Raw genomic sequence first — 56,289 nt, 5'->3', positions numbered from 1 at the left:
GCTGTAGGAACGCTCGCTGTAGGAGCGGCCGCCGCGGTCAGCGGAGGAGCGCTCACCGTCGTTCTTGCGGAATTCCTTCTTGAACCCGCCGTTGCCCTTGAAGTTGCCTCCCCGGTCACCGCCGCGGTTGCCCTGGTAGGAACCGCGGTCGCCGGACGGCTTGCGGCCGTTGTCCAGCTCGAGGTGGATCAGCTCGCCGCCGATCCGGGTGCGGGACAGGGCACGCAGCTGCTCGGGGCTCAGGTCCGCCGGGAGCTCCACGAGGGAGTGGTCCGAGCGGATGTCGATGCCGCCGATCTGGGCCGAGGAAATGCCGCCCTCGTTGGCAATGGCACCCACGATGGAGCCCGGCATGACGCGCTGGCGGCGTCCGACGGCGATCCGGTAGGTGGCGTTGCCCTCGGTGAGCGCACGGGTGGGGCCGCGGGAGCCGAAGCCGTCCTTGGAGCGTTCGCGCTTCTGGAACTCGGGAGCTGCAGGCAGTTCCTTCACCAGCAGGGGCTGCCCGCCCTGTGCCATCACGGCAAGGGCTGCGGCGATCTCCGACGCCGGAACGTTGTGCTCTTCCTCGTAGGAGGCGATCAGGTCGCGGAACGGGGCGACGTCCTCGGAGGCGAGGGTTTCCGTGATGCGCTCCGCGAACTTGCCCAGGCGGAGCGTGTTCACGGTCTCGGCCGTCGGCAGGTGCATCTGTTCCACGGGCTGGCGGGTGGCCTTCTCGATGGAACGCAGCAGGTACTTCTCCCGCGGCGTCATGAACAGGATGGCGTCACCTGAACGGCCTGCACGGCCGGTGCGGCCGATGCGGTGCACGTAGGACTCGGTGTCGTGCGGGATGTCGTAGTTGATCACGTGGCTGATGCGCTCCACGTCAAGGCCGCGGGCCGCGACGTCGGTGGCCACGAGGATGTCGATGCGGCCTTCCTTCAGCGCGTCAACGGTGCGCTCACGCTGCTGCTGCGGAATGTCACCGTTGATCGCGGCGGCCTGGAAACCGCGGGACTTCAGCTTGTCAGCCAGGTCCTCGGTAGCCATCTTGGTGCGTACGAAGGCGATGACGCCGTCGAACTCTTCAACCTCAAGGATGCGGGTCATGGCATCGAGCTTGTGCGGGCCCATGACCTGCAGGTACCGCTGGCGGGTGTTGGCGCCGGTGGTGGTCTTGGACTTGACGGAGATCTCGGCCGGGTTGTTCAGGTACTGCTTGGACATGCGGCGGATCTGGCTCGGCATGGTGGCCGAGAACAGTGCAACCTGGCGGTCGGACGGGGTCTGCTGGAAGATCTGCTCCACGTCTTCGGCGAAACCCATGCGCAGCATCTCGTCGGCCTCGTCCAGCACCAGGTACTGGAGCTCGGACAGGTCCAGGGAACCCTTGGAGATGTGGTCGATTACGCGGCCGGGGGTACCGACGACAACCTGGGCGCCGCGGCGCAGGCCGGCGAGCTGGGGGCCGTAGGCGGAGCCGCCGTAGACGGGCAGGACAGTGAAGTCGTCGATGTGCTTGGCGTACGAGGTGAAGGCCTCGGCAACCTGGAGGGCCAGCTCGCGGGTGGGAGCCAGGACCAGGGCCTGGGTCTTGCGGGACGGGCCATTGAGGTCGTGGAGCTCGGCCAGGCGGGACAGTGCCGGTACTGCGAATGCTGCAGTCTTACCGGTGCCGGTCTGGGCGAGGCCCACGACGTCGCGGCCTTCGAGCAGCAGCGGGATGGTTGCTGCCTGGATGGGGGAAGGCTTTTCGTAGCCGACATCCTGCAGGGCGGCGAGGACGCGGCCGTCGATGCCGAGGTCGGCGAACTTGATGCCTTCTTCTTCGTCTTCCTCAGCCTTGGCGGCGGGAGCGGCGGCGGCAGGGGCTTCTTCAGCCGAGACGGCGGGGGCGGCGGGGGCTTCTTCAGCCGTGGCGGCGGGAGCTTCGGCAGGTGCCGGTGCGGCCTCGGCTGCGGGCGCAGCGGGCTCAGTGAATTCGATGCTGGCAGTTGCTGCTTCAGCGGTGGCGTCGTTGTGATTTTCGGGCATAGGGAAGTGTTCCTCATCCATAGGGGGCCAGGCGGCACTACCCGAGGTGAGCGGAGCCGCAGTACGTGTGCCGTGGATGCCGGGCAAACATTGACCGGCCGGTCACAGAAGTCCGGCGCTTTCGCAATCCCGTGGCAGGACTTCCCGCTGCATCTCTTGGCTGCTATCCCAGCAGTCTGTACAGCGTTTTCTTTAGCCGGCTCTCCCTATGAAAATGCCCGCATCGCTTGTGCGGGCCCCAACACTTGCCAGTCCTGCCTCAAAAATTGGGCAGGAATAAGGGATTTCCGGAGTGGGGGATGTTTCAAGTGTAAGGTACGCACCTGCCGCAGCGGAAATTGAACGTACGACGACGGCGGTGAGCTTGCGCACACAGTCCGCCTTCCAGCCTCTCAGGGCCGCGGCTGCCGCCCCAACTGCCGCTCGAGCGCCTCGAACTTTTGCGTGAATTCCGGCTGCTGCAGGCGGATCTCGCCGTCGGCGTCGGCGTCCTTCAGGGCCTCCATGGACTCAAGGTCAGGTTCGCTGAACCACCTGCCCACGGTTATGCCGTGCTTGGGCACATACAGCCGGTGGATATGGTCCCCGGCCTGGATGGTGCCGGTCCTGATGACGCGCAGGTAGGTGCCCACGCGGCCCTCCTCGGTGAACCTCTTGACGAAGTGCGGCTCCCGCATCCGGCGCTGGAAGGTGGCGCAGGGCGTCCGCGGCGAGGTGACTTCGACTTCGAGGCTGAGGCCGATCTTCCACCGTTCACCAATCACCGCTCCCGTGGCGTCGATGCCAGCCACCCTGAGGTTCTCGCCAAAGATTCCCGGCGGCAGGTCCCGCTGCAGCTCCCCGGCCCAGTAATCGGCGTCGTCCTGCGAATACGCGTACAAAGCCTGGTCAGGACCGCCGTGGTGGACGCGGTTCGCCTGGATGTCGCCCTGGAGGCCCAGCCGGTGAACCTTGACCGGCCCCTCTGCCGGACGCTTGTCGATGGCTGTCACGCCCACGCTGGACGTGTCCGGCAGGAGCTGATGGACGCGGCAGACGGCAACAACGGAGGCGGTTTCCATGGCACCAGTGTAGGGTCCGCGAGCCCCGGCAGGCGGCAGTTGCCGGGATGGGGACTTCTCCCCCATCCGCTGTCCGCTGCGCTACTCGCAGCAGGCACCGGCAGGGACTACGCTGAGTTCAGGATTGCAAATGGGGGTGCAGCGCTGTGCCCAATTCACGTGGACTACTGAGGGGGACGCCATGGACCCGAACAAGGACCCGGAGCGCGGGCGGGCAAACGGCAACCAGCCTGACGGTGACGGCCGGGCCGGCGCGAAGCCTCCCCCCTGGCAGGTGCCCAAACCGGAGCTCCGGCCTGAACTGCTGAACGAGCCTGTTACCCCGGTGGACCCGTTTGCCCGCGACCGGGAGAGGCAGCTCAACGAGGCCGCGGCCAGGAAGAAACGCTCGCAGCGGCGCACCGTGGTGGTGGGCCTGGGCGTGACGGCGCTGCTCGCCGGCACCATCACGGCTGTGGTGGCCAGCAACCAGGATGACCCCGAGTACGCCCAGGTGTGTTTCAACGACGAAACCGGCGAACGCGTGGAGGACACCAACTGCAACAGCTCTGCCGGCCGAAGCGGCGGCATCTACGCCTGGTACTTTTTCTCCCGCGGCGCGTTCGTTCCCGCCGTCGGGCAGAACCGCTCAACCGCCCCCACCTACACCAGGACCGTTCCCAGAGGCGCCAAGGCGTCCACCGGGTACAGCACCCAGGGCGGCACCGTCAGCCGCGGCGGTTTCGGTACCACCGCGAAGAGCGGCACAAGCGGCGGCAGCAGCAAAGTGGGGGGCTGAGCGTGAAGCGGCTGTTGTCTGAGCCCAGGCCCGACTGGAAGCAGAAGATCCAGGAACAGGGCCTGGTGTTCTCCACCACCACCATGGACGACGGGCGGCGGATCGAGTACTGGAACGAATCCGCGTACTACGAATTCACCACGGACGAGGTGGAGACCCTCGAGGTGGCGGCCGAGGACATGCACCGGATGTGCCTGGAAGCGGCCACGTTCCTGGCCACCGGCGCAATGGGAGACATTGGCATTGGCCCGCAGGCTTTGGAGCTGGCCGCGGAGTCCCTGCAGGCCGGGGACGTGGATGTGTACGGCCGCTTCGACTTCATCTACGACGGGCAGGGCGGTCCCGCCAAGATGCTCGAATACAACGCGGACACCCCCACCGGCCTGATCGAGGCGGCCGTGGCGCAGTGGTTCTGGCTGCAGGACGTCTTCCCGGAAAAGGACCAGTGGAACGGCATCCACGAGGCCCTGATCCGGCAATGGAAAAAGGTGCAGTACCGCACCGGCATGAGCACCCTCCACGTTGCCCACTCGGAAGTCGAGGAATCCGGCGAGGACTGGATGACGGCTGCCTACATGCGGGACGTGGCCAGCCAGGCAGGTTGGACCACCATCGGCATCAACATGTCGGACATCGGCTGGGACCCCAACCTGAACCGGTTCGTGGACCTGGACAATTTCATGATCAGCACCATCTTCAAGCTCTATCCCTGGGAGCTGATGATGAAGGAACCCTTCGGGCAGCGGCTCCTGGAACGCGCCCACAATCCGCGCTGGGTTGAACCGGCCTGGAAAATGCTCCTCTCCAACAAGGCGCTCCTCGCCGCCCTCTGGCATCTGTACCCGCAGCATCCCAACCTGCTGCCGGCCTACCTCAACGAGCCGGGTCCCCTCAAGGAATGGGTGGCCAAGCCGCTGCACGGCCGCGAAGGGGACAACATCAAAATCCATGCCCAGGGGATCAGCCTTGAGCAACCCGGCGGCTACGGCCGCGAGGGCTGGTGCTACCAGCAGTACCAGGAACTGCCCGACTTCGACGGCAACCATCCCGTCCTGGGCCTGTGGGTGGTGGACGGCGAGTCCGTGGGCTGCGGCATCCGGGAATCGGATGGGCCGGTCACGGACTACTTCTGCCGTTTTGTGCCCAACACCATTGACGCGCCGGCGCCGCTCTCGGCCGAGGCCTCCTCCAACAAAGCAGGTATCGCACTATGAACCCGGTGACAGCATGAGCACAGGAACTACGACGACGGGCGGCCAGGGCGGCGCGCCGGGCGCCACCGTCCCGGCCAAGGGGCTCCGCGCCGGGATCCTCGACCTCGGCGACTCCGTGATGCTGGGTCTGGCCTCCACGGCACCGGTGTACTCGCTGGCCGCGACACTGGGCCTCATCGTGGCCGTAAACGGCAACTACACTCCCCTGATCCTGCTGCTCGGCTTCATCCCCGTGCTCTTCATCGCGTATGCGTTCCGCGAACTGAACAGCGCCATTCCGGACTGCGGCACCACCTTCACCTGGTCCCGGCGTGCGTTCGGCCCCTGGGCGGGCTGGCTGGGCGGCTGGGGCGTGGCGCTCGCCGGCATCGTGGTCCTGGCCAACCTGGCGCAGGTGGCGGGCCAGTACCTGTGGCTCCTGGTGGGCGACGGCTCCCTGGCGGACAACAAGGCAGTGGTGACCGCAACGGGGGTCCTGTTCATCGCCGTGATGACGCTGGTCAACTACCGGGGCATCCGGCTGGGCGAACACGTCCAGCGGGTGCTGACGTATGTGCAGTACATCTCCCTGGGCATCTTTGCCCTGGCCATTGTGGTGCGGATCGTTGCGGGTTCCGCCGCCGGCGACACCTCCATCCAGGCCTTCGATCTTGAATGGTTCAACCCGGTGGCTGCCTTTGCGGATCCCGGCGCCGTGGTGCACGGCGCGCTCCTGGCGCTCTTCATCTATTGGGGCTGGGACACCTGCCTCGCGGTCAATGAGGAAACAGAGAACCCTTCAACCACCCCCGGCCGCGGCGCGGTGATCTCCGCCTTCATCCTGGTGGCCATCTATGTCTCCGTGGCGCTCCTGGTGATGATGTACGCCACGGTGGGCACGGAAGGCATTGGCCTGGGCAACGAGGCCAACCAGGACGACGTCTTCCTGGCCATGCGGGACGTGGTGCTGGGCCCGTGGGGCTGGCTGATCGTCGTCGCGGTGCTTGCCTCCGTCCTGTCCTCCACCCAGACCACCATCCTCCCCACGGCACGGGGCACCCTGTCCATGGGCGTCCACGGTGCCCTGCCGGCCAGGTTCGGCGAGGTGCACCCGAAGAACCAGACCCCGGGTTTTTCCACCCAGGTCATGGGGGCGGCCGCCATCGCCTACTACGTGGCCATGAGTTTCCTGAGCGAGAACCTGCTCTCCGATTCCATCAGCGCCATCAGCCTGTTCATCGCCTTCTACTACGCGCTCACCGGTTTCGCGTGCTTCTGGTACTTCCGCGGCACCCTCCGGCATTCGGCACGCAACCTGTGGTTCCGGGGCATCCTGCCGCTCGTGGGCGCGCTCCTCCTGACGGCCGCGTTCTTCATCTCGGCAGTCCAGATGTGGGACCCGGCCTACGGCGACACCCAGATCTTCGGGATCGGCGGGGCCTTCGTCAGTGGCGTGCTGCTGCTGGCCCTGGGCGTGGCGCTGGCTGTGGCCTGCCGGTTCCTGCCGGCCACCCGCGGCTATTTCCTGGCGAAGCCGTGAACCCGGATCCCTCGGACGTCCTTGCCCTGGATGCTCTGCTGACCCCCGGCGAGCAGGAAATCCAGCAGAAGGCCCGGGACTTCACGGTTCAGCGGATCCGGCCAAACATCGCCCGGTGGTACGACGACGCCGCCTTTCCCCTGGAACTCGCGCCGGAACTGGGCGAGCTCGGGGTGCTGGGGATGCACCTGGAAGGTTATGGCTGCCCCGGCCGGTCCGCCGTCGAATACGGCCTGGCCGCCATGGAACTCGAGGCCGGCGATTCCGGGATCCGCACCTTCGTCTCGGTGCAGGGCTCATTGGCCATGACCGCCATCCACACGTGGGGCTCCGAGGACCAGAAACAGGAGTGGCTCCCCCGGATGGCCGCAGGGGAAGTGATCGGGGGCTTTGCGCTGACCGAACCGTCAGCCGGCTCCGACCCTTCCTCCATGGCCACGTTCGCCCGCCGTGACGGTGCCGGGGACAACGCCGGCTGGGTGCTGAACGGCGCCAAACGATGGATAGGGCTCGCCTCGGTGGCGGGCGTGATGGTGGTCTGGGCCATGACGGATGACGGCGTCCACGGTTTCCTGGTTCCCGCGGGAACGCCGGGCGTCACCGCCACGCCCATCGGGCAGAAGCTCTCCATGCGGGCCTCCATCCAGTGTGATGTGGTGTTCGACGACGTCAGGCTGGGTCCGGAGGCGCTGCTGCCGGCCGCGCGTGGCCTGCGCGGCCCCTTTACCTGTCTGAACGAGGCACGGTACGGCATCGCCTGGGGCGCCATGGGTGCCGCCCGGGATTCCTACCAGGCAGCACTGGCCTACTCGCAGGAGCGGCTGCAGTTCGGCAAGCCGCTGGCCGCCTACCAGCTGACCCAGGAAAAGCTGGTCAACATGCTGGTGGAGATCCAGAAGGGCACGCTGCTGGCACTGCACCTGGGACGGCTCAAGGACGCCGGCGCCCTGCGGCCCGAGCAAATCTCACTGGGCAAGCTGAACAATGTCAGGGAAGCCCTCGCGGTGGCCAGGGAAGCCCGGTCCATCCTTGGCGGAAACGGAATCACGCTGGACTACCCGCCCCTGCGGCACGCAGCCAACCTGGAGTCGGTGCGCACCTATGAGGGCACGGACGAAGTCCACACCCTGGTCCTTGGCCAGCACATCACCGGCTTCAACGCTTTCCGCTGATCAGGCGGAGAAGCCGCCGTCGGACTTGATGAGCTGGCCGGAGACCCAGCGGCCGGCGGGCGAGAGCAGGAACCCCACAGTTCCTGCGACGTCGGCCGGTGTTCCCAGCCGTCCCGTGGGCTGCTGGGCCGTCAGCGCTGCCCGGACCTCATCGTCCATCCAGCCCGTATCCACCGGACCCGGGTTCAGCACGTTCGCCGAAATGCCCAGCGGTCCAAGTTCCCGCGCGGCGGCAATGACGATCCTGTCCAGCGCCCCCTTCGAGGCACCGTAGGGAAGGTTGAACGCTGTGTGGTCACTGGTCAGCGCAACGATTGCGCCGCCGTCGTCCGTTGCCTGCCGCGCGAACGCGGCAATCAGCTGCCAGCTGGCCCGCGTATTCACGGCAAAGTGCCGCTCAAACGATTCCACGCTGGTGTCCAGGATCCCCGAGTCGACGGACTCGGCGTGGCTCAGGACCATGCCCTGCAGCGGGCCCGCCAGCTGCACGGACTCCGCCACCAGCCGGTCGGGCACGGCGGGGTCCTGGAGGTCCGCGGACAGCACGTGGACCTGGGCGCCGATGGCTTCGAGCTCGGCAGTCAAACGCACGACGTCGTCCGGTTGAGTCCCCCACGGCATCCGGGCGTCGTAGTCCTGCCAGTAGGCCAGCACCAGGTCCCAGCCCTCGGCGGCGAGGTGCCGGGCGATGCCGGCGCCGATGGAGGCCAGCCTCCCTGCGCCGGTGATGAGGGCGGCGGGGCGGGCAGGAGTAGCTGAAGGCACGGGTTCCATGGGATCAGCCTAGTGGCGCCAATGGAGGCGCCCCGGCCGATGCACGCTCCTGGTCCTCCTCAGGCAGCAGGACCAGGTCCAGGTACGCGCGGAGACAGCCGGCCATGTCCACACTCCCCGGTGCCAGGAGCCATTGCGTCTGGATGCCGTCCCACAGAGCGATCAATGAGGCGGCGGCAGTGTCCGGATCCACACCAGGGCGCAGCCGGCCTTCCCCGGCCAGCTGCGCAAGCTGGCGCGCGTAGCTCCGCCGCAGCCGGTCAAAGCGCTCCGTAAAGTAGTCTCGCCCGGGATGCCCCTCCGTGACTGCTTCCCCGCACAGGACGGTGTAGAGCTCAAGGACTCCCGGGACATCTTCATTGAAGCGCGCCTGCCGGAGGACGGCATCAGCAAGTGATTCCTCCGGGTCCGGCGGCGCGGTACCGTCTCCTGTGATGGAATCCCGCCAGTTGAGTACTGCCAGGAGCAGATCGCTTTTCGAGGGGAAGTAGTGGAGGAGGCTCGTCTGGCTCATGCCGGCGTGGTTGGCCACGTCCTGCAGCGAGCCGCCGCGATACCCGTGGGCGGCGAACACGGCGTGGGCTGCGGTCAGGATGGCCCGGCGCCGCTCCGCAGACTTCGCGTAGGGTCCCCGGCGGGAAGCTTGCGGCCCATCCTTGGTGCTCATGGCAAGCCAGTGTACCCGCCGTAATGCGCAATAAACCAAAACTCGAGTGAGCACTCGAGTTTTCATGTTAGCCTGTCTCGAACCGAACAAAAAGTGCCATGCTTCACACTTTTAGGCACATATCCGACACGATGAGGTGAAGGCAAATGTCCCGATTCACGCGAAGACAACTCCTGAGTGCGGGCCTGGGCACCGCAGCGATGGGGCTCTTGTCCGGCTGTGCCACGCCAGGCATACGCTCCGTCAACACAGCACCGGTGCTCGCTCCGGCCGCCAGCGGGGAAAAGATCACCCTGACGTACTGGTGCTGGCTCAAAGATGCACAAAAAGTGGCCGACATCTGGAACGCCTCCCATCCGCAGGTCCAGGTGGAGGTCGTATGGATTCCCGGCGGCAATGCCGGCGGGTACCAAAAGCTCTATTCGGCCCTGGCTGCTGGCGGCGGACCCGACCTTGCCCAGGTGGAGATGCGGTCCCTCCCCGAATTCATGCTGGTCAACGGCCTGGTGGACGTGGCCCGGTACGGCGCCCAGGACTACGCGCACCTGTACGACCAGACACTGTGGGGCCAAGTCAGCTTCTCCGGCGGCGTGTACGGCATCCCCCAGGACTCCGGCCCCATGGCCATGTTCTACCAGCCGGCAGTCCTGGACCAGGTGGGCGGTACGAACCCCGGCACCTGGGACGAATGGGCGGCCCTTGCCCGCGAACTGCGCAAAAAGGATGTCTACCTGGACTGCTTCCCGCTGGGCGACGCCTCCGTGTTCACAGCGTTCGCGGCCCAGGCCGGTGCCAGCTGGCTCAGGCCTGAGGAGGACGGCTGGGTTATCAACATGACCGACGACGCCACCATGAAGGTTGCCCGCTTCTTCGACCAGGCCATCGACGAGGACCTTGTCCAGACGGCGTTCGGCGCCTACTCTCCCGGCTGGTTTGCTGCAGCCGCGAAGGGAACCATTGCCTCCGTGGTGTCCGGCAGCTGGGGAGATGCCCTTATTGAAGGCGTCAGCGGCGGCAGCGGCAAATGGCGGGTGGCGCCCATGCCCACCTGGGACGGCAGCGGATTCGGGTCAAGCTACCTTGGCGGATCCACGGCAGCGATCCTGGCCAACAGCAAGCACCCCCGCGAAGCACTCGAGTTCGCGGTGTGGATGACCACGTCAAGGGAAGGCATCGACGCCGAAATCACCAACAGCGGCATCGGCTGGTCGCCGTCGCCGGACTTCATCGGCACTCCGCGGCAGGCGCCGTCGGAATTCTTTGGCGGCCAAAGCTACCACCAGGAAATCTTCGTGCCGGCGGCCCGGCAGCAGAATGAGGACTGGTCCTGGTGGCCCGTCACCCAGCAGTCCTTCAACATTCTGAGCGACGGCTTCCGGAAGAAGGCGTCCGGAACGAGCCTGGTGGATTCGGTGGCGGCGGCGGAACAGCAGATCATGACCGTCTTCAGGAACAAAGGCCTCAGCATTCGAAAGGAAGCGTCATGACAGCGACATCACCCACCGCGCGGACGGGGCGGGGTCCGTCAGCGCAGCCTCCCGCCCGGCCGGGCAAACGCGGCGACCGGACAGGCGCTGCGTCCCGCGCGCCCTGGCTCCTGCTGGCGCCCTTCCTGGCGCTGTTCATCCTGACGTTCGTCCTTCCGATTTTCGTGGCAGTCCTGTCCAGCTTCACCAAAGTGACCCGGAGCGGGCTTTTCGGCGAGGCCGGGGTTAAGAGTGAATTCGCCGGTTTCAGCAACTATGCACAAGCCCTGGCTGACGGCAGCTTCGTGGCGTCGATCGGACGCATGCTCCTGTTCGGCGTGGTGCAGGTACCTGTGATGATCCTGCTCTGCACGGTGCTTGCCCTCATGCTCGAATCAGCGTCCGCCAAGTGGCCGGGCTTCTTCCGTGCCGCTTACTTCCTCCCCTACGGCGTACCGGGGGTCATCGCCACAATCCTCTGGTCGTTCCTCTACGTCCCCGGGCTGAGTCCGCTGTTCGATGTCGCGGCACTGGTGGGACTGACCCCCGATTTCCTGGGTGCCAACACCGTCCTGTGGTCGATTGCGAATATCGTCACCTGGAGCTACACCGGCTATAACATGCTGATCATCGTGGCCCAGCTGAAGGCCATACCCGGGGAACTGTATGAAGCCGCGAAGGTGGACGGCGCCTCCACCTGGCGGGTGGCCCTCAGCATCCAGCTTCCGCTGATCCGGCCCGCCCTCGTCCTCACCACAGTGTTCTCCATCATCGGTACGCTGCAACTCTTCGCCGAGGCGCAGGTCCTGAAGACCGTGGCCCCCGCCATCGACAGCCAGTACACGCCCAACCTCAGCGCGTACACCACCGCGTTCGCCTACAACGACTACAACGTGGCCGCGGCGCAGGCAGTGCTGATAGCCGTGGCCGCCTTCGTCCTGTCCTTCGCCTTCCTCAAATTCACGAACAGGAAGTCATCATGACCGCTACCGTGACCCCGCCGTCGACAACGGCTTCCCCGGCCCGCACATCTGCTGCAGGGACCAGGCGTTCCGGCAGCAAAGGCCGTCCGTCCACCATCATCGTCACAGCGGTGCTCGTGGTGGTTGCCCTGTACTTCCTCATCCCCGTGTACTGGGTGGTGGTCGCTGCCACCAAATCCACGGAGGACCTGTTCTCCACCAACGGATTCTGGTTCGCCCCCACCGTTGCGCTGTGGGACAACCTTGCGCAGGTGCTCAGCTATGACAACGGCATCTTCATCCGGTGGTTCCTGAACTCAGTGCTGTACGCCGGCATCGGCGCCCTCCTGGCCACCTACTTTGCGGCGGCGGGCGGCTACGCGCTGGCGAAGTACGAATTCCGCGGGCGGAACCTGGTCTTTGGAACCATCCTGGGCGGAGTACTGGTTCCCGGCACGGCCACCGCCTTGCCGCTTTTCCTGCTCTTCAGCCAGCTGGGCCTGGCCAACACGTACTGGAGCGTGCTGCTGCCGTCCCTCGTCTCACCGTTTGGGCTGTTCCTGTGCCGGATCTATTCGCAGGCCACGGTGGACACGTCACTCATTGAGGCGGCCAGGCTGGACGGCGCGGGCGAACTGAGGATCTTCCACACCATCGGGCTGCGCGTCCTCACCCCCGCCCTGGTCACCGTGTTCCTCTTCCAGCTGGTGGGAATCTGGAACAACTACTTCCTGCCGCTCGTGATGCTGTCCGACTCCGGGCTGTACCCGATCACGCTCGGACTGAACAACTGGCTGAGCCAGGTGGACCGGCTGCCTGAGTTCTACGAGCTGACCACCGGCGGCGTGCTGCTCTCGATCATCCCGCTCAGCATCGCCATGGTGGTCCTTCAGCGCTTCTGGCGCGGCGGCCTCACCGAGGGTTCCGTGAAGTAGGAACCTGCCTCACGCAGGACGGCACGCCGCGGCAACCCCTCGCTCCGGGGACTGCCGCGACGTGCCGTCCGGGTTTAACTGCCGTCCGGGTTTAACCGGCGGGGCTACGGGATGGCCGCGAACGCCTGGTCCAGGTCCGCGAGCAGGTCCTCGACGTCCTCGATGCCGCAGGACAGGCGGAGGAGGTTCACCGGAACCGCCAGTTCGGTGCCTTTGACCGAGGCGTGCGTCATCTCGGACGGGTAGTTCATCAGCGATTCGATGCCGCCCAGGGACTCGGCCAGGGTGAACACCGACGTCGATTCCGCCACCTTCCGGGCAGCAGCCTCGCCGCCCTTGAACTGCACCGAAACCATGCCGCCAAAGCTCCGCATCTGCTTCCTGGCAAGCTCGTGGCCCGGGTGGGACGGCAGGCCCGGATACAGGACGGCCTCCACCTCGGGCCGCTCGAGCAGCCACTCGGCCACGGCCTGTCCGTTGAGGCTGTGCCGGTCCATGCGGACCCCCAGGGTCTTCAGCCCGCGCGTGGTGAGGAACGCGTCCATGGGTCCGGAAACCGCACCCACGGCGAACTGGACGAAGCCGATCCTCTCCGCCAGCTCTGCATCATTGACCACCACGGCGCCGCCCACGACGTCCGAGTGCCCGCCGATGTACTTGGTGGTGGAGTGGACCACGACGTCGGCACCCAGGGCGAGCGGGTTCTGCAGGTAGGGGGAAGCGAAGGTGTTGTCCACCACGAGGAGGGCGCCGGCGTCGTGCGCTATCCCTGCGAGCGCCGCGATGTCGGTGATCTTCATCAGCGGGTTGGACGGCGTCTCCACCCACACGAAGCGGGTCTTGTTGGCGGCAACTGCCGCCCGGACGGCGTCGAGGTCTGCCATGTCCACCGGAGTGTTGCCGATTCCCCAGCCGCCCAGCACCCTGCTGATGAGGCGGTAGGTGCCGCCGTAGGCGTCGTTGCCCAGCACTATGTGGTCGCCGGGGCGGGTCAGGGCGCGGATGAGCGAATCCTCGGCGGCCAGTCCGGAGCTGAAGCTGTAGGCGTGGGTGCCGCCTTCCAGCGCGGCGAGCTGTTCCTGCAGGGCGTCCCTGGTGGGGTTGCCGCCGCGGCCGTACTCATAGCCCTCACGGAGCCCGCCGATGCCGTCCTGGGCGTACGTGGAACTGAAGTGCAGGGGCGGAACCACCGCGCCGGTGCGGGGCTCGAAGGCCTGTCCGGCGTGGACGGCGCGGGTGTTGAAACCTTGGTTTTCGGGGACGGACATGATGCTCCTTGTCTGGGTGAAGCAGTATCAGGGTGAAGCAGGTCAGTTGCTGAGGTAGGCCAGGAGGTCGTGCCGGGTGAGGATGCCCACCGGCGCGCCGACGAACGTGACCATCACGGTGTCCACGTCCGAGAGCAGTTCCCTGGCTGCGGAAATGGTTTCCAGCGATCCGATGACGGGCAGCTTGGGGCCCATGTGCTCGGAGATCTTGTCCGTCAGCTTGGCTTCGCCGCGGAACAGTTTGGCGGTCAGGGTGCGTTCGTCCACGGCGCCGAGCACCTCGCCCATCACCACCGGCGGCTCCTGGGACAGGACCGGGATATGGCTGACGCCGAACTCGTTCATGATGTTGATGACGTCGCGCACGGACTCGTTCGGATGGATGTGCACCAGGTCCGGCAGTTCGCCGTTCTTGGAGCTGATGACTTCCCCCACGGAGGTTTCCTCGCCGCCGGAGAGGAAACCGTAGGAGCGCATCCACTGGTCGTTGAAGATCTTCGCCAGGTATCCCCGGCCGGAGTCCGGCAGGATCACGACGACGACCGCGGACTCCGGGAGGTCCCGCGCCGCCTTGAGCGCAGCCACCACGGCCATGCCCGAGGATCCGCCCACCAGGAGGCCCTCCTCACGGGCCAGTCGCCTGGTCATGGCGAAGGAATCGGCATCGCTGACCGCGATCACCTGGTCCGGGATGGACTTGTCGTAGTTCGCCGGCCACATGTCCTCGCCGACGCCTTCGACGAAGTACGGGCGTCCGGTGCCGCCGGAGTACACCGAGCCTTCCGGGTCGGCGGCGATGATCCTGACCACGCCGCCGTCGGATGCCGGCCGGCCCGCCGATGCCTCCTTCAGGTAGCGGCCGGTGCCTGTGATGGTTCCGCCGGTTCCCGCGCCGATGACGCAATGGGTGATCCTGCCGTCCGTATCGCGCCAGATCTCCGGGCCGGTGGTCTGGTAGTGGCTGCCGGGCGCCGCGGGGTTGGAGAACTGGTCCGGTTTGTACGCACCGGGGGTCTCCCGGACAATCCGGTCCGAGACGCCATAGTAGCTTTGGGGGCTGTCCGGCGGCACGGCTGTAGGCGTCACCACCACCTCGGCGCCGTACGCCTGCAGGACGGCGCGCTTGTCCTCACCCACCTTGTCCGGAACCACGAAGACGCACTTGTAGCCCTTTTGCTGGGCCACCAGGGCCAGGCCCACCCCGGTATTGCCGGACGTGGGCTCAACAATGGTCCCGCCGGGCTGCAGCTTGCCGTCCCTCTCGGCGTCCTCGATCATCTTCACCGCAATGCGGTCCTTGATGGACCCGCCGGGGTTCAGGTACTCCAGTTTGACCAGGACGGTGGCTTTGATGCCCTCCGTCACGTGGTTGAGTTTGATGAGCGGGGTATTGCCGATGAGGTCCAGGATGGACTGGGCGTACTTCATGGATACAAAGCTACCGCTTCCCTGCCGCGGGCACCTTCCGCGCCCTGTGCCCGCGGCGGCACGCCACGCGGGTGCGCCCGTTTCCAACAGGGTCTGCGCAGTCACGGGTGGGATCATGGGGCGGTGCAGCAGTTCGCCTGGTTGATGAAAGTCCGGAGCTACCTCCTTCCCGGAGCGATGCTTCTGGCCGGTGTTGCATCCCTCGCCTTCGGGTCACTGCCCCTGCCCGCTTTCGACGCCCTGGCGGGCCGCACCGTTCCCATCCTCGCCTTCGTGCTTGCGATGTCCCTGCTGACGGAACTGCTGGACGAGGCCGGGCTGTTCAAGGTTGTCACGGACAGGCTCGCGGGGCTGGGCCGGGGCCGCGTGTTCCTGCTGTGGCTCCTTGTCGTGGCCCTGGCAACTGTTTCCACTGTTTTCCTGTCGCTCGACACCACTGCCGTGCTCGTAACGCCGGTGGTGGTCCTCCTGGCAGTCCATGCCGGCATCCAGCCGCTCCCCTTCGCCCTGACCACCATCTGGCTCGCCAACACCGCCTCGCTCCTGCTGCCCGTGTCAAACCTGACGAACCTGCTGGCGCAGGACGCGCTGGGGCTGAGCCCCCTGGGCTTTGCGGGGACAGTCTGGGCGCCCGCCCTGGTGGGGGTCGTGGTTCCGCTGGCCCTGTTGTGGCTGGCGTTCCGCAAGGACCTGCGGGGACGGTACCGGCCGCAACGGTCCCCCGCAGTGCGGGACCGGCCGTTGCTGGTCATTGCCGCGGCCACCCTCCTGGTCCTGCTGCCCGCCCTGGTGTCCGGCATACCCGTGCAGTATCCGGCCATGCTGGCCGCAGCCTTCCTGCTGGTGGTCTTCCTCCGGCGGCGGCCCTCCGTGCTGCGGTGGTCCATGGTTCCGTGGCGTCCGCTGATGCTCACGGTGGGACTGTTCATGGTTGTTGAGGCACTGCATGCCAGCGGGTTGACGGCGCTCCTGGCCGGCGCGGCCGGCCAGGGCGAGAGCCTGCCCGCCCTCCTGCACCTGGCCGCGCTGGGAGCCGGAGCGGCCAACGCAGCCAACAACCTGCCCGCCTATCTGGCCCTTGAGCCGGTGGCCGGCTCTCCTGCCCGGGTGGCCGCCCTGCTGATCGGTGTCAACCTTGGCCCGCTCGTCACCCCGTGGGCGTCCCTTGCCACCCTGCTCTGGCATGAGCGGCTGCGGGCGCTGAACGTCCGGATCAAGTGGAGCGGTTTTGCCCTGGCCGGTCTGGTGGTGGCAGCCCTGACGGTCCCGCTTGCGGTGGTGGCCCTCTGGGTGGCGTCCGGGATGCCCTGACGCTACCCGGCGGACTGCGCCTGCTGGTCGGCGGGCAGGTTCTCCCACAGGCCCATGACGTTGTCCTCAGGATCCTTGAAGTAGGCGAAATAGCCCATTCCGGGGATCTCGTTCTTGGGCATAACAACAGAACCGCCCAGCTCCTCGACCGTTTTCAGCGTGGCATCGATATCCGGCACGTCCACCGTGATGACGGGGTTGGCGATCTTTTCCTCCCGGGCCATCATGCCGCCGTTGATCGCACCAGCGGTTGTCGGCTGCCCGGTGGCCTCGTCCATGGGGGTGGTGATCACCATGTTGTAGTCCATTCCAGGGACAGGTTCTATCCGCCAGCCCAGGGCCTGGTGGTAAAACTTCTTGGCCCGCTCCTGATCGTCCGCGGGGATTTCGAAATGTACTACTCCACCCATTGCGCTCACCTGGAATCTCTGGAATCTCGAAGGGACGGGCGCGGACGCCCCGCGCCACACCTGGGATTCTAGTCCTCCGTCCGCTGCCCGTTAAGGGCCCGGGAACCGGCACGGCGGAGCCGGCGGAGCCGGCGGGCAAACTGTCGGGGCGCCGTGGGACGATGGTTTAATGACGATCGCAGAGGTTCCCGCACGGCTGGCGGCCGCCGCGGACGCCTCACTCCGGTGGTATCCGGGTGGCCCCTACGACCTGGTGCGGACCCTCCGCCCGCTCCTGCGCGGCAACAGTGATCCGTCCTTCGCGGTGGACGGCGGCGCCATCTGGAACGCCTTCACAACAGCTGAGGGCCCCGCCACCATCCGGCTCAGCCCGGCAGGCAGCGCGGAGATGGAGCACCGGGTGGACGTACAGGCCTGGGGCCCGGGTGCCGCCGCGGCGGCAGCGGCAGTGCCGCGCCTCCTGGGTGCGCACGACGATTGGTCGGCCTTCGACGAACCGGTGTTCCACACCACGCTCCCCCGCATGGTCAGGGAAGCGCGGCGGAGAAGCCTGGCCGTCCGGCTACCCTCCAGCGGCCGCATGGTGGACCAGCTCGTGCCCATCATCCTGGAACAGAAAGTCACGGTCATCGAGGCCCGCCGCGGCTACCGGTACCTCCTCCACCGCTACGGATCCCCCGCGCCGATGGCTGGATCGCTGGCTCCCGCCGGCCTGGTGCTGGCACCCACGGCGGCGCAGTGGCTGCAGGTCCCCAGCTGGGAGTGGCACAAGGCCGGGGTGGGCCCGCAACGCTCCGCGACGGTGATGCGGGCGCTGCGCTCTGCCGTCGCGCTGGAACGGCTGGCGGAACTGCCGGCGCTGGAGGCGGCCGCCAGGATGCAGACCATCCCCGGCATCGGCATCTGGACGGCCGCCGAAGTGGTGCAGCGCACGCACGGCTGCCCCGACTCCGTCTCGGTGGGCGATTACCACCTGGCCGCGTACGTCGGGGCTGCGCTGACCGGCCGCCGGACGGATGACGCCGGCATGCTCCGGCTGCTGGAACCCTGGACGGGGCACCGCCAGCGGGTGGTGCGGATGATCCAAAGCAGCGGCTTCCGCAAACCCACGTTCGGTCCGCGGATGACCATCCAGGACCACCGCCGGCACTGACGCCGGCCGGGGACACGGCCCCAACGCACGTGCACGATTTTTCCGTGGACTCGTGCCGGGGATGGGTATAGCGTGGCGCCAGGGAGCCCGTTCCAGAGCCCCGGCACGCCGCATCCTCTGGAGTCACGCATGATCCACACGGACAAACTGGCAAAGACGTTCACGGTCAGGAAAGAAACAGTGGAAGCCGTCAAGGGCGTCGACATCGACGTCGCGCCGGGCGAGCTTGTGGCCTTCCTCGGCCCGAACGGGGCAGGCAAGTCCACGACGTTGCGGATGCTCACCACCCTGCTGACGCCCACCTCGGGGACAGCCAGGGTTGCCGGCGTGGACGTCACCGCGGATCCGGCGGGAGTGCGGGCCAGGATCGGCTACATCGGCCAGGGCAACGGCGGCGGCCACAGTTTCCGGGTGATCGATGAGCTGGTGATGCAGGGCCGCTTCTACGGCATGAACTCCGCGGACGCCCTTGCCCGGGCCCGGGAACTCCTGGACTCCCTGGACCTCGCGGACCTCGCCAAGCGGACAGTCCTCAAGCTCTCCGGCGGGCAGCGGCGAAGAATGGACGTTGCGCTGGGGCTGATGCACTCGCCGCGGCTGCTCTTCCTGGACGAGCCGTCCACCGGGATGGACCCGCAAAACCGGGCCAACCTGTGGGAGCACATCATGCGGATGCGCGAGGAACACGGCACCACGATTGTGCTGACCACGCACTACATGGATGAGGCCGATTCCATGTCCGAGCGGGTCATCATCATCGACCACGGCAGGATCATTGCCGATGACACCGCCGCGCGGCTGAAGGCGAACCTCGCGGGCGACCTGCTGGCCGTCGAGGTGGCGGCGGCCTCCGCGGCCGGGGTGCGGGGGCTGCTGGGGCGCGCGGCGGCGGGCGGGGAGGTCAGCGAGAATTCGTACGACGGCGTTGTCCGCTTCCGCCTCCGGCTTCCCGAAGGTGCCCGACTGGCGCCTGCGCTGCTGCTGGAGATGCACGACGCCGGTGCTCCCGCCCAGTCCCTGGAGCTGAAGCCGCCCACCCTGGACGATGTGTTCCTCGAACTGACCGGGCGCAACCTGCGGGAAGGGGCGAACCGCTGATGGCCACGCACGGCACCGCTGCCGGCGCCCGGGAAAGGCCCGGGCTGGGCAGGGTCCTGCAGGACACCAGGTACGTGTTCTGGCGGGAAATGCTGCTGCCGCTCAGGGACCCGTTCTCGCTGGTGTTCTCGCTGCTCCAGCCGCTGGTCTTCCTGGGACTGTTCGGCCCGTTGCTGGGGGCGGCCGTGGGCGCGCCGGCGTTCGGCGGACAGTCCACGCTCCAGTGGTTCCTTCCGGGCGTGGTGGTGATGATCGCCCTCTTCGGAACGTCCATGACCGGTTCAAACCTGCAGTATGAGCTCATGACGGGCTCCTATGAGCGCATCCTGGCAACGCCGCTGTCCCGGTCCTCGCTGATGATCGGGCGGGCGTTGAAGGAGTGGGCGCCGCTGGTGGTCCAGGGGCTCCTCATCGCACTGGTCTGCATCCCCTTCGGCTTCGTGTTCTACCCGCTGCACGTGCTGGCCGGGCTGGTCATCCTGGGGATCTTCGGAATAGGGCTTGGCGCCCTGTCCTATGCACTGGCGCTCGTCTCCCAGAACAAGGAGTGGATCTTCTGGGGAGTCCAGCAGACACTGCTGTTCCCGCTGATGATCCTCTCCGGCATCATGCTTCCCATCGAGGCGGGACCCGGGTGGATGAGGACGGCCAGCCTGGTCAACCCCCTGACCTATTTGGTGAACGCAGAGCGTGAACTGTTTGCGGGCAGCGTCGGGACGCACACCCTCCTGGGCCTTGTTGCCGCCTCGGTGACAGCCGCCGTCGGCCTTGCTGTGGGTGTAAAAGCCATCAGCCGCAACATCCGCTGACGTCACAGCCCCAGCCGGGCCACAGCCTCCTGGCGCATCTCCACCTTGCGGACCTTCCCGGACACGGTCATGGGGAACCGCTCCCGGACCTCCACGTAGCGGGGAATCTTGTAGTGGGCCAGCTTCCCCCGGCAGTACTCGGCAAGGGAGCCCGCGTCCAGCGGCTGGGCGCCGGGCTTGAGGATGATGCACGCCATCAGCTCCTCGCCGTACCTTGCATCCGGCACCCCGATGACCTGCACATCCTGGATCGACGGGTGGGCGAAGAGGAACTCCTCAATCTCCCGCGGATAGATGTTTTCGCCGCCCCTGATCACCATGTCCTTGATCCGGCCCTCGATGACGACGTACCCGTCATCGTCCATCCGGGCAAGGTCCCCGGTATGCATCCAGCCGTCGGCATCGATGGCCTCGGCGGTCTTGTCCGGCTGGTTCCAGTACCCCTCCATCACGGCATAGCCCCGGGTGCAGAGCTCCCCGATGCGGCCCCGCTCCAGCACTTCCCCCGATCCGGGATCGATGATCCTGCTCTCCAGGTGGGGCATGGTGCGTCCCACCGTCTCGGTGCGCTGCTGCAGGCTGTCCCCCTGCCGGGTCATGGTGGACACCGGCGACGTTTCAGTCATGCCGTAGCAGATGGCCACATCCACCATGTTCATCTCCGACATCACCCGGTTCATCACCTCGATGGGGCACAGCGAGCCGGCCATGACACCCGTGCGCAGGGTGGACAGGTCGTAGGAAGCAAAGTCCGGCAGCGCCAGCTCGGCGATGAACATGGTGGGCACGCCGTACAGGGAGGTCCCGCCGAAATCCTGGACGGCCTCCAAGGCGGCGGCCGGGCTGAATCCGCGGCCGGGGATGATGGTGGCAGCGCCGTGGCTCAGGGCGTTCAGGTTGCCGATCACCATCCCGAAGCAGTGGTAGAACGGCACCGGGATCACCACCCTGTCGTGCTCCGTGTACCCGAGCAGTTCGCCGATCGAGAACCCGTTGTTGAGGATGTTGTGGTGCGTGAGCGTGGCCCCCTTGGGGAAGCCCGTGGTCCCGGAGGTGTACTGCAAGTTGATGGGATCGTGCGGGTCAAGTTCAGCCATCCGGGCCTGCAGCCCGGTATGTCCGACGTCGTCCGCCCGCCGAAGCAGCTCCGCGTACGTCAGCTCCGCATCGCTTTGGGGGACGCCGGCGTCGAACCCGGCTTCCGCCGGCGCGGGCAGGAAAACCAGCTCGCGCAGGTCCGGGCACTCCGCGAGCGCCTTCCGGGCCATCCCCACATAGTCGCTGTTCGTATCCGACGGGGCGGTGACCAGCATCCGCATACCGTTCTGCCGCACCACGAATTCCAGTTCGTGGCTGCGGTAGACAGGGTTGACGTTGACCAGGATGGCCCCGGCCTTGGCGGTGGCGTACTGGAGGAGGGTCCATTCGGCGCAGTTGGGACTCCAGATTCCAACGCGGTCACCCTTGGCGACGCCGAGGGCGAGGAGCGCACGCGCGAGCCGGTCGACGTCGTCGTTCATCTTGGTGTAGCTCCAGCGGCGGGCGTCGGCGCCCGGAACAGGTGCAGCCTCGATCAGTGCGTCGTGGAAGGGAAAGCGGGCCGCCACCCGCTCAAAGTTCCGGCCGATGGTTTCATGGAGCAGCGGGACGTCAGTGTCCCCGGCTGTGTAGGCGCGCATGCTGGCACGCTACCAAGTGGCTTCCGGCAATGAAAGCACCAGCGGAAGCGGTGTCCGGCGCAACAGAACGAAAGCCGTCCGCAGGTGCCGGTATTGTGAAATCCATGACTTCTCCCATTGACCTGCAGGCAACGTTCATCCCCAACGACGGCGAGTTCCACCGCGTCAAGCTGGCCCTCGAAATCGCCATCGACGAGGTGGTGAATGAGCCCGGCTGCATCCGGTACGAGCTGACGGAAGCCACCGAGGAGAAGCTGGTCCTGACGGAGCAGTGGGCGTCGGAGGATGACCTGGCCAAGCACTCCAAGGGCATCGCCGTGCAGGACCTGAACGAATCACTGAGCGCGCTCCTGGCCGAGCCCGTCAAGGTGGAACGGATCTAGCTGTCTTAACCAAAAATGCGGGACCTCCCACTGGGAGGTCCCGCATTTTGTCTAAGTCCTAGGCGTCCGGGATCTGTGTGCCGTCCTGCGGACCGGCCGGCTTGCCGGCGGCGGCAGCGGCCTCTTCACGCTGGCGTGCCACGTGGGCGTGGACTTCCTCCATGTCCAGGGCCTTCACGGCGTCCACCACCTGTTCGAGCTGCTGGGCGTTCAGCGCGCCGGGCTGCGAGAACACCAGCACCTTTTCACGGAAGGCCATCAGGGTGGGGATGGACGAAATGCCTGCCTCGGCGGCGAGCTGCTGCTCCGCCTCGGTGTCCACCTTGGTGAAGAGGACATCCGGGTGCTTCTCCGACACGGCCGAGTACGTGGGACCGAACTGCTTGCAGGGCCCGCACCATTCCGCCCAGAAATCCACCAGGACAATGTCGTTGCCTTCAATGGTGGATGCGAACTGTTCACCTGTGATGTCAAGGGTAGCCATGTGTCAACGGTACGCGCCGCTCCCCCGCCCTGTCCCGCCTGCGGCCCCTTGTTCGCTCCCCGCGTCATCGGGAATAACACGGGCAGCCGCAATGTACAGGGCGGCCGGCGGCGCCTAGTCTGGGGTCATTGCCGCGCGTGCGCACCCAGGAGGTCTGATGGCAACCGCTATCTCAGCGAAGTCCCTGACCAAGAAATTCGGGCGCCGCGAAGTGCTCCACGGCGTGGATTTCGAGGTAGAGGCCGGCTCCGTCTTTGGTGTGATCGGCCCGAACGGTGCCGGAAAGACCACCACCATGCGCTGCCTGCTCGACATCATCCGCCCCACCAGCGGGACCATCCGGGTGCTGGGGACCGACCCGCGGGCAGGCGGTCCGGAACTGCGGCGCCGCATCGGCTACCTTCCCGGGGAGCTGTTCCTGGCCGGCCGGGTAACGGGGCGCACCCTGCTGGCCCACTATGAGGCAATCAGCGGGCCGGTGCCGCCGGGCCGGGTGGACCAGCTGGCGGAGCGGCTGGGTCTGGACCTCACCCGCCATATCCGCAAGCTATCCAAGGGCAACAAGCAGAAACTGGGCCTGGTGCAGGCGTTCATGCACCAGCCCGAGCTCCTGGTCCTCGATGAGCCCACCAGCGGCCTGGACCCCCTGGTCCAGCAGGAGTTCCACGCCATGGTGCGCGAGGCAAGGCACCGCGGCCAGACCATCTTCCTCAGCTCGCACGTCCTGAGCGAGGTCCAGCAGACAGCGGACACGGTGGCCATCCTCCGGGACGGCAGGATCATCGCCGTCGAATCAGTCAGCGGCCTCCGCGAAGGTGCCCTGCGCCGCGTCCGCTTCACCACCTCCGGCATTGCAGCGCACGACGCCGCTGCGCTGCTCAGTGGCGTGCCCGGCGTCGGACACGTGGAGGTGCTGGAGTCCGACGGCACGGCGACGCTGTCCGCCACCCTTGGCGGGGACATCCAGCCGCTGGTGAGGATGCTGGCTTCCCTCCGGCTGACTGACCTCGTCCTGGAGGAACCGGACCTGGAGGAAGCAGTGCTGACGATGTACGCCGCCCCGCAGGAGGAGGCACGGTGACAACTCTTCCATTGTTCCGCCGGGCCTTCTTTGACACGTGGCGCTCCACCCTGGGCTGGGCGCTGGGCCTGGCCGCCGCGATCTTCCTCTACCTGCCGCTGTACCCGTCCATCGGCGGCAGCGCGCAGATGCAGGACATGATCGATGCCCTCCCTCCGGAGATGACAAAGGCGCTGAACTATGACCAGATTGCCACCGGTCCGGGCTACACGCAGGCCACGCTGTTCGGGCTCCTCGGCTTCCTCCTGATGACCATCGCATCCGTCTCCTGGGGCGCCGCGGCCGTGGGCGGGGACGAGGAGTCGGGCCAGCTGGAACTGACCCTGGCGCACGGGGTGCGCAGGGTGCAGGTGGTGCTGGAACGGGCCCTTGCCCTGCTGCTGCGCGTGGTGCTGCTGGCGACTCTGGTCTGCTCCCTGGTGTGGCTGCTGAACGGGCCGGCGCAGCTGGGCATTGGGCTGGGCAACCTGCTGGGCGCCTCCGTGCTGTTCGCCGGGCTGGCACTGCTGAGCGGAACGGCTGCCCTCTGTGTTGGCGCTGTTACCGGCCGCCGCACGTACGGGCTGGCAGCCGGCGCCGGCGTCGGTGTGCTCGGGTATGTGTTCAACGCGGTGGGACGGCAGAGCAAGGACGTGGAGTGGCTGCTGAACCTCAGCCCTTACCACTGGGCCTACGGAAACTCGCCGGTGGCGAACGGGGCGGACTGGCCGGCGGCGGCATGGCTGTGGGCCATCTCGGCCGCGCTGGTGGCGCTCGCCGCCGTTGCCCTGGAGCGGAGGGACGTGGGCGCCTAAGCCGCTACGCTTCCCAGCTGTGCGGTGCTGGTGTCCGGCTCCCGGGCAGCGTGCTGGACGCCCGCCATTCGTGGATCCAGTCGGGAAGCTCCAGGTCCGCAGGCGGTTCGCCGAACTCCTTCAGGATGTCCGCCTGGCTGACGGGCCGCCCCTTGTGGACCAGCCGGGTGGCGATGTACGCGCGGGCGTACACCTCACCGTCGGCAACCATGCGCTGTTCAAAGAAGATGGCTTTGGCATCCAGCCCGATGATGCGGGTCTCGATGGTGTAGTGCTGCCACAGCTGGAGGGACTTCCGGAAGGCGATGGTCTCCGCCGCCACCACCGGTCCCCAGCCGCGCCGTCGCATCCGCTTCCAGACCCCGCTGCGCACCATCAGGTCGAACCGACCCAGGTCCATGAGGGACAGGTACATACCGTTGTTGACGTGCATGGCAATGTCGATGTCCGTCGGCAGGACCCGCAGCGGAAGCGATGAGCTGTCCCAGACGGTCAGGGGCGGCCGGCGCGACGAACGGACCAGCATCAGCAGGGTTCTCAGGAGGAGGTGCATCCCCCAATGCTACCCGCCAGTAACATTGGGTCCGCAGCGCGCCATGGCGCTGCCAGTAGGATTTCCTGCATGACGCAACAACGCTACCGGGATCTGGCGGACTGGCCTCTCACGGTGACGGCGCTCATCTTCCTGGGGGCCTACGCGTGGCAGGTGATTGGCCGGATCGAAGGCAGCGCCGCCCTCCTGCTCGAGGCTGTCATGTGGGCCACCTGGGGCATCTTTGCCGTGGACTACCTGGCCAACCTGTGGCTGGCAGCGGACCGCGGCAGCTGGTTTGTCCGGAACCTGCACGAGCTGGTGATCGTGGCGCTGCCGTTCTTCCGGCCGCTGCGCCTCCTGCGGCTCGTGACACTGTTGTCCGTGCTGCACCGGACACTGGGCGACACCTTGAGGGGCCGGGTGGTCACGTATGTGGCGGGTTCAGCCACGATGCTGGTGTTCGTGGGCGCCCTGGCGGTCCTGGACGTGGAGCAGTCGGCCCCGGACGCGAAGATCGTCACCTTCGGCGATGCCTTGTGGTGGGCCATGACCACCATCACCACCGTGGGTTACGGCGACATGTACCCGGTGACGCCGATCGGGCGGATGGTTGCCGCTGCCCTGATGATGAGCGGCATCGCCGTGCTGGGCGTGGTCACGGCGTCCATCGCCTCGTGGCTGGTCCAGCGGGTAGAGGATACGGCTGAGGCAGTCTCCGAGGCCGAGGAACCGGTCCGTGCGGAGGTGGCGGACCTCGCGGCCGAAATTGCCGCGCTGCGGCGTGAGATCGCTGCCCTCCAGGAACGGCGAACGCCCTAGCCCGCGGCTGTCCGGAAAACACCGCTGCCCGGCAAGTACCGGGCCTTCCGCGGTTGAGTAGCAGGTTCCGCGCCACCAAGTACCGCACTCAAATATTCGGGTAATTCCTACTGGTGCCGCTAAGGTGCGCCCTTCCTAGACTCGGGATTCCTAGGACCGAACACAGTGCCGGCGGTCCCCCGGAGTTGCTTCCCGGGGTCCCGCCCTCGCGGAGCCTCCGTATTTTCTGGGTATGCGGATGCCTCCATCCCGCGCCTTTCCGCGGCCCCGCGTCAGCGGTGGCGGCCGGCGCGTTCCCCTCGATCCGTCCCGCCCGCCGAAGCGCACCGCTCCGGCCCAGCTGGACCGAGCCTGGACGGGCTACCCATGAACCAGCCATACCTTTCCATCCCCGAAGGCCCCAGCAGGAGCTTCGCCACGGATGAACCCCGCACCGAGATCACCACTGGACGGCCGGCCATCAGCAACAGGCTGTGGGCCGGCATGGCAACAGCCGCCGTGGTGGCGGCGGTGGGCGTCGGCGCCCTGGCGGGGCCGCCCGCGTCAGTGGACCAGGGCACGACGACGGTTGGGCAGGTTGCCGCCGCCGCGTTGCCGGAGGTGCCGAACGCCGCAGCAGCCGCCGAAGCCCAGCCCGCGGCCGAGGCTGCTTCGGAGGCAGTTTCCGGGGCTCCCGCCCCGCCGGCGCCCGCTGCCGAGCCGGCGCCACCGCCTGCGCCGGAGCCAGCACCTGCGCCAGCTCCTGAACCTGCGCCTGCTCCGGCGGGTGACCCAAACCTGTACACCGTGGTTCCGGGCGATACCGTTGGAGCCATCGCGGCCAGGCACGGCGTGGACATGAACGCCATGCTCGCGGCGAACGGACTGGGCCACTACAGCATCATCGTTCCGGGCCAGACGCTGGTGCTCACGGGACCGCCTGTTGCGGTAGCGGCGGACACGCCCGCCCATGCGCCGGCACCGGCTCCCGCACCGGCGGCCGCCGCACCCGCAGCAGCCCCCGCTCCCGCCCCCGCTCCTGTTTTTGTCCCGGCAGCCCCGGCCGTCCGCACCATTTACGTGGCCGGCGCCGGCGGGCAGTCCATGGTGGACGCCTGCATCGGGCCCATCCACTACACGCCCAACGACGGCTACTCGCTCTTTATCACTGAGCACGATTTTTGTGGCGGGTGGGCCCGGTTCTCCGGCATAGGCGTCGGGGAAACCGTCAGCATCCCGGGCTACGGAACCTATACCGTCTCAGCACGGGGCCAGGTGCCCAACCCGGGGACCACCAACGACGTCATTGCCGTCTTCGGCGGTTTCCCCCGGGCGATCCTCCAGACCTGCATCCCGGGCACCAGCCAGATGCTCCTGATTGCCCTGAACTGACGTGCACTGAACTGACGGGAAGGCCCCGCCGGCACCCTGGCCGGAACGGCTGAAGGGCCACCGGGTTTCGCAAGCTTGTCCGCGGTTCCTAGCCTTGACGGCGGGGAGCCGCGGGCAAGGCCATGACCGGACACAAAGAAACGCCACGGAGGGGACCCCGTGGCGTTGGTAGCGGGAAACCCTGACGGGGAAATCCAACCTATGCGTTCATCCGTTTGCGCTCCGAGATGTGCTCCACGAGCTCACCCACGCGCTGCTCGGAGTAGTTCCGGGCAATGTCGCCCTGGCTGATGATGCCCACCAGCTTGTGGTCGGCGATCACCGGGAGCCGGCGGACCTGGTGGGTTTCCATCATCTCGATCGCCGCGTCAACGTTCGCGTCCGCGTCGATCCAGTGGGGCCGGCCCGAGGCGAGGTCGCGGGCCATCATCTCGCGGGGATCGCGTCCTGCCGCCACGCACTTGAGCACGATGTCGCGGTCGGTGATCATGCCCTTCAACTTGCCGTCGTCACCGCAGATGGGCAGCGACCCGCAGTCCAGGTCCATCATCATCTTGGCGGCATCCACCAGGGACTGGTTTTCCTTAATACACTGCGCGTCCGTCGTCATGAACTCACGTACGGCACTCATTGGTCCTCCTTCATCGATGGGGATATCGACGCAGGGTACCGGGGCACATGCGCCGATGCTGCCAGCCTACGCCGGGCTCCTGATGATGTCGACGGCGGTTTTCCGCGGCTTTGGAAGGGGACTTCCGCCCTCGGCGCCGGGGGACAATTCCTGGATTTCCGGCCTTCTTCGCGGCCCGTAACCACCGGGGGCAGGGCCCGCAAAAAAGCCCGTTATGCGGTGCAGGCTCCGGGTTCCGGGACACAAAAAAGCCTCCGGAACCATTCGGTTCCGGAGGCTTTTCCTTGGGTGGCAGATGAGGGATTCGAACCCCCGTAGGCGTTGCCAGCTGATTTACAGTCAGCCCCCTTTGGCCGCTCGGGTAATCTGCCGAACTTCAAAAGAAGTACCCGCCAATGCAGTCTGCGAACCGTCCGTTTCCGGGCCGTTCCGCTTCCAGTAACCGCGGGCAAGACAACTTTACAGAACTTCCGCCGAAGAATCGAATCGGGCCGCGGACACTCCCAAAACCCTTGCAATACCAGGGGAAATGGACGGAATCAGGCCCCGCCGAGGATCCTGCCGGCGAGCCGCGCCTCGAACTTCAGGGCCTGCTCCTCCGTGATCTGGTTCAGCTGGACAGCCCTGAGCAGATCCTCGTGGACGCCTTCCATCCGGGCTGAAGCGTCCGGCACGGGACTGAAGACGATTGCCGCAGCAACTGCCGCGGCCGCAACGGAACTGGCGGCCGCGGCAACCGCTCCGGCTGCTGCCGTGGTGGTTCGCGTGGCGTACCGGACGGCTTTGCGGTGCATGGTGTTCCCTTCCTGCAACTTCCCAACTCCTTCAACTCTGCGGCCGCCTCCTTCGTTCCCTCCGGGTGTCCGCTGAGAGGGAACTGTGAACCCGGCTTCCCCACGCTCCCCCACCAACACCGGCATCCGTATTAGGCTTTTAGGCAGCGATCAAGCCCTGTCCGCGCACAGGGTTCCCACCGGCACAAGGAGAGTCATGGCAGGCGAGTCAACGTTCGACGTCGTAAGCAAAGTGGACAAGCAGGAAGTGGCCAACGCGCTGAACCAGGCACAGAAGGAACTGGCCCAGCGTTACGACTTCAAGGGCGTGGGAGCCGAGGTGGACTTCAGCGGCGACAAGATCCTGATGAAGGCCAACTCTGAGGAACGCGTGCTCGCGGTGCTGGATGTCCTCCAGTCCAAGCTGATCCGCCGCGGCATCTCGCTGAAGTCCCTGGACACCGGCGAGCCGTATGCCTCCGGCAAGGAGTTCCGGCTCGAGGCCTCCATCAAGGAGGGAATCGCGCAGGACCTGGCGAAGAAAATCAACAAGCTCATCCGCGATGAGGCCCCCAAGTCCGTCAAGTCGCAGATCCAGGGCGACGAACTGCGCGTGACCTCAAAGTCCCGTGACGACCTGCAGGCCACCATGGCCCTGCTGAAGGACTTCGACGAAGCGGACCTGCAGTTTGTGAACTTCCGCAGCTAGTCCTTCACGTCAGTTTCGACGCGCAGGATTTGTGCCGCCGGCCGTACGTCAGGCCGGCGGCCCAGCCATCCGCTCCAGCCGCGCAATCCGGTCCCGCATGGGCGGATGGGTAGCGAACAGCTTGTTCATCGCCCCGCCGCGGAACGGATTGGCGATCATCAGGTGTGAGGCGTTGACCAGGCGCTGGTCCTGGGGCAGCGGGGCGATGCTGACGCCGCGCTCGATCTTGCCCAGGGCTGAGGCGAGGGCCAGCGGATCGCCGGTCAGCTGCGAACCGTCCTCGTCGGCGTCGTACTCCCGCGTCCGGGAAATGGCGAGCTGGATCAGGGACGCCGCGAAGGGGGCCAGCAGCGCCATGGCGATCATGGCCAGTGGATTCGCGTTGCGCCGGTCACCGCCGCCGAAGAAGAGGAGCATCTGCCCCACCGACGTGATCACGCCGGCCACGGCGGCCGCCACCGACGAGGTGAGGATGTCCCGGTTGTAGACATGCATGAGCTCGTGTCCCAGGACCCCGCGAAGTTCCCGGGCGTCCAACAGTTGCAGGATGCCCTGGGTCACGCAGACCGCGGCGTTGCGGGGATTCCGGCCGGTGGCGAAGGCATTGGGGTTCATGGTGGGCGACAGATAGATGCGCGGCATGGGCTGGTTGGCCCGGGCCGACAGCTCGCGGACCATCTGGTACAGCTGCGGGGCCTGCGCCTCGTCCACGGGAATGGCCTGCATGGACCGGATGGCGATCTTGTCGCTGTTCCAGTATCCGTAGGCGGTGGTAAACACCCCCACCAAGGCCATGATCCAGATGGGCGCGGAGCTGCGGGTGCTGGTGCCGATCACCGCCCCGAGTCCGAGGAGCACCGCCCACAGCACCCCGAAGAGCGCCGCCGTCTTGAGGCCGTTGTAATGTTTGTGCACGTCTCCTCCTTACTCACTAAGGGAACGGCTGTCTAGGGAACAGGGTTCCGGGCGTCGTATTCCCTGAAGCCGGGCTGCAGCTTTGCGGCCGCCCACGCGGCGGCGACGCAGAGGAAGCCGCCGATCAGCAGGACCCAGCCCTCTGCCACGACCTTGGTTGCGCCGCCTGCCAGCAGGTCGCCGATCCTGGGGCCGCCCGCCACCACCACGATGAACACCCCCTGGAGGCGCCCGCGGAGGTGGTCCGGGGTTGCTGCCTGCAGGATGGTGTGGCGGAAGACGCCGCTGATGGAATCGGCAATCCCGGCCAGCGCGCAGCACAGTGCCGCAGGCAGCAGCCACGGCGTCACCGCCCCGTCCGGAGCGCGCCCGGCCAGCAGCACCACCAGCCCGAACCCGGCAATGGAGGCGCCCCACCCCATCACCGAGAAGACCACGGCACTCCCCTGCCGGCGGACATTCCCGAGCGGCCCGGAGAACAGCCCGGCCAGGAAGGCGCCGATGGCGGTGGAGGCGAGGAGGATGCCCACGGTGGCCTCGCCGCCGCCGATCAGGACCGCGCCGATGGCCGGCATGAGCGCCCGCGGCTGGGCCAGGATCATGGCGATCAGGTCGATGACGAAGGTCATGCGCACGTTGGGCCGGGTGCCAAGGAAGCGGAAGCCCTCGACGACGGAGCGGAGTCCGGGCCTGCGCGGAGTTCCCGAGGGCGGCAGGGGCGGCAGCCGGTACACCGCCCACAGCACGAACGCGAAGCTGATGAAGTCAAGCGTGTAGGTCCACGCGAACCCTATCCAGGCCACCAGCACGCCGGCCAGCAGGGGACCTGCCGTCATGGCGAGGCCGAAGGACATCATGCTGAGGGCGTTGGCCGCGGGCAGGAGTTCCTTGCGGACCAGCATGGAGAGGATGGCGCTGCGGGCCGGCTGGTTGATGGCCTGGGCTCCGCTCTGCGCCGCCACCAACAGATACAGGAGCCACACACTGTCCAGTTGCAGCCAGGACTGCAGGGCAATCACGCCTGTCGTCAGCCACAGGACAGAGGTGGCGAGCAATGCCACCATCCGGCGGTCGTGGGCATCTGCAATGGAGCCGCCCAGCAGCCCGCCAATCACCAGCGGCACCAGGGCGAAAACGGCCAGCAACCCCACGTAGAAGCTGTCCTGGGTCAGGCGGTAGACCTGCAGGCTTACTGCCACCAGGGTGAGCTGGCTTCCGACGGCGGACACGGCGGATCCCAGCCAGAGCCTGCGGAACGCCGGGCTCTCCCGGAGCGGCGTGATGTCAGCGAGCAGTTTCCCCACCCTGCAACCCTAGTGGTGCGGATGTGGCTGCTGGTTCCCGCGAGGTTAGTCCTGCCTTATTGTGAGATGTTCATAATAAGTGCTTCAATGGTGACATGACGGAACACTTTGACGGCCACGAAGCATGGGCTGCCGCCCTGCGCGCCCACGGCCGCAGGGTGACCAAACAGCGGCTGGCGGTCCTGGCCGCCGTCGAACGCCATCCCCATTCCCCCGCCGAAAGCATCCTGAGCGCCGCCCGCGCCGAGCTTCCCGAGCTGACGGCCCAGTCCGTGTATGTGGTGCTGGGCGACCTGACGGACCTGCACATGCTCCGCAGGTTCGAGCCCCCGCACTCCCCCGCGCTGTACGAGACGCGCGTGGGAGACAACCACCACCACGCCATCTGCATCAGCTGCGGCCGGGTGGAGGACGTCGACTGCGCAGTGGGCCATGCGCCCTGCCTCACCCCCCACTGGGATGAGGGTGCCAAGCCGATGACCATCCAGATCGCCGATGTCATGTACCAGGGCATCTGCCAGGACTGCCAGCAGTCCCAACAACTTCCTTCCAACCGTCCCTCTGAAGAACCACAGAAATAAGAGAAATAGGAGAACAATGACTGCCATTTCAACAACCCAGTCAGGTGCCCCCGTTACGTCCGACGCGCACTCCAAGTCAGTTGGTGCCGACGGTGCCATCATCCTGACTGACCACTACCTGGTGGAGAAGCTCGCCCAGTTCAACCGCGAGCGGGTTCCGGAGCGCGTAGTGCACGCCAAGGGCGGCGGCGCATTCGGCACGTTCAAGGCCACCGAGGACGTGTCCAGGTACACCAAGGCAGCCTTCCTCCAGCCCGGCGTCGAAACCGAAATGCTGATCCGCTTCTCCTCCGTGGCCGGCGAAAACGGCTCCCCGGACACCTGGCGCGATCCCCGCGGCTTCGCCGTGAAGTTCTACACCTCCGAGGGCAACTACGACCTCGTGGGCAACAACACCCCCGTCTTCTTCATCCGCGACGGCATCAAGTTCCCGGACTTCATCCACTCCCAGAAGCGCCTCCCGGGCACCCACCTGCGCGACGCAGACATGCAGTGGGACTTCTGGACCCTGTCCCCCGAATCCGCCCACCAGGTCACCTGGCTGATGGGCGACCGCGGCCTGCCCGCCTCCTGGCGTGAAATGCAGGGCTACGGCTCGCACACCTACCAGTGGATCAATGCCGAGGGCGAGCGCTTCTGGGTCAAGTACCACTTCAAGTCCAACCAGGGCGTGAACTCCATGAGCAGCGAGCAGGCCGAGCAGCTGGCCGGCTCGGACGCGGACTACTACATCCGCGACCTGTCCGAGAACATCGAAGCCGGCAACTTCCCGTCCTGGGACCTCCACGTCCAGGTCATGCCGTACGAGGACGCCAAGACCTACCGCTTCAACCCGTTCGACCTGACCAAGGTGTGGCCGCACGGCGACTACCCGCTGATCAAGGTGGGCACCATGGAGCTGAACCGGAACCCGGAGAACTACTTCGCGCAGATCGAGCAGGCCACCTTTGCGCCGTCGAACTTCGTTCCGGGCATCGCCGCCTCCCCGGACAAGATGCTGCAGGCTCGCATCTTCTCCTACGCGGACGCACACCGATACCGCGTGGGCACCAACCACGCCCAGATCCCGGTGAACCAGCCCAAGAACCAGGTCAACAACTACAGCCAGGACGGCGCCGGGCGTTACCACTTCAACGCCCCGTCCGTTCCCGTGTACGCCCCCAACTCCGTGGGCGGCCCGGCTGCAGTGGAGCCGCAGAACCCGGCCGGCGGGTGGGAGAACGACGGCGAGCTGACGCTGGCTGCGCACTCCCTCCACGCTGAGGACAGCGACTTTGTGCAGGCCGGCGCGCTGTACCGCGAGGTTTTCGACGACGGAGCCAAGGCCCGCCTGCTCGAGACCATCACCGGTGCCGTTGGCGGCGTGAAGAGCCCTGGCATCAAGGAACGCGCCATCCAGTACTGGACCAACGTTGACGCCGACCTCGGCGCCAAGCTGCGTGCCAACCTCGGTGCCGCCGATGCTCCGTCAGCCCCGGCTTCGGACGCAGAATCGGCCAACAAGATCGGCTGATCCAGCCTTTCCTGAGGTTGCCCCAAGGGACCACCCCGTCACGGATTCCGTGGCGGGGTGGTCCCTTTTCCACATAAGGCAGCCTTTGCACATAGCCTGTCCGGGCACTGTCCTTCGGCGTTGGGCGAGCCTAGGCTCGCACCATGACAACTTTCCAGGGCATCCCGGCCGGCGCTTTCGGGTTCTACGAAGAGCTTCAGGACAACAACAACCGGGAGTGGTGGCAGGAGCACAAGGCCGGATACCAGTCGTTGGTCAAGGAACCCCTGGCATCTCTGCTCGCCGAACTGGAGCCCCGGTTCGGTCCGGCGAAGCTCTTCCGGCCCAACAGGGACATCCGGTTCTCAGAGGACAAGTCCCCGTACAAGACGGCCCAGGGCGCGGTGGCGTCCGTCCAGGAAGGCGTTGGCTACTACCTGCAGATCAGTGCCGACGGCCTGCTGGTGGGCGGGGGCTGCCACTCGCACACCCCTGCGCAGCTGGTCCGCTACCGCAACTCGGTGGACGCTTCAGGCACAGGTGAGGCTCTCCGCCACATCGTGGAGGCTGTTGCCGCGGCCGGCTTCTCCGTGGAGGGCGAGAAGCTGAAAACAGTCCCGCGGGGGTACGCCCGTGAGCATCCGCGGGCGGAACTCCTCAAGCACAAGTCCCTCTCAGCCAGCGTCAGCATGGGCCGGCCGGATTGGCTGGCCACACCCGGCGCGGTCCAGGAGATCGCGGCGCTGTGGGATGGGCTGCGCCCGTTGGTGGACTGGGTCAGCCGGTACGCTGCCCCTTGACGGGGGTTTCACCTGCTGATGCCGCAGCAGGCCGGTGTCCCTTCTTGGCCAGCTGGATCTGTTCGTAGACGTGGTGGCGAAGCTCTGTGAAGCGCGGCAGGGAACGGGTGTTCAGCTGGTCACGGTCCGCCGGGAGGTCGATCTGGATATCCTCCTGGATCACTGTCGGAGAACTCGACAAGATGATGACCCGCTCGCCAAGATAGACCGATTCGTCAATGTCGTGGGTCACGAACAGCACCGTCACGCCGAGCTTTTTCCAGACAACCCGGATCAGGTCCTCAAGATCGGCCCTGGTTTGCGCGTCCACCGCCGCAAACGGTTCGTCCATGAGCAGGACCTCGGGCTGGTAAGCGATGGCCCGGGCGATTGCGACGCGCTGCTGCATGCCGCCGGAGAGCTGCCAGGGGTAGGACCGCGGGACGTGGGAGAGGCCCACTGCTTCAAGGGCATCATCCACCAGCCGGTCGCGTTCGCCCTTGGGGACACCCTGGTTCTTCAGCGGCAGCTCCACGTTGTCCCGCACCCGCATCCACGGGAACAGCGAACGCCCGTATTCCTGGAACACCACCGCCATCTTCTTGGGCGGGCCGGTCACGCGCTTGCCGTCCAGGAGCACCTCGCCCTCGGTGGGCGCCATGAGCCCGGAGATGCACTTGAGCAGCGTGGTCTTGCCGGACCCGGAGGGCCCCACCAGGCAGGCCAGCTCCCCGGCGCGCAGGTCGAAGGTGAGGTTTCGGACAGCCTCGACGTCGCCGCCGTCGGTCTGGTAGACCTTCTTCAGCCCCCGTACGGAGAGCGTGGCCTCCGTGTTCGGCTGGGTGGGGTCAGGCTGCATTTTCTACCTCTTTCTGGCCGTGGTACCAGCGCAGGATGTTCCGTTCGGCCCACTGGAAGATGAAGGACATGGCCACGCCCAGCAGGCCCAGGACCACGATGCCGGACCACATCTCGGGGATGGCGAAGGACCGCTGGAACTGGACGATCGTAAAGCCCAGCCCGGAGGACGAGGCAAACATTTCGGAGATCACCATCAGGATCAGCCCGAGGGACAGTGACTGTCGGACTCCGGCCATGATCTGCGGGCTCGCGGAGGGCAGCACCAGGTACCGGACCCGCGCCCAGCCGCTGATGCCGTACGTGTGGGCGGAGTCGGAGAGGACAGGGTCCACGGCGCGGACGCCTTCGATGGTGTTCAGCAGCACCGGCCAGACGCAGCCGGAAATGATCACCATGACCTTCATGGAATCGGTGATTCCCATGAGCAGCATGAGGACCGGCACCAGGACCGGGGGCGGGATGGCGCGGAAAAACTCCAGCGTCGGTTCCAGGAGGGAACGCAGCCACCGGACGGATCCGATCAGGACACCACCCACCACCCCGATGAGGATGGCAACGGCGACGCCCACCACAAGCCGGCCCAGGCTGGGCAGGACATCGGAAAAGAAGCGGTCACCGAACCAGACCTCGCCGAACGTCTCCACGAGGTCTGCCGGCTTGGGGACAAAGAAGTTGACTGAGCCCAGGGTGGACACCCACCAGACCAGGACCAGCAGCACGGGCAGCCCGAGGATGTAGCCGATGTTCCTGGCCGTCCTCATACGATCACCTCCGACCGGATGGACGAGTGCCAGCCCAGGATCCGTTTTTCGATCTGGCGCATCAGCATGTTGATCAGGACGCCGATCAGACCGGTGGCCAGCACCAGGGCGTACATGCCGGAGATGGCGCCGCCGGACTGGGCCAGGGCGATTTCCCTGCCGAGTCCCGGGGATCCGATGACGAGTTCCGCGGTGATGGCCAGGACCAGAGCCACGGCCGCGGCGAGCCGCACCCCCGTCATCAGGTAGGGCAGGGCGGTGGGAAAGACCACGTACCGGATCCGGGCCATCCTGCCCAGGCCGTACGTCCTGGCGGTGTTGTTGGCAACCATGTCCACGTCGGCCACCCCGTACAGCACTTGGATCAGGACCTGCCAGAAGGAGGCGTACACAATCAGGAGGAGGGACGACTCAATTTTCACGCCGAAGAGCAGCACGGCCAACGGGATGAGGGCAACCGACGGGATGGGTCGAAGGAACTCGATCGTGGAGTTGGTGGCCTTCCGCAGGAACTCGCTGGAGCCGATGATGAAGCCCAGCAGCACGGCGGCCGCCACGGCCATCAGCAGGCCGAGGAACCACGCCTTCATGGTCTCGCCCACCGCAACCCAGAAGGCCGTCAGTCCGAAGTCGACAACCAGGGCGGCGATGACCTCGCTGGCGGGCGGGAGGAACCGTTCATCGATCAGGCCAAGCCGGGGAATGAGCTCCCACGTCGCCAGGAATCCGATGATGCCCAGGATCCCCAGCAGCTGTTTCGCTGCTCCTTTGCCCGCCTTCCGGCGCTGCCGCTCCACGGATGGAGCGGCACCGCCGGCGGCCAGGGTTTCCGAACTCACGGGAGGAGGTCGTCCGCACTGGGGGCTTTGGAGAGGGTGCCGTACTTGGCTGCCGCGTCGCCCAGCGTCTTGAACGCGCCCTCGTCGAACTCAACGCGGTAGCGCGGGAGGATCGTCTTCGCCCGTGTGGCCTCGTCGATCTTGGTGTACGTGCCCACGATCTCGCGGACTTCGTCCGGGTGCTCCTGGGCGTATTCCAGGGACTTGTTCATGGCGCGGGTGAACTTCTCCGTCAGGTCGGCTTTACCGCTGATGGTGTCGCCCTTGGTGAAGTAGCCGGCGATATCGAGTTCCGGGCTCATCTCCACGAAGTTCGATGACACCACCGTTCCGCCCTCATCCACGGCCTTGGACAGGAACGGCTCAAGGATCCATGCTGCATCCACCTGCTTGTTGGCCAGCGCCGCAGGTGCGTCAGGGAAGGCAACTTCCACGAACTTCACGCCGCTGGGATCGCCGCCGTCCTTCTCGATGACCGACTTAATGGTGGTGTCGCCGATATTGGAGAGGTTGTTCACGGAAACAGTTTTGCCGGCGAGGTCCTTGGCGGACTGGATGTCCGATCCGGCCGGGACAACGACACCGCCGATGTCTTTGCCCTCTTCACCCGTGGTGGAGGCACCGTTTGCCACGAACTTCAGGTCCAGCCCCTTGTCCTTGGCCACCATGACCGAGATCAGGTTGGAGAAGGCGAAGTCGAAGCTGCCGCTGACCACGCCGGGGACAATCGCCGCGCCTCCGGTGGCTGTCTGGATATCCAGCTCAAGGCCCTCTTCCTTGAAGAAGCCCTGCTTGTCACCGAGATAGATGGGCGCGCAGTCGACAATGGGGATGACGCCCACGCTGACCTTGGTCAAACCCGCATCCCCGCCCCCGGTGGCGGGTGCGGTTCCGCCTCCCGTGGAACTGGGCGAGCCGCTGCCGCAGGCCGCCAGCCCCAGGATGGAGGCCGCTGCGAGGACGGAAATAAGACGACTTTTCATGTTCACTCCTTCGTGCCCATGACCCGGAACCGCTGCGTTCCCAAGCCCTAGTGTTCGCCATTCGAACAGTCGTTCGATTACTCTGATTCAATCATGGTACGACGGCCAGGCCACCGATGTACGGCTCATTGTTACAGCTCTGGGACGGCGGCGTAAGGGACCCGACGGCGGCACTGTACTGCCGCCGTCGGGCCGCCAGGGAGTCCGGCGGGCAGGGCTGCTCAGCCGCCCTGTCCGCCAGCCGCCAGCCGGGTCTCAAGGTTGTTGAAGAAGACCGTGAGCATCAGTTCGAAAGCCTTCGTGGCTGCCTCCGGCTCGTTCATGACCACGAAGTCGAACTGGAGTCCGTAGAAAGTGGAGGTGAAGAGCCGCGCGTCCGTATCGGCGAATTCCTCCGGTATCCCCTGGACCATCAGCCAGTCGCGGGTCTTGTGGTGGAGCATCCGGAAGTGCTCCTGCGACGTCCCCCGCGGCTCGGCGGCCACAATGTCCTGCGCCGTCGCTTCAAATTCGAGCCTCGTGAGGTGCCGGTTGCGCTGCGCCATGGTCCACTGCCAGGAATCCAGCAGGAAGTCCCGCCAGGCAGCGCGGTCGATGTCCCGCACGTCGGTGTTGCGCATCCGGTCCAGCCGGGACTCGATGGAAACCACGATGTCGTTGATGAGCTGGTCGCGGCTCCCGAAGTGGTACACCAGCACGTAGGCGCTCATCCCCAGGCCGTCGGCCAGGCTCCGGAAGGTGAGCTCGGCCAGCGTCTTGTCCATCAGATAGTCAAGGATGGCGGCGAGGAGCTCGGCCTTGCGTTCGTCTCGTGTGGGGCGGGCCATAAGTCCAATCCTAGGTGGCGGCTCCCTCCTGGAAGCCGGGCATGCGAATGCCCGCCCGGGCAGGCCTGGGCGGGCATTCGGGGGAAACGGGGTCAGACGCGGGTGAGCTCGTCGCCGTCGCGCACCCCGCCGGAGGCCGTTCCGTTGACCGCACTGCTGGCGTCGCCGAACCGCTCGTTGAGGCGGGAGTGGCGCTGGCCGTAGGCGAAGTAGATCGCCATGCCAATGACCAGCCAGACGGCGAAGAAGATCCACGTCTCCACCGCAAGGTTGGTCATGAGGTAGAGGCACAGCACTGCGGACACGATGGGCAGGACCTTCCCGAAGGGGACGCGGAAGGCGGGCTTCAGGTCGGGGCGCTTCTTGCGGAGCACGAGGATGCCGAGGCTTACCACCACGAACGCGGACAGCGTTCCGATGTTGATCATTTCCTCCAGCAGGTCCACGTTGGTCAGGCCGGCCACCAGTGCAACAGCGGCGCCGCAGATGACCTGGAGGCGCACCGGCGTCGAACGCTTCTCGCTGGTCCTGGACAGCGCCCGGGGCAGGAGGCCATCGCGGCTCATGGCGAGAACCACGCGGGACAGGCCCATAAGGAGCACCATGATCACGGTGGTCAGGCCCACCAGCGAGCCGAAGGCGATGACCTTGGCGGCCGAGGTGTCGCCCACGGCTTCGAAAGCGGTGGTGAGGGTGGGGTTCTCCGCCTCGGCCAGCTGCGTGTAGGACACCATGCCGGTCAGGGCCAGGGAGACCAGGATGTAGAGCAGGGTCACCAGGGCCAGTCCGCCGAAGATGCCGCGCGGCAGGGTCTTCTGCGGGTTCTTCACTTCCTCGGCGGAGGTGGCCACCACGTCGAATCCGATGAAGGCGAAGAACACCAGGGCGGCGCCGGCAAAGATGCCCAGGGTGCCGTACTGGGCCGGGGCCGCGCCGGTCAGGAAGCCGAAGAACGACTGCTTGAGGACGTCGGCGGTGCCCGTGCCGCCGGTGGGCTCAGCGGCGGGAACGAACGGGGCGTAGTTTTCGAACTTCACGTAGGTAAAGCCCACCACGATCACAAAGAGGACGACGCCGATCTTGATCAGGGTGAAGATGTTGCCCACGCGGGCGGACAGCTTGGTGCCAAGGACCAGCAGCACGGTGAAGACGGCGACGATCAGGAAGGCGCCCCAGTAAAGGTCAACCCCGCCCAGGGAGACCGCCGGCGGGATATCGGCCCCCATGAGGGCGAACACCTTGCTGAGGTAAATGCCCCAGTACTTGGCGATGACCGCTGCGGCGGTGAAGAGTTCCAGGATCAGGTTCCAGCCGATGATCCAGGCCAGGAGTTCGCCCATGGTGGCGTAGGTGAAGACATAGGCTGAGCCTGCCACGGGGATGGCGGTGGCGAACTCGGCGTAGCACATGATGGCCAGCGCGCAGGTGACCGCGGCGACGGCAAAGGACAGCGTCACAGCCGGTCCCGAGAAGTTGGCTGCCGCCTTGGCGCCAACGGAGAAGATGCCGGCTCCGACAGCCACCGCGACGCCCATGATCATCAGGTCCCAGGTGCTGAGGGAACGCTTGAGCTTGCGTCCGGGCTCATCGGCGTCGGCCATCGACTGCTCGATGGATTTGGTCCGGAGAAGGTTCATAGGGAGATCACGATCCTGGTTTCGGCTGGAAACAGACCTCCTAACGCTAGTGTCCATCCACTGGACGGGCCGAATTGTTCCGAATGGTGAGACACGCGATATGCCAAACTTTGTTCCTGCAAACGCACGTGGGACCCTCCGGATGGAGGGTCCCACGCGTGGTTCAGCCGAATTATCAGGCAGGCCAGTCCATGAGGGTGGAGCGGATCAGGAACCGTTTGCCTTCCGGCGCTTCCACGGAAAAGCCGCTTCCGCGTCCCGGCACCACGTCCACTGTCAGGTGGGTGTGGCTCCAGTAGCTGAATTGTTCCCGGGACATCCAGAATTCCAGGGGCCGCGGTTCCAGTCCGTCGGAGAGGTCGAAGAGGCCCAGCAGGACGTCTGCTTCCGCGGTGATGAAGTCGCCCGCCGGATAGCACATGGGCGAGGACCCGTCACAGCAGCCGCCGGACTGGTGGAACATGAGCGGCCCGTGCTGGACCCACAGCTTCCGCAGCAGCTGCACGGCGGCCGGGGTGAGCGCCACCCGGGAGAAATCTTCCCCGGGCAGCGTCACCGCGGCCTTCAGCGTGTCCTGCATCAGAACCTCAGGACCACGCGGCCGTCGATCTTGGCGTGCTTCATCTCGTCCAGCACCGCGTTGATTTCCGAGAGCTCCCGGACTGAGACGGTGGGGTGGATCTTGCCCTGCGCGTAGAAGTCCAGCGCTTCCTCCATGTCCTGCCGGGTTCCCACGATTGAACCGCGGACCGTCAGGCCCTTGAGCACAATCTCGAAGATCGGTGCGGGAAAGTCGCCGGGCGGCAGCCCGTTGAACACGATCGTCCCGCCACGGCGTGCCATGCCGATGGCCTGGCCGAAAGCTGACGGGTGCACGGCCGTGACCAGGACGCCATGGCAACCTCCGGTTTCGCGCTGGATGACTTCCACCGGGTCCTCGTGCAGGGCGTTGACCGTCAGTTCGGCGCCGTGGGCCTTCGCCAGGGCGAGCTTGTCGTCGGCGATGTCCACGGCAGCCACCCGGAGGCCCATGGCCACTGCGTACTGGACGGCGATGTGGCCCAGGCCGCCGATGCCGGAGATGGTGACCCACTGGCCTGGCTTGGCCTCGGTCATCTTCAGGCCCTTGTAGACGGTGACGCCGGCGCACAGCACCGGCGCCACCTCGACGGGGTCGGATCCCGCCGGTATGCGGGCGGCGAACCGCGAGTCCACCAGCATGTACTCGCCGAACGAGCCGTCCACGCTGTAGCCGGCATTCTTCTGCGCTTCGCAGAGGGTTTCCCAGCCGGTGCGGCAGTACTGGCAGTCGCCGCAGGCGGACCAGAGCCAGGCGTTGCCCACCAGGTCGCCGACGGCCAGGTCGGTGACGCCCTCGCCGAGGGCCACCACTTCCCCCACGCCCTCGTGGCCGGGGATGAAGGGCGGCGAGGGCTTGACGGGCCAGTCGCCTTCTGCGGCGTGGAGGTCGGTGTGGCAGACGCCGGTGGTCAGGACCTTGACCAGCGCCTGTCCCGGACCTGGTGTGGGAATCTCGAGGTCCTGGACCTGGAGGTCCTTGCCGAATTCGGTTACTACTGCTGCTTGCATTCTCGTCGTCATTGGCGAAATCCTTGCGTCGTTGTGGCTGGGTGTGGGGCGGCGGTGCGCGGCGGTTCCTAGAAGAAGCCGAGCTTGTTTTCGTTGTAGCTGACCAGCAGGTTCTTGGTCTGCTGGTAGTGGTCCAGCATCATGGCGTGGTTCTCACGTCCGATGCCTGAGGACTTGTAGCCGCCGAACGCGGCACCGGCCGGGTAGGCGTGGTAGTTGTTCACCCAGACACGGCCGGCCTGGATTTCCCGGCCTGCCCGGTACGCGACGTTGCCGTTGCGCGACCAGACGCCGGCGCCGAGGCCGTACAGGGTGTCGTTGGCGAGGCCCATGGCCTCGTTGTAGTCGCTGAACTTCGTCACGGCGACCACCGGGCCGAAGATCTCCTCCTGGAAGATCCGCATCTTGTTGTGGCCCTCGAAGACCGTGGGCTGGACGTAGAAACCGCCGGCGAGGTCGCCGGGCAGTTCGGCGCGGGCGCCGCCGGTCAGGACCTTGGCGCCTTCCTGCTTTCCGATGTCGATGTAGGACAGGATCTTCTCGAGCTGGTCGTTGGAGGCCTGGGCGCCCACCTGGGTCTCGGTGTCCAGCGGGTTGCCCTGCACCATCTTCTCCACCCGGGCAACGGCGTCGGCCATGAAGGACTCGTAGATGTCTTCCTGGACGAGGGCGCGGGACGGGCAGGTGCACACCTCGCCCTGGTTGAAGGCGAACAGCGCGAAGCCTTCCTGTGCCTTGTCGTAGAAGGCGTCGTTTTCCTGGGCGACGTCGTTGAAGAAGATGTTGGGACTCTTGCCGCCGAGCTCGAGGGTGACGGGGATGAGGTTCTGGCTGGCGTACTGGCTGATCAGCCGGCCCGTGGTGGTCTCGCCCGTGAAGGCGATCTTGCGGATGCGGGGGCTGGACGCGAGCGGCTTTCCGGCCTCGACGCCGAAGCCGTTGACCACGTTCAGGACGCCGGCGGGGAGCAGGTCGCCGATGAGCTCCATCAGGACCAGGATGGACGACGGCGTCTGCTCGGCGGGCTTGAGCACCACGGCGTTGCCTGCGGCGAGCGCGGGAGCGAGCTTCCAGACGGCCATCAGGATGGGGAAGTTCCAGGGGATGATCTGGCCGACGACGCCGAGCGGCTCGTGGTAGTGGTAGGCCGTGGTGTCCTCGTCGAGCTGCGAGAGCCGGCCCTCCTGGGCGCGGACGGCGGAGGCGAAGTAGCGGAAGTGGTCCGCGGCCAGGGGCATGTCGGCATTGAGGGTTTCGCGGATGGGCTTGCCGTTGTCCCAGGACTCGGCGACGGCCAGCATTTCCAGGTTCTCGTCGATCCGGTCAGCGATCTTGTTCAGGATCGCGGCGCGCTCGGCCACGGAGGTCTTGCCCCAAGACGGTGCAACCTTGTGCGCGGCGTCGAGTGCCAGTTCAATGTCCTCCGCTGTTCCGCGGGCCACCTCGCAGAAGACCTTGCCCGTGACGGGGGTGACGTTTTCGAAGTACTGGCCCTTGACGGGGGCCACCCACTCGCCGCCGATCCAGTTCTCGTAGCGGTCCTTGAAGGTGACCTTCGAACCCTCGGTACCGGGCTGGGCGTAAACAGTCATTGCTAGCTCCTTTGCTGTGCATGGGGCGGAGGCCGGGTCATGGCCTCCGCCGTTGCACTCAGCGTAGGAGGGCAAAGGTTGCAGCCAGGTTGCACGGGAGTGGCCCAGCTCACAGAAAGGTTGCCGGATGGAACGACGGCGGCAGGCGCCTAGGCGCTGAGTTCGGCTTCCAGCCGCTCCAGGTCTGCGACGACGGCGGCACGCTTGGGCGAGCGGGCAGGCAGCAGTTTCAGGGCGGCACGGCGGACACCGACGTCGTCCCTCGCCTCCGGCAGCTCCGCGTACCGGAGCAGCGTTTCGGCGCTGCCGTCGGTGAGGACGGCTTCGCGCATCAGGGACGAGACCCTGTCCCGAAGGTCGATGATGCCGGGCGCCTCGGACTTGGGCAGGACGGCGCCGCGATAGATCTCGAGCGCGATCCGGTGGGCGCCGCGCTGCAGGCAGTTCAGGACCTGTCCGCTGTCCGGAACAAGGTCCATGCTGAGCTTGTAGGGCCGGGACTCCGGCACGGCGGCCGGGTTGAGCTGCTGCAGGACCTTGCGCAGCCTGACCATTTCGGCACGCAGGGTCATGGTGGAGCCGTCGCCCGGGTACAGGAGGACGCTGAGTTCCTCGGCGCTCAGTCCGCCAGGATGCGAGCTCAGCAGGGCGAGGATTTCGCTGTGCCGGGCGGACAGCACCACGGTTTTGCCTTCGATGCTGAGCAGGGCCTGGTCCCGGCCCAGAAGCTGGAGGCTGTTGCGGTACAGGCTGCTTTCCTTCGCCCCTGCCCCCGGTGACCGGGAAGCGCTGCCTTGGCTCCGCCGTCGTGCGGGCCTGCTGGCCAGCGACGCCGCCAGCTGCAGCCGTTCAACGCGCAGCTGCGCCTGCGCGGCGGCCACGGTCGCCTCGACGAGCGACAACGTGTGGGGTGCCACCGCCGTGGCCGTACCGGTAATGTCCACGACGCCCAGGACGGCACCGGAATCCGGATCGTGGAAAGGAACAGCGGTGCAGCTCCACGGGTGGACCGTCCGCTGGTAGTGCTCGGCACCGGAGATCTGGATGCCCCGCCCCAGGGCCAGGGCGGTTCCGGGCGCGCTGGTGCCAACGGTGGCTTCGGACCAGTCCGCGCCCGGGACGAACATCATGCCCTCAGCCCGGCGCTGCAGCGCGGGGTCCCCGTCAACCCACAGCAGCCTGCCCACTTCGTCGCCCACCGCCACCAGCAGGCCGCTGTCATGGCTGGGCTGCACCAGGAGTTTGTTGATCACCGGCATGATGGCGGCCAGGGGGTGCTGCCTGCGGTAGTCGTCCAGTTCGTCCAGGTCCATGGCCAGCGGGGCCGCCGGATTGTCCGGGTTCGCTTTGAAGCCTGCCGACCGCTGCCAGGATTCGCGGATCAGTGCACGCAGGCCGGGCAGCTCCGGGGCATCGGCGAACGTGCCGCCGTCGAGCTGCTCGTGCGCGGCCAGGGCGCGGAGCTGCAGCGACTCGCCGGCGCCGGGCTGGGTGAGGTTCGTCATCGAACTCCTGGTTGCTGCAATCCGTCTGCAGGGGACATGGCCGCACGCTGCCGGCCAAGGGGTGGTGGCCATTGTAGCGCGGCCCTCCTCCCCCACCTAGCCTCCCAGCCGGGGTCGAGGGTGGGTCAGCCGCGGGAGATGCGGATCATCTCCTCGCGCGGCACCACCTTGATGCGTTCGCGGACCACGTGGTCCAGGCCTTCCGGACCGGTCCAGGCCGCACCGAGCTGTGCCTCGTGGGCGTCCAGCCTGTTCCAGCCCTCCCACGTGGTGTATTCGATGCCGCGCTCTTCCAGCAGGTCGATGATGGCCTGGGGGTCGGGGTTCTGGGCCGGCGGCAGGGTCAGCCGGTCCTCGAGCAGGAAGCCGATGGTCTCCAGGGCGTCGCCCTTGGTGTGGCCGATCAGGCCCACCGGTCCCCGCTTGATCCAGCCGGTGGCGTAGATGCCGGGAACCGGGTTGCCTTCGGCGTCCAGGACGCGGCCGCCTTCGTTGGGGATGACGCCCCGCTTGGCGTCGTACTCGAGTTCGTCCAGGGCGGAGCCGTGGTAGCCGATGGCCCGGTAGACCGCCTGGACGGGGTATTCGATGTACTCCCCTGTGCCTTTCACGTTGCCGGTGCCGTCCAGCTGCATGCGCTCGAACTTGATGCCGCCCACCTTGCCCGTGCCGCTGTCCCCGCCTTCGGCAAGTACCTCCACGGGGCTGTGCAGGAAGTGCAGGTGCAGCCGCCGGGAGGACGGATTCTCGGACTCGGCGTGTTCCTCGACCAGCCAGTTGGTGAGGGTGTTCACCATGGTCTTGATCTGGTTGTTGCTGCGGATGGCTTCATCGGAGGCTTCATCAAATTCGAAGTCTTCGGGGTAGAGCACAATGTCCACGTCGTTCATGTGGCTCAGTTCGCGCAGCTCCAGCGGCGTGAACTTCACCTGGGCAGGGCCGCGGCGGCCAAACACATGCACGTCCGTGACCGGGGAAGCCTTCAGGCCGGCGTACACGTTGTCCGGGATCTCGGTGCTCAGCAGCTCTTCGGGGTGCTTGACCAGCATCCGCGCCACGTCCAGGGCCACGTTGCCGTTGCCGATCACGGCGATTTCCCTGGCGTCCAGCGGCCATTCGCGCGGCACATCCGGGTGGCCGTCGTACCAGGAGACGAAGTCCGCACCGCCGAACGAGCCCTGCAGGTCGATGCCGGGGATGTCCAGGTCCGCGTCCTTGACGGCGCCGGTGGAGAAGATCACGGCGTCGTAGAAGGCGCGGAAGTCGTGGAGGGTGAGGTCACGGCCATAGGTCACGTTGCCCAGGAACCGGATGTCGCCGCGGTCAAGGACCTTGTGCAGCGCGTTGACGATGCCCTTGATGCGGGGATGGTCCGGGGCCACGCCGTAACGGATCAGGCCATACGGCGCCGGGTAGGCCTCGAACAGGTCGATACTGACCTCGAAGTCGCCGTCCTTGACCCCGCTGGACTTGGTCAGGATGTCCGCAGCGTAGACGCCCGCCGGTCCCGCGCCCACAATGGCGACGCGGAGGGGACGGGAAGAGGTGGTTTCGCTGTGGTTGGACACCGGAAGCCCTTCTGAACTGATCATCTGATGCGTGACGTCGCGCCGAACAGGTAGCGCACAGTCCCCTATTCTAGGCCTCAGCCGCTTTTCGCCAGCGGAACCACGTCGCCTTCCCGGTAAAGCAGCGCCCGGAGCTCGGCCTCGGCGGAGTCGGGCCGTTTGGGGTCGATGGTTTCGCCCTCGTGGTAGTGGTCCAGCACGCGCGGGTCCACGTAGCTCTTGCGGGCGATGGACGGGGTGTTGCCCAGCACCTCGGACGCGTCAACCATGGCCCGGCTGATGGCACGCTTGCGCTTGGCGGCCGTCCGCTGCGGGCCGGTCCGTGCCAGGCTGGCGGCGGCAGCCGCGGTCCCGCGCAGGGTCCGGAAGTCCTTGGCGGTGAAGTCCGAGCCGGTCCGCTCCTTCACGTAGGCGTTGATGTCCGCGCTGGTGACAGGACGCCAGCGCCGGCCCTCCTTGTACGCCAGGAGCCTGGCGTTTCCGCCGCGGCGCTTGAGCAGGCGCAGCAGGGCGGCGAGGTCGGCGTCGCGGATTTCAGATTCCCAGTCCTTTCCGCTCTTGGCCGGGAAACTTAGGTGGACCCGGTCCTTGCGCACCTGGACATGGGCGCACAGCAGGGTGGCCAGCCCGTGGCTGCCGTTCTCGTTCGTATACCGTTCGGACCCCACCCGCAGGGACCCGCTGTCCAGCATCCTGAAAGCGCCGGCGAGGACACGCTCGCGCGGGAACCCTTCCCCGCGCAGGTCCATGGTGACCCGACGCCGGGCAGCAGGCAGCGATTCGGCCAGCTGCAGGGCGCGGTCGAACTTGACCCGGTCCTTCCGTTCCCGCCATTCCGGATGGTAGATGTACTGGCGCCGGCCCACGGCATCCAGCCCGGTGGCCTGGATGTGCCCGTTCTCAAACGGGGCAATCCAGACGTCGGTCCAGGCCGGCGGGATGCCAATGCTCTCCAGCCGGTCCCGGACGGGGCCGGGCGGCAGCGTTGAACCATCGAGGTCCCGGTAGCTGAAGCCCTTGCCGGCGGCGACACGGCGGTAGCCCCGGCCTGAGGCATTGCTGCGACGGAGCCTCACAGGGCCGTGCCCGGCCGCTTCGCGAATGTCATGAAAGCAAGCCTACTGACTATTTCCCGGATTGCATGTCCTGCCTGCTGGAATACCTGCCACTGAGGTGGTGTTATGGGTTTCGTGCCCTCTCCCGACGGATCGTCCTCCCTCAGCGCCCCGGCTCCCGCGGCTGCCGCCGGTTCCTCCTCCGGCCCTTCTTCCCCGGCAGCGGGGCCCAAGGCAGTGGACAAGGAGACGACGGCGGGAGTCCTCTTCGGCATCGCCGCCTACGGGCTGTGGGGGCTGCTCCCGCTGTACTTCTTTGTGCTCATGCCGGCCGGCGCCGTCGAAATCGTGGCCAACCGGGTGGTGTGGTCGCTGCTGTTCTGCGCACTCCTCATCACGGTCACCCGTGCCTGGTCCGCCCTGGCCCAGGCCCTCCGGAACCGCGCTGTGTTCGGATCCCTGGCCCTGGCCGCCCTCCTGATCGCCGTCAACTGGCTTACCTACACCTATGGAGTCACCACAGGACAGGCCGTTGAGGCGTCCCTCGGCTACTTTATTAACCCGCTGGTGTCCGTGCTGCTCGGCGTGTTTGTCCTGAAGGAAAAGCTGCGGCCGCTGCAGTGGGCCGCCGTCGGCATCGGGTTCGTGGCGGTGGGCGTCCTGACGTACTCCTACGGCAAGCTCCCCTGGATCGCGCTGACCCTGGCGTTCAGCTTTGGCCTGTACGGGTTCGTCAAGAAACGCGTGGGGCCGCGGGTGGACGCCGTCACGAGCCTCAGCGTGGAAACCATGGTGCTGGCCCCCTTCGCAGCCGCCACCATGATCTTCCTGGCCGCGACCGGAACCGACACCCTCACCACCCAGGGTCCCGGCCACTTCTGGCTCCTGGTGGCGTCCGGGGTGATCACCGCGGTTCCGCTGCTGTTCTTCGGCGCTTCCGCCCGCAGGCTGCCCATGACCACCATCGGCCTCCTCCAATACTGCGCCCCCGTCCTGCAGTTCATCATTGCCCTCGTGGTGTTCAGGGAAGCGATGACCGTGGACCGCTGGATCGGGTTCGGCGTGGTGTGGCTGGCCCTGGCCGTCCTGACCGTGGACATGCTGGGGACGGCGCGCAGGAACTCGGTGGCCCGGCGCGCAAAGCGGGGCACATGACCTCTCCTGCCGCGGGAAGCACCAGGCGTACCCGCATCCGTATCGCCGTCGCCGCGCTCCTCGCGCTTGCCGTCCTGGCGGCGCTGGTGCTGATCACCACCCTTCCGCCAGGGGACCGGCCGCCCGGGCCTGCCAGCCCTGAACCTTCCCCGCCCGCCACAACGGCAACGGCCCCGGCGGCAGGGGGACCCGCGGTGGAAACGTCCAGCTTCTCGGGGTCGGGAGACGTAGCGGATGACGCGGCCATTTGGGTGGACCCCGCCAATCCGGCCAACAGCGTGGTGATCGCGGACAACAAGGCAGACACGGACGGGGGCATCGCTGTCTTTGGGATGGACGGCGAACTGATCCATTTCCGTCCGGACGGGAAGATCGGCAACGTCGACCTGAGGACAGGGTTTCCGCTGTCCGGGGAAACGGCCGTGCTGGTGGGCGGGAACAACCGGACGGACGACACCCTGGCCCTGTGGACCCTGGACACACAGACCCGGGAACTCACACCCGTAGCGGCAGGCGACATTCAGACGTTCGCACCCAACTACGGCTTCTGCATGTACCGAAGCAGCGCCAGCGGCAAGTTCTACGCCTTTGTCACCCCGAACGAGGAAGGACCCATCCAACAGTTCGAGTTGGCTGACGACGGCGACGGCCGGGTGGAGGCGGAGCTCGTCAGGGAGCTTCCGGTCAGCAGCATCACGGAAAGCTGCGTGGCGGACGACGAGCTGGGGCACCTCTACATCGCGCAGGAAGACGTCGGCGTGTGGAAGTACAGCGCCGAACCCGACGCCGGCAAGGAACGGACCGCCGTGGACAAAACCGGTGCAGGGCGGCTCGTGGCAGACGTGGAGGGGCTGGGCATCAGCTACGGCCCCGGCGGATCAGGGCACCTTTTCGTGTCCAGCCAGGGCGACTCCACCATTGCCATCTATGAGCGGTCCGGCAGCAACGCCTTCGTCAGGAAGTTCAGTGTGGGCGGCAACGGGGATATCGACGGCGTGTCCGGAACCGACGGCCTGGACGTGACGGCACTGGACGCCGGGCCGCAGTTTGAACAGGGACTCCTGGTGGTCCACGACGAAGAGAACAGCGGCGGGACAACGTCCAACCTGAAGTACATTCCGCTGGACTCCGTCCTTCGCTGATCCGGACCGCCCCGGCAGGCGTTCCCCGGACAACCGCTGCCCAAACAGGAAAGCCCCAGGCCCCGGAAGCATGCTCTCCGGGGCCTGGGGCTGTGTGCGCCCTTGCGGGGGCGTTGGTTAGGGGCGGGTGTTACGCGTTGGCCCTGATGGCGGCGGCGAGGACGTCCAGGCCGTCGTTGAGCAGGTCATCGGTGATGACCAGCGGCGGCAGCAGGCGGATCACGTTGCCGTAGGTTCCGCACGTCAGGATGATGACGCCTTCCTTGAGGCAGGCAGCGGCCACGGCCTTGGTCAGTTCCGGGTTGGGTTCCTTGGAGCCTGCCTGGACCAGTTCAATGGCCAGCATGGCGCCGCGGCCGCGGATGTCACCGATCACGGCGGTCCCGGCGGCGGCGAGCTCGGTCTGGAGTTCGCGGAGCCGGCCGGTGGCGAGTTCCTCGATGTGGCGGGCACGCCCGTTGAGGTTGTACTCCTCCATGGAGCCAATGGAGGCCAGCGCAGCGGCGCAGGCAACCGGGTTGCCGCCGTAGGTGCCGCCCAGGCCGCCCGGGTGGACGGCGTCCAGCAGGTCTGCCCGGCCGGTGATGGCGGACAGCGGCATGCCGCCGGCGATGCCCTTGGCCATGGTCAGGATGTCCGGGACAACGCCCTCGTGGTTGACGGCGAACCATTCACCGGTGCGGCAGAAGCCGGACTGGACCTCGTCCGCGATGAAGACGATGCCCTTGTCCTTGGCCCACGCGGCCAGTGCCGGAAGGAAGCCCTCGGCCGGGACGATGAAGCCGCCCTCGCCCTGGATGGGTTCGATGATGATCGCGGCAACCTGGTCCCCGCCGATCTGCTTTTCGATCATGGTGATGGCACGCTTGGCGGCCTCGGCACCGGTGATCTCCGGGTTTTCCTCGCGGTAGGGGTAGCTCATGGGCATGCGGTAGACCTCGGGCGCGAACGGGCCGAAGTTGGTCTTGTACGGCATGGCCTTGGCGGTGAGCGCCATGGTGAGGTTGGTCCGGCCGTGGTACGCGTGGTCGAACGCCACGACGGCGTCGCGTCCGGTGGCGAGGCGGGCCACCTTGACGGCGTTCTCCACAGCCTCGGCGCCGGAGTTGAAGAGGACGGTGCGCTTCTCGTGGCTGCCCGGGGTAAGGCGGTTCAGCTGTTCGGCCACCGCCACGTAGCCCTCGTAGGGGGTCACCATGAAGCAGGTGTGGGTGAAGTGCTCCACGGCTTCCTTGACGGCCCCGACGACGGCGGGATCGGACGCGCCGACGCTCGTCACGGCGATGCCCGAGCCGAGGTCGATGAAGGAGTTGCCGTCGACGTCGTGGATGATCCCGCCGTCGGCGTCTGCAACGTAGACGGGGACGCTGGAGGCTACGCCGGCGGCGACGACTGCCTTGCGGCGTTCCGTCAGGGCCACGGATTTGGGTCCGGGGAAGTCAGCCTGGACCCGGCGCTTCTGCTCCAGGCGGAAGGTGATGTCTGATGCTGTGGTGGTCATGGGGGAGGCCTTTCTTTGAAGCCTGGGATTTGGTGCGGTCGAAATGGAAGGCGCGGTTACGCGTCGAGGGCGGACATGACGTGCTTGATGCGCGTGTAGTCCTCCACGCCGTACATGGAGAGGTCCTTGCCGTAGCCGGACTGCTTGAAACCGCCGTGGGGCATTTCGGCGGTGAGGAGGATGTGGGTGTTGATCCAGACGGCACCGAAATCGAGGTCCCGGCTGAGCCGCATGGCCGTGCCGTGGTTGCTGGTCCAGACGCTCGAGGCCAGGGCGTAGTCAACGTCGTTCGCCAGTTCAACGGCCTCCTCCTCGGTGCTGAACTTCTGCACCGTGATGACGGGTCCAAAGGTTTCCTTCTGGACAATGTCGTCGGTCTGCCTGGCGCCGGTGACGATGGTGGGTTCGAAGAAGTAGCCCTTCTCCCCCGCCCGGTGGCCGCCGGTGACAATCCTGCAGTTCTCCGGCAGGTTTTCCACCACGGAGCTGACGGCGTTGAAGTGGTTGATATTGTTGAGCGGGCCGAAGTAGTTGTCCTCGTCGTTCTGCGAGCCCGTGCGCAGGGTCCTGGTGTGCTCCACCATTGCCGCCACGACGTCGTCGTGCACGGAATCCTCCACCAGCACCCGCGTGATGGCCGTGCAGTCCTGCCCTGCGTTGAAGAACGCGAATTCGGCAATCGCCGCCGCGCTCTTCTTGATGTCGGCGTCCTTGAAGACAATGGCGGGAGCCTTGCCGCCGAGCTCGAGGTGGGCACGCTTGAGGCCTTTGGCCGCACCCGAGGCCACAGCGATGCCGGCGCGGACGGAGCCGGTGATGGACACCAGGCCGGGGACCTTGTGGTCAACCATCATTGCGCCGGTTTCGCCGGTGCCCAGCACCACGTTCAGGACGCCGGCCGGAAAGATCTCACCGGCCAGGCGGGCCAGGACCAGGGTGGATTCCGGCGTGGTGTCCGAGGGCTTGAGCACCACGGTGTTGCCGGCTGCCAGTGCGGGACCGATTTTCCAGATGGCCATCAGGAACGGGTAGTTCCAGGGTGCCACCTGCGCCACGACGCCAATGGGCTCGCGGCGCACGTAGGAGGTGTGGCCTTCGAAGTATTCGCCGGCGGACTTGCCCTCGAGGATGCGGGCCGCGCCGGCAAAGAAACGGAGCTGGTCGGCACCGGCGGCCACCTCCTCCGAGGCGATCAGGGAGCGCACCTGGCCGGTGTTGCGGTGCTGGGCTTCCACGAGTTCATCGCTGTTGGCCTCGACGGCGTCAGCGAGCTTGAGGAGCATGAGCTGGCGCTGGCCCGGGGTGACGTGCTTCCAGGTTTTGAAGGCGTCCTTGGCCGCGGTCATGGCAGCGTCCACATCGGCCTGCACCGAGACGGGCGACTGCGCCACGACCTCGCCGTTCGTGGGGTTCACGATGTCCAGCAGGGCGGTGCCGGCAGGGGTGACGAACTTGCCGTTGATGAAGTTCTGCAAGGTTTGGACCACGGTGTGCAACCTCTTTCGTAGGGGCCGTCCGCGCCCGGGCGGAATTCAGGGCGGAAGGATGGAACTGCCTAGAGCCTATGCCAGCGCCCTTGCGCCGTGAATAGCCACCTGCACACCCTTCCTGAACCTGTTTAGTGCGGTTGCCCAGCGCCCCTTTATCCTTGATCCATGGCCATTTCCCTTGCCGCCCTCTTGGGTGTGAACTCCCTGAAGCTGACCAAGGCCGGGCTCGCGGAAACCACCTGGCACCAGGACATCAACTGGGTGGCCGTGACCGAACTTGAGGACCCGCACCGCTTCATCAACGGCGGCGAACTGATCCTCACCACCGGCCTGCGCCTGCGGTCCGCCCCGGAACAGCGGCGCTTTGTCCGACAGGTGCAGCGGGCCGGCGCCGTGGGCATCGGCTTTGGCGTGGGGCTCTCGCACGAGGCAGTCCCCCCGGCCCTGCTGGCGGAAGCCAACCGCTGGGGACTGCCCGTGGTGGAGGTCCCCTATGAGACGCCCTTCATCGCCATCGGCAAACTGGTGGCCGACGCCCAGTCCGCGGACCACTACGCGAAGCTCGAACGGCTGATCGCCGGGCACCAGGTGCTGGCGCGCGCACTGCTCACCGGCGGCGGGCTCTCCGAGCTCCTCAAGCACCTGGGCGGCATGCTGCGCACCGATGTTGCCCTGACCCAGTTCACGGCCCAGCTCTACAACAGCAGCAGCGAACCTCCCTCGGCCGACACATGGTCCTCCTACCCCGTCCCCACCGGCCGGCGGGACGCCTGCACCCTGTGGGTCCGGCAGCCCTTCGAGGATTCAGGCATCATCGGCTACGCCCAGAACCTGATCAGCGTTGAACTGAACAACATGGTCAAGCAGCGCCAGGCCCAGCGGGCATTGTGCGGCCAGGTCCTCGAGGACGTCATCCACGGGGCCCTGGAAACCAGCGAGGCCCAGCGGCGCCTGGCGGGCGTGGGCGTGAACAGCACCCGCAAGAACGTGGTGCTGCTGGCCGTGTCCGCCGCGCACAACAAAGCGCTGGTGAGCACCTCCGTGCCGCGCGAACTGGAGAACGCCGTGGCCGCCGTCGTGGGCAAGGACCTGGTGCTGGTGATTAATGACGACGGCGGCGGCGCACCTGCGCTGGCCCGCAAGCTGAGTGACCACCTCGCCGAGGCGGGCCTCCACGCGACCATCGGAATCGGCGGGGCGTACACCAAACCGAACGGCCTGCGGTGGAGCTACTTCGAGGCCCGGGATGCCGCCAGCCACGGCTTGCCCGTCAACGAACCGGAGCGGCTGAGCCTCACATCGCTGCTGCTGGCCAGCGAGGACGTGCCGCTGGCGGACATGGCCAATGAGTCCCTGAACCCGCTCCGGACCTTCGATGCCACCCACGGCTCGGAGCTGATGACCACCCTGGAGAGCTACCTCAACAACAACGGCTCGGTGGCCGCGGTGGCGGAGGAACTCACGCTGCACCGGAACACGGTCCGCTACCGGCTGGCGCAGATCACCGAGCTGACCGGGTACGACCCCGCCGTCACCACGGACCGCGTCCAGCTCTGGCTGGCCCTGGCCGTAGCCCGGCTGGGCGCCCGGCAGGGCAAGTAGCCACCGGCGTTAAAGGACCCCGCGGCGCAGCAGCTCGCGGGATTTCCTGCGGGCTTTCCGGTACTTGGCTTCGGCGTCCTTCATCAGCTCGTCCTGCCGGTTCTCCAGTGCGGCGAAGACCGCGGCCGCGGCAGTCTGCTCCTGGCGCGAACCCACGGTGATCAACAGGTCGCGGGCTATCACGGCGTCATGGAAGTCGCCCAGGATCTTCTGCTGCCGCTGCGCCGCCTTGGCCACCTTCCCGGCGCGCCTGCCATGCACCAGGGCCGCCGTTTCCGCCACGTGCCGGAGCCGCTTGGCATCCTTGCGTACCTGGTGGAGGGCGTTTTCGTGGTCCGTTCCGCGCCTGGCACGCGTTGCCGCCTTGTGCGAGCGCCGCAGCCGCCGGGCCGACTTGTCCACTGCTTTCGCGGACTCCCGGCGGCCCCGCGCCACGGCCTCCGACCGGACCGGCGGGGCGTCCCGGAAGGCCTCAAGTTCGTCCAGGAGCCGGAAGTAGCGGTCGGAGCGCAGTGCTTCCTGCAGCTGCCGGTACCCGTCGTCGAACGCGCCGCCCACTTTGCGCTCCACCCGGTCACTGGCAGCAGCAACCCCCTCGCCCGGCGGCAGTTCACCCAGGTGCCCGCGGAGCCTGTCCAGCAGGACCTCGGCGTCCCGCGGACCGCCCAGCAACTGGCCCAGCCACTTCAGTTCATCGCGCAGATGCCGCACCGGGCGGGCGGTGTACAGCTTGCGGTAGGCCGCGAGCGCGGAACGGATCCGCCGGACCGCTGAGCGCATGTTGTGCACGGACTCGGGTTCCTCCAGCCGGACCCCAGGATCCTGGGCCAGGACTTCCTGGATCTGCCCGGCGAGGTACACGGTGACGACGGCGGCCGCTGGCGCCTTCTTGCCGGCAGCAAGGTCCGGGGTGCTTCCGTCCGGCGCGCTTCCGTTGTGGGTGCTTTGGCCGCCCGTTCCGCCGCCGAGGGCACGCGCCAGCTTGGAGGCATGGCCTGCAGGGCGTGCGCCGGCCTGGACCAGCAGTTCCTCGGCCGGGGCAAAAAGCTCGGGCCCGCCGTGGACAAGTTCCAGCTCCCACTCGCGCCACTGCTGCCCGCCGGGGACGGAGCCTTCTCCCTTTCCCGGATGGAGGCGCTCAGCGGTCACGCGGTCGTCGGCCAGGTCTGCCAGGTGCGTGCCGTCCCCGCCGTAGAGGGCGTGGGTGGTGCGCCTGGTCTCGAGCCGGACCACCGGTGCCACGGCCGCTCCGCGGAGGTACGCCTGGATGTGGACCAGCAGGCTGTCCGGCACCACGCCGGGCTGTCCCAGCGGGGCGTGCAGTTCCCGCCGCTGCTGGGGTTCCGCTGTGCCGCCGCCGGACTCCAGCGGCGGCAGCTTCAGGTGCCAGCCTGCGTCGGTTCCGCCCGTGCGGCGCCGAAGGGTGATCCGGCGGGACGCGAGGATGTGCCGGGCGGTGTCGAAGTAAACGGCTTCCAGGATGGCGGTGTGGGGCGCCCCGGCCCTGGCCACGCCGGGAAGGCTGTCCAGCGCGGGCACGGCGGCATCGTCGTCGACGTCGTACTTCTTTTCGATCTCAAGTCCCTGCGAAGCCTTCACAAGCTGTCCCTTCCGCATCGCGCGCCGGGGTCCGGTCCATGGCGTCCGGGCTCCCGCTGGCAGTCTATTGGCCGCCGCCGGGAAGCCGGGAGAGCTTGGCCACAGAACCGCAAACATCAAACGTCTAACCTTTAGACTTGTGGGATGTCCGCCCCGAATCCTCCCGCCGCCCAAGCGCCGTCGGCCCCCGCCCAGGCCGCCGCAGCCC

52 protein-coding genes and 1 tRNA gene (1 of these 53 only partly in view) are annotated in these 56,289 nt (G+C 66.8%); 23 read left to right on the top strand and 30 right to left on the bottom strand.

Annotation, left to right across the window (positions count from 1 at the left end; genetic code table 11):
• On the bottom strand, positions 1-2,019 hold the 5' portion of the coding sequence (locus NFU08_RS07885; RefSeq protein ID WP_174176833.1) for a DEAD/DEAH box helicase. It extends 129 nt beyond the left edge of the window; only the first 2,019 of its 2,148 coding nucleotides appear in the window; it begins with the start codon at positions 2,017-2,019; its stop codon lies off the left edge, out of view.
• 392 nt (positions 2,020-2,411) lie between these two features.
• Positions 2,412-3,080: an MOSC domain-containing protein gene (locus NFU08_RS07880; RefSeq protein WP_174176835.1), complete on the bottom strand. Its 669-nt coding sequence runs from the start codon at positions 3,078-3,080 to the stop codon at positions 2,412-2,414.
• A gap of 181 nt (positions 3,081-3,261) precedes the next feature.
• On the opposite strand from NFU08_RS07880, the gene NFU08_RS07875 reads away from it, so the two are divergent.
• Genes NFU08_RS07875 through NFU08_RS07860 form a run of 4 tightly spaced genes read left to right on the top strand, consistent with a single transcriptional unit; the run spans position 3,262 to position 7,763 of the window.
• On the top strand, positions 3,262-3,858 hold the full coding sequence (locus tag NFU08_RS07875; RefSeq protein ID WP_174176837.1) for a Tat pathway signal protein: 597 nt from the start codon (positions 3,262-3,264) through the stop codon (positions 3,856-3,858).
• A 2-nt stretch (positions 3,859-3,860) separates the two neighbouring features.
• Entirely contained in the window at positions 3,861-5,072 is a 1,212-nt protein-coding gene (locus NFU08_RS07870; RefSeq protein ID WP_251422047.1) for a glutathionylspermidine synthase family protein, read from the top strand.
• 13 nt (positions 5,073-5,085) lie between these two features.
• Entirely contained in the window at positions 5,086-6,591 is a 1,506-nt protein-coding gene (locus tag NFU08_RS07865; RefSeq protein WP_251422044.1) for an APC family permease, read from the top strand.
• Entirely contained in the window at positions 6,588-7,763 is a 1,176-nt protein-coding gene (locus tag NFU08_RS07860; protein ID WP_251422041.1) for an acyl-CoA dehydrogenase family protein, read from the top strand. Before NFU08_RS07865 ends, NFU08_RS07860 begins: the two co-directional genes overlap by 4 nt.
• On the opposite strand, the gene NFU08_RS07855 is transcribed toward NFU08_RS07860, so the two are convergent.
• Positions 7,764-8,537: an SDR family oxidoreductase gene (locus NFU08_RS07855; RefSeq protein WP_174176846.1), complete on the bottom strand. Its 774-nt coding sequence runs from the start codon at positions 8,535-8,537 to the stop codon at positions 7,764-7,766. It abuts the gene before it with no gap.
• A 4-nt stretch (positions 8,538-8,541) separates the two neighbouring features.
• Positions 8,542-9,204 (bottom strand): TetR/AcrR family transcriptional regulator, encoded by a 663-nt coding sequence (locus tag NFU08_RS07850; RefSeq protein WP_174176848.1) that lies wholly within the window; start codon positions 9,202-9,204, stop codon positions 8,542-8,544.
• A gap of 146 nt (positions 9,205-9,350) precedes the next feature.
• Here NFU08_RS07850 and NFU08_RS07845 point away from each other — a divergent pair, with 146 nt between their 5' ends.
• From NFU08_RS07845 to NFU08_RS07835, 3 genes are read left to right on the top strand one after another with little or no spacing between them, the layout of a single operon-like run.
• Entirely contained in the window at positions 9,351-10,691 is a 1,341-nt protein-coding gene (locus NFU08_RS07845) for an ABC transporter substrate-binding protein (protein ID WP_174176856.1), read from the top strand.
• The gene (locus NFU08_RS07840; protein WP_174176858.1) at positions 10,688-11,653 is read left to right on the top strand and encodes a carbohydrate ABC transporter permease; all 966 of its coding nucleotides are present in this window, start codon (positions 10,688-10,690) and stop codon (positions 11,651-11,653) included. The genes NFU08_RS07845 and NFU08_RS07840 overlap by 4 nt, the downstream gene beginning before the upstream one ends.
• The gene (locus tag NFU08_RS07835) at positions 11,650-12,567 is read left to right on the top strand and encodes a carbohydrate ABC transporter permease (RefSeq protein ID WP_174176860.1); all 918 of its coding nucleotides are present in this window, start codon (positions 11,650-11,652) and stop codon (positions 12,565-12,567) included. Before NFU08_RS07840 ends, NFU08_RS07835 begins: the two co-directional genes overlap by 4 nt.
• 104 nt (positions 12,568-12,671) lie before the next feature.
• On the opposite strand, the gene NFU08_RS07830 is transcribed toward NFU08_RS07835, so the two are convergent.
• Positions 12,672-13,835 (bottom strand): cystathionine gamma-synthase, encoded by a 1,164-nt coding sequence (locus NFU08_RS07830; RefSeq protein WP_174176862.1) that lies wholly within the window; start codon positions 13,833-13,835, stop codon positions 12,672-12,674.
• A 42-nt stretch (positions 13,836-13,877) separates the two neighbouring features.
• Positions 13,878-15,263: a cystathionine beta-synthase gene (locus tag NFU08_RS07825; RefSeq protein ID WP_251422038.1), complete on the bottom strand. Its 1,386-nt coding sequence runs from the start codon at positions 15,261-15,263 to the stop codon at positions 13,878-13,880.
• 144 nt (positions 15,264-15,407) lie between these two features.
• Here NFU08_RS07825 and NFU08_RS07820 point away from each other — a divergent pair, with 144 nt between their 5' ends.
• Positions 15,408-16,574: an SLC13 family permease gene (locus NFU08_RS07820; RefSeq protein ID WP_251422247.1), complete on the top strand. Its 1,167-nt coding sequence runs from the start codon at positions 15,408-15,410 to the stop codon at positions 16,572-16,574.
• A gap of 2 nt (positions 16,575-16,576) precedes the next feature.
• Here the strand turns inward: NFU08_RS07820 and NFU08_RS07815 are convergent, their stop codons facing one another.
• Positions 16,577-16,984, bottom strand: coding sequence for a VOC family protein (locus NFU08_RS07815; RefSeq protein ID WP_251422244.1), 408 nt, complete (start codon positions 16,982-16,984; stop codon positions 16,577-16,579).
• A gap of 169 nt (positions 16,985-17,153) precedes the next feature.
• On the opposite strand from NFU08_RS07815, the gene NFU08_RS07810 reads away from it, so the two are divergent.
• The 3 genes from NFU08_RS07810 to NFU08_RS07800 all read left to right on the top strand — a co-directional run bounded on the left by NFU08_RS07810 (position 17,154) and on the right by NFU08_RS07800 (position 20,044).
• The gene (locus NFU08_RS07810; protein WP_251422034.1) at positions 17,154-18,137 is read left to right on the top strand and encodes a DNA-3-methyladenine glycosylase; all 984 of its coding nucleotides are present in this window, start codon (positions 17,154-17,156) and stop codon (positions 18,135-18,137) included.
• A 129-nt stretch (positions 18,138-18,266) separates the two neighbouring features.
• A complete protein-coding gene (locus NFU08_RS07805) occupies positions 18,267-19,235 on the top strand; it encodes an ATP-binding cassette domain-containing protein (protein WP_251422031.1) in 969 nt (322 codons plus the stop codon).
• Positions 19,235-20,044, top strand: coding sequence for an ABC transporter permease (locus NFU08_RS07800; protein ID WP_251422028.1), 810 nt, complete (start codon positions 19,235-19,237; stop codon positions 20,042-20,044). Before NFU08_RS07805 ends, NFU08_RS07800 begins: the two co-directional genes overlap by 1 nt.
• Before the next feature lie 2 nt (positions 20,045-20,046).
• On the opposite strand, the gene NFU08_RS07795 is transcribed toward NFU08_RS07800, so the two are convergent.
• A complete protein-coding gene (locus NFU08_RS07795) occupies positions 20,047-21,723 on the bottom strand; it encodes an AMP-binding protein (protein WP_251422025.1) in 1,677 nt (558 codons plus the stop codon).
• Between the two features lie 104 nt (positions 21,724-21,827).
• Here NFU08_RS07795 and NFU08_RS07790 point away from each other — a divergent pair, with 104 nt between their 5' ends.
• Positions 21,828-22,106: a putative quinol monooxygenase gene (locus NFU08_RS07790; RefSeq protein WP_251422022.1), complete on the top strand. Its 279-nt coding sequence runs from the start codon at positions 21,828-21,830 to the stop codon at positions 22,104-22,106.
• Positions 22,107-22,164: 58 nt separating this feature from the next.
• Here NFU08_RS07790 and NFU08_RS07785 read toward each other — a convergent pair whose 3' ends face one another.
• Positions 22,165-22,590: a co-chaperone YbbN gene (locus NFU08_RS07785; protein ID WP_104184401.1), complete on the bottom strand. Its 426-nt coding sequence runs from the start codon at positions 22,588-22,590 to the stop codon at positions 22,165-22,167.
• 157 nt (positions 22,591-22,747) lie between these two features.
• On the opposite strand from NFU08_RS07785, the gene NFU08_RS07780 reads away from it, so the two are divergent.
• Both NFU08_RS07780 and NFU08_RS07775 read left to right on the top strand, forming a co-directional pair.
• A complete protein-coding gene (locus NFU08_RS07780) occupies positions 22,748-23,671 on the top strand; it encodes an ABC transporter ATP-binding protein (protein WP_251422019.1) in 924 nt (307 codons plus the stop codon).
• Positions 23,668-24,465: an ABC transporter permease subunit gene (locus NFU08_RS07775; protein WP_251422015.1), complete on the top strand. Its 798-nt coding sequence runs from the start codon at positions 23,668-23,670 to the stop codon at positions 24,463-24,465. The genes NFU08_RS07780 and NFU08_RS07775 overlap by 4 nt, the downstream gene beginning before the upstream one ends.
• A gap of 4 nt (positions 24,466-24,469) precedes the next feature.
• Here NFU08_RS07775 and NFU08_RS07770 read toward each other — a convergent pair whose 3' ends face one another.
• Complete coding sequence (locus NFU08_RS07770) at positions 24,470-25,018, bottom strand: thioesterase family protein (protein WP_174181474.1); 549 nt, start codon at positions 25,016-25,018, stop codon at positions 24,470-24,472.
• Between the two features lie 69 nt (positions 25,019-25,087).
• Between NFU08_RS07770 and NFU08_RS07765 the strand changes: the two genes are divergently transcribed.
• Both NFU08_RS07765 and NFU08_RS07760 read left to right on the top strand, forming a co-directional pair.
• Entirely contained in the window at positions 25,088-25,819 is a 732-nt protein-coding gene (locus NFU08_RS07765) for a potassium channel family protein (protein WP_174181472.1), read from the top strand.
• A 366-nt stretch (positions 25,820-26,185) separates the two neighbouring features.
• Positions 26,186-27,190: a LysM domain-containing protein gene (locus NFU08_RS07760; protein ID WP_251422012.1), complete on the top strand. Its 1,005-nt coding sequence runs from the start codon at positions 26,186-26,188 to the stop codon at positions 27,188-27,190.
• A 199-nt stretch (positions 27,191-27,389) separates the two neighbouring features.
• Here NFU08_RS07760 and NFU08_RS07755 read toward each other — a convergent pair whose 3' ends face one another.
• The 3 genes from NFU08_RS07755 to NFU08_RS07745 all read right to left on the bottom strand — a co-directional run bounded on the left by NFU08_RS07755 (position 27,390) and on the right by NFU08_RS07745 (position 28,615).
• Entirely contained in the window at positions 27,390-27,821 is a 432-nt protein-coding gene (locus NFU08_RS07755; RefSeq protein WP_174181468.1) for a CBS domain-containing protein, read from the bottom strand.
• 289 nt (positions 27,822-28,110) lie between these two features.
• Positions 28,111-28,192 (bottom strand) — tRNA-Tyr (locus NFU08_RS07750).
• A 168-nt stretch (positions 28,193-28,360) separates the two neighbouring features.
• A complete protein-coding gene (locus tag NFU08_RS07745; protein ID WP_251422009.1) occupies positions 28,361-28,615 on the bottom strand; it encodes a hypothetical protein in 255 nt (84 codons plus the stop codon).
• A gap of 196 nt (positions 28,616-28,811) precedes the next feature.
• On the opposite strand from NFU08_RS07745, the gene NFU08_RS07740 reads away from it, so the two are divergent.
• Entirely contained in the window at positions 28,812-29,303 is a 492-nt protein-coding gene (locus NFU08_RS07740; protein ID WP_104184409.1) for a YajQ family cyclic di-GMP-binding protein, read from the top strand.
• 48 nt (positions 29,304-29,351) lie between these two features.
• On the opposite strand, the gene htpX is transcribed toward NFU08_RS07740, so the two are convergent.
• Positions 29,352-30,218, bottom strand: coding sequence for a zinc metalloprotease HtpX (htpX, locus tag NFU08_RS07735; RefSeq protein ID WP_174181464.1), 867 nt, complete (start codon positions 30,216-30,218; stop codon positions 29,352-29,354).
• 32 nt (positions 30,219-30,250) lie between these two features.
• Complete coding sequence (locus NFU08_RS07730; protein WP_251422005.1) at positions 30,251-31,522, bottom strand: MFS transporter; 1,272 nt, start codon at positions 31,520-31,522, stop codon at positions 30,251-30,253.
• A 95-nt stretch (positions 31,523-31,617) separates the two neighbouring features.
• Here NFU08_RS07730 and NFU08_RS07725 point away from each other — a divergent pair, with 95 nt between their 5' ends.
• The 3 genes from NFU08_RS07725 to NFU08_RS07715 all read left to right on the top strand — a co-directional run bounded on the left by NFU08_RS07725 (position 31,618) and on the right by NFU08_RS07715 (position 34,395).
• The gene (locus tag NFU08_RS07725) at positions 31,618-32,103 is read left to right on the top strand and encodes a Fur family transcriptional regulator (protein WP_174181459.1); all 486 of its coding nucleotides are present in this window, start codon (positions 31,618-31,620) and stop codon (positions 32,101-32,103) included.
• Positions 32,104-32,119: 16 nt separating this feature from the next.
• Entirely contained in the window at positions 32,120-33,616 is a 1,497-nt protein-coding gene (locus tag NFU08_RS07720) for a catalase (protein WP_251422002.1), read from the top strand.
• 143 nt (positions 33,617-33,759) lie between these two features.
• The gene (locus tag NFU08_RS07715; RefSeq protein ID WP_251422000.1) at positions 33,760-34,395 is read left to right on the top strand and encodes a DUF2461 domain-containing protein; all 636 of its coding nucleotides are present in this window, start codon (positions 33,760-33,762) and stop codon (positions 34,393-34,395) included.
• Here NFU08_RS07715 and NFU08_RS07710 read toward each other — a convergent pair.
• From NFU08_RS07710 to NFU08_RS07655, 12 genes are all read right to left on the bottom strand, one after another.
• Positions 34,373-35,233 (bottom strand): ABC transporter ATP-binding protein, encoded by an 861-nt coding sequence (locus tag NFU08_RS07710; protein WP_251421997.1) that lies wholly within the window; start codon positions 35,231-35,233, stop codon positions 34,373-34,375. The genes NFU08_RS07715 and NFU08_RS07710 overlap by 23 nt on opposite strands.
• Positions 35,223-35,996, bottom strand: a complete 774-nt coding sequence (locus tag NFU08_RS07705) for an ABC transporter permease (RefSeq protein WP_174181453.1) — start codon at positions 35,994-35,996, stop codon at positions 35,223-35,225. The genes NFU08_RS07710 and NFU08_RS07705 overlap by 11 nt, the downstream gene beginning before the upstream one ends.
• A complete protein-coding gene (locus NFU08_RS07700; protein WP_174181451.1) occupies positions 35,993-36,835 on the bottom strand; it encodes an ABC transporter permease in 843 nt (280 codons plus the stop codon). The genes NFU08_RS07705 and NFU08_RS07700 overlap by 4 nt, the downstream gene beginning before the upstream one ends.
• On the bottom strand, positions 36,832-37,818 hold the full coding sequence (locus tag NFU08_RS07695) for an ABC transporter substrate-binding protein (RefSeq protein ID WP_251421993.1): 987 nt from the start codon (positions 37,816-37,818) through the stop codon (positions 36,832-36,834). Before NFU08_RS07695 ends, NFU08_RS07700 begins: the two co-directional genes overlap by 4 nt.
• Positions 37,819-38,039: 221 nt before the next feature.
• A complete protein-coding gene (locus NFU08_RS07690; protein ID WP_174181447.1) occupies positions 38,040-38,645 on the bottom strand; it encodes a TetR/AcrR family transcriptional regulator in 606 nt (201 codons plus the stop codon).
• A 92-nt stretch (positions 38,646-38,737) separates the two neighbouring features.
• The gene (locus tag NFU08_RS07685) at positions 38,738-40,282 is read right to left on the bottom strand and encodes an amino acid permease (RefSeq protein ID WP_174181445.1); all 1,545 of its coding nucleotides are present in this window, start codon (positions 40,280-40,282) and stop codon (positions 38,738-38,740) included.
• A 175-nt stretch (positions 40,283-40,457) separates the two neighbouring features.
• Positions 40,458-40,862, bottom strand: a complete 405-nt coding sequence (locus tag NFU08_RS07680) for a DUF779 domain-containing protein (protein WP_251421989.1) — start codon at positions 40,860-40,862, stop codon at positions 40,458-40,460.
• Positions 40,862-41,884 (bottom strand): alcohol dehydrogenase AdhP, encoded by a 1,023-nt coding sequence (gene adhP / locus NFU08_RS07675; protein ID WP_174181440.1) that lies wholly within the window; start codon positions 41,882-41,884, stop codon positions 40,862-40,864. The genes NFU08_RS07680 and adhP overlap by 1 nt, the downstream gene beginning before the upstream one ends.
• A gap of 56 nt (positions 41,885-41,940) precedes the next feature.
• Entirely contained in the window at positions 41,941-43,464 is a 1,524-nt protein-coding gene (locus NFU08_RS07670; protein WP_174181438.1) for an aldehyde dehydrogenase family protein, read from the bottom strand.
• 149 nt (positions 43,465-43,613) lie between these two features.
• The gene (locus tag NFU08_RS07665; protein WP_251421986.1) at positions 43,614-44,969 is read right to left on the bottom strand and encodes a GAF domain-containing protein; all 1,356 of its coding nucleotides are present in this window, start codon (positions 44,967-44,969) and stop codon (positions 43,614-43,616) included.
• Between the two features lie 125 nt (positions 44,970-45,094).
• Positions 45,095-46,561: an FAD-dependent oxidoreductase gene (locus tag NFU08_RS07660; protein WP_397425411.1), complete on the bottom strand. Its 1,467-nt coding sequence runs from the start codon at positions 46,559-46,561 to the stop codon at positions 45,095-45,097.
• 53 nt (positions 46,562-46,614) lie between these two features.
• Entirely contained in the window at positions 46,615-47,613 is a 999-nt protein-coding gene (locus NFU08_RS07655) for a DNA topoisomerase IB (protein ID WP_174181434.1), read from the bottom strand.
• Between the two features lie 105 nt (positions 47,614-47,718).
• Here NFU08_RS07655 and rarD point away from each other — a divergent pair, with 105 nt between their 5' ends.
• Together rarD and NFU08_RS07645 are read left to right on the top strand one after the other, a co-directional pair.
• Positions 47,719-48,747 (top strand): EamA family transporter RarD, encoded by a 1,029-nt coding sequence (rarD, locus tag NFU08_RS07650; protein ID WP_251421983.1) that lies wholly within the window; start codon positions 47,719-47,721, stop codon positions 48,745-48,747.
• Entirely contained in the window at positions 48,744-49,889 is a 1,146-nt protein-coding gene (locus NFU08_RS07645) for a phytase (protein ID WP_251421980.1), read from the top strand. The genes rarD and NFU08_RS07645 overlap by 4 nt, the downstream gene beginning before the upstream one ends.
• A 130-nt stretch (positions 49,890-50,019) precedes the next feature.
• On the opposite strand, the gene gabT is transcribed toward NFU08_RS07645, so the two are convergent.
• Positions 50,020-51,390: a 4-aminobutyrate--2-oxoglutarate transaminase gene (gene gabT, locus NFU08_RS07640; protein WP_251421978.1), complete on the bottom strand. Its 1,371-nt coding sequence runs from the start codon at positions 51,388-51,390 to the stop codon at positions 50,020-50,022.
• Between the two features lie 56 nt (positions 51,391-51,446).
• Positions 51,447-52,877 carry a gamma-aminobutyraldehyde dehydrogenase gene (locus tag NFU08_RS07635; protein ID WP_251421974.1) on the bottom strand — a complete coding sequence of 477 codons (1,431 nt, stop codon included), beginning with the start codon at positions 52,875-52,877 and terminating at the stop codon, positions 51,447-51,449.
• Between the two features lie 168 nt (positions 52,878-53,045).
• Between NFU08_RS07635 and NFU08_RS07630 the strand changes: the two genes are divergently transcribed.
• Positions 53,046-54,482: a PucR family transcriptional regulator gene (locus tag NFU08_RS07630; protein WP_174181422.1), complete on the top strand. Its 1,437-nt coding sequence runs from the start codon at positions 53,046-53,048 to the stop codon at positions 54,480-54,482.
• 9 nt (positions 54,483-54,491) lie between these two features.
• Here NFU08_RS07630 and NFU08_RS07625 read toward each other — a convergent pair whose 3' ends face one another.
• On the bottom strand, positions 54,492-56,081 hold the full coding sequence (locus tag NFU08_RS07625) for a CYTH and CHAD domain-containing protein (protein ID WP_251421970.1): 1,590 nt from the start codon (positions 56,079-56,081) through the stop codon (positions 54,492-54,494).
• Positions 56,082-56,289: the final 208 nt, after the last annotated feature.

It is taken from the genome of Pseudarthrobacter sp. NCCP-2145 (genome assembly GCF_023708005.1).
GTDB classification, from domain to species: Bacteria; Actinomycetota; Actinomycetes; order Actinomycetales; family Micrococcaceae; genus Arthrobacter; species Arthrobacter oxydans.
This window is presented reverse-complemented; position numbering and strand designations above follow the sequence as displayed.

Coding starts and splice junctions, on each gene's coding strand:
- NFU08_RS07880 (WP_174176835.1), bottom strand. CDS start 3,080: ATGGAAACCGCCTCCGTTGTTGCCGTCTGCCGCGTCCATCAGCTCCTG.
- NFU08_RS07875 (WP_174176837.1), top strand. CDS start 3,262: ATGGACCCGAACAAGGACCCGGAGCGCGGGCGGGCAAACGGCAACCAG.
- NFU08_RS07865 (WP_251422044.1), top strand. CDS start 5,086: ATGAGCACAGGAACTACGACGACGGGCGGCCAGGGCGGCGCGCCGGGC.
- NFU08_RS07855 (WP_174176846.1), bottom strand. CDS start 8,537: ATGGAACCCGTGCCTTCAGCTACTCCTGCCCGCCCCGCCGCCCTCATC.
- NFU08_RS07850 (WP_174176848.1), bottom strand. CDS start 9,204: ATGAGCACCAAGGATGGGCCGCAAGCTTCCCGCCGGGGACCCTACGCG.
- NFU08_RS07845 (WP_174176856.1), top strand. CDS start 9,351: ATGTCCCGATTCACGCGAAGACAACTCCTGAGTGCGGGCCTGGGCACC.
- NFU08_RS07840 (WP_174176858.1), top strand. CDS start 10,688: ATGACAGCGACATCACCCACCGCGCGGACGGGGCGGGGTCCGTCAGCG.
- NFU08_RS07835 (WP_174176860.1), top strand. CDS start 11,650: ATGACCGCTACCGTGACCCCGCCGTCGACAACGGCTTCCCCGGCCCGC.
- NFU08_RS07830 (WP_174176862.1), bottom strand. CDS start 13,835: ATGTCCGTCCCCGAAAACCAAGGTTTCAACACCCGCGCCGTCCACGCC.
- NFU08_RS07825 (WP_251422038.1), bottom strand. CDS start 15,263: ATGAAGTACGCCCAGTCCATCCTGGACCTCATCGGCAATACCCCGCTC.
- NFU08_RS07820 (WP_251422247.1), top strand. CDS start 15,408: ATGAAAGTCCGGAGCTACCTCCTTCCCGGAGCGATGCTTCTGGCCGGT.
- NFU08_RS07815 (WP_251422244.1), bottom strand. CDS start 16,984: ATGGGTGGAGTAGTACATTTCGAAATCCCCGCGGACGATCAGGAGCGG.
- NFU08_RS07810 (WP_251422034.1), top strand. CDS start 17,154: ATGACGATCGCAGAGGTTCCCGCACGGCTGGCGGCCGCCGCGGACGCC.
- NFU08_RS07805 (WP_251422031.1), top strand. CDS start 18,267: ATGATCCACACGGACAAACTGGCAAAGACGTTCACGGTCAGGAAAGAA.
- NFU08_RS07800 (WP_251422028.1), top strand. CDS start 19,235: ATGGCCACGCACGGCACCGCTGCCGGCGCCCGGGAAAGGCCCGGGCTG.
- NFU08_RS07795 (WP_251422025.1), bottom strand. CDS start 21,723: ATGCGCGCCTACACAGCCGGGGACACTGACGTCCCGCTGCTCCATGAA.
- NFU08_RS07790 (WP_251422022.1), top strand. CDS start 21,828: ATGACTTCTCCCATTGACCTGCAGGCAACGTTCATCCCCAACGACGGC.
- NFU08_RS07785 (WP_104184401.1), bottom strand. CDS start 22,590: ATGGCTACCCTTGACATCACAGGTGAACAGTTCGCATCCACCATTGAA.
- NFU08_RS07780 (WP_251422019.1), top strand. CDS start 22,748: ATGGCAACCGCTATCTCAGCGAAGTCCCTGACCAAGAAATTCGGGCGC.
- NFU08_RS07770 (WP_174181474.1), bottom strand. CDS start 25,018: ATGCACCTCCTCCTGAGAACCCTGCTGATGCTGGTCCGTTCGTCGCGC.
- NFU08_RS07765 (WP_174181472.1), top strand. CDS start 25,088: ATGACGCAACAACGCTACCGGGATCTGGCGGACTGGCCTCTCACGGTG.
- NFU08_RS07760 (WP_251422012.1), top strand. CDS start 26,186: ATGAACCAGCCATACCTTTCCATCCCCGAAGGCCCCAGCAGGAGCTTC.
- NFU08_RS07755 (WP_174181468.1), bottom strand. CDS start 27,821: ATGAGTGCCGTACGTGAGTTCATGACGACGGACGCGCAGTGTATTAAG.
- NFU08_RS07745 (WP_251422009.1), bottom strand. CDS start 28,615: ATGCACCGCAAAGCCGTCCGGTACGCCACGCGAACCACCACGGCAGCA.
- NFU08_RS07740 (WP_104184409.1), top strand. CDS start 28,812: ATGGCAGGCGAGTCAACGTTCGACGTCGTAAGCAAAGTGGACAAGCAG.
- NFU08_RS07725 (WP_174181459.1), top strand. CDS start 31,618: ATGACGGAACACTTTGACGGCCACGAAGCATGGGCTGCCGCCCTGCGC.
- NFU08_RS07720 (WP_251422002.1), top strand. CDS start 32,120: ATGACTGCCATTTCAACAACCCAGTCAGGTGCCCCCGTTACGTCCGAC.
- NFU08_RS07715 (WP_251422000.1), top strand. CDS start 33,760: ATGACAACTTTCCAGGGCATCCCGGCCGGCGCTTTCGGGTTCTACGAA.
- NFU08_RS07710 (WP_251421997.1), bottom strand. CDS start 35,233: ATGCAGCCTGACCCCACCCAGCCGAACACGGAGGCCACGCTCTCCGTA.
- NFU08_RS07705 (WP_174181453.1), bottom strand. CDS start 35,996: ATGAGGACGGCCAGGAACATCGGCTACATCCTCGGGCTGCCCGTGCTG.
- NFU08_RS07695 (WP_251421993.1), bottom strand. CDS start 37,818: ATGAAAAGTCGTCTTATTTCCGTCCTCGCAGCGGCCTCCATCCTGGGG.
- NFU08_RS07690 (WP_174181447.1), bottom strand. CDS start 38,645: ATGGCCCGCCCCACACGAGACGAACGCAAGGCCGAGCTCCTCGCCGCC.
- NFU08_RS07685 (WP_174181445.1), bottom strand. CDS start 40,282: ATGAACCTTCTCCGGACCAAATCCATCGAGCAGTCGATGGCCGACGCC.
- NFU08_RS07680 (WP_251421989.1), bottom strand. CDS start 40,862: ATGCAGGACACGCTGAAGGCCGCGGTGACGCTGCCCGGGGAAGATTTC.
- adhP (WP_174181440.1), bottom strand. CDS start 41,884: ATGACGACGAGAATGCAAGCAGCAGTAGTAACCGAATTCGGCAAGGAC.
- NFU08_RS07670 (WP_174181438.1), bottom strand. CDS start 43,464: ATGACTGTTTACGCCCAGCCCGGTACCGAGGGTTCGAAGGTCACCTTC.
- NFU08_RS07665 (WP_251421986.1), bottom strand. CDS start 44,969: ATGACGAACCTCACCCAGCCCGGCGCCGGCGAGTCGCTGCAGCTCCGC.
- NFU08_RS07660 (WP_397425411.1), bottom strand. CDS start 46,561: ATGATCAGTTCAGAAGGGCTTCCGGTGTCCAACCACAGCGAAACCACC.
- rarD (WP_251421983.1), top strand. CDS start 47,719: ATGGGTTTCGTGCCCTCTCCCGACGGATCGTCCTCCCTCAGCGCCCCG.
- NFU08_RS07645 (WP_251421980.1), top strand. CDS start 48,744: ATGACCTCTCCTGCCGCGGGAAGCACCAGGCGTACCCGCATCCGTATC.
- gabT (WP_251421978.1), bottom strand. CDS start 51,390: ATGACCACCACAGCATCAGACATCACCTTCCGCCTGGAGCAGAAGCGC.
- NFU08_RS07630 (WP_174181422.1), top strand. CDS start 53,046: ATGGCCATTTCCCTTGCCGCCCTCTTGGGTGTGAACTCCCTGAAGCTG.